We start from the raw sequence: 56,162 nt of genomic DNA, 5'->3' as shown, positions 1-56,162 counted from the left end.
AAGTAGCCCTCGAGATGTCGCCCGGCGTCCTTCATCGGGGTCAGGATCAGGATGGTCGGGTCCGTGCCCATCGTCTCGCCTCGCTGCATTGCCTTGCGAGTCCGCTCATGGCGCCGCGGGTCTGACGGTATCGGGCATTTCGTCGCCGTCGAGTCCTTGCCCTTGCGCCTTGCCGACATGACCGAGCCGGGCCAACACTGACATCTAGCGTTTGAATCGGACGATGTCGTTCACGTCGGTTGGTTCGGTGATCTGACGGTGGGGGGCGGCCGCAAATCATGCCGGGTGATCTTCTCTCGGAGATGAAGCGGCGATCGACCTGGGCTTTCCCCGAAGCAGGCATGTCGGGGCGGGGGATCGTTACCTGCGCCGGCGGCGCCCGGCTGTTCACCAGCGCCTATGTCCTGATCCGCATTCTGCGAGAGACTCTAGCCTGCGGGCTGCCCATTCAGCTCTGGCACTTCGGCGGCGAGGAGATCTCGCCCTTGATGCGTGCGCTCTTGCGGCGGCACGACGTCGAGCTTGTGGACGCCATCGCGGTGTTGGAAGTCTTCCCGGCGAACATTCGTGATGGATGGCAGTTGAAGGCCTACGCCGTCGCCAACAGCCGCTTTGCCGAGGTCTTGTTCCTGGACGCCGATCAGGTCCCCGTGCGGGACCCAGATTTCCTGTTCGCCGCGCCGCAATATCAATGCTCTGGCGCGGTGTTCTGGCCCGACGTCATCGACTTGCGCGCTGACAATCCCATCTGGGAGTGGGTCGGCCTCTCCGGCGAGGCTTGTCGATCCTGGGAGAGCGGGCAGCTGCTCATCGACAAACGCCGACACTGGGCCCCACTACAGATGGCCTTGCTGCTGAATGAGCGGGCCGAGGCGGTCTACGCTATGATCTATGGCGACAAGGACACGTTCCTCGTGGCTTGGCGCTTTGCCGGAGCTGCTTTTGAGGTCGTGCCCCACAGGCCGTTCGCAGACCACCGCGTCCTGATCCAACGCGACTTCGACGGCGCGCCGCTGTTCCAGCACCGCACAAACAGCAAGTGGAGCTACCACGCCACTCAGTATCAGCTGGACGGGTTTGTCCACATGGAGGCCTGCCTTGGCTTCCTGGGCGACCTTCGAGCCGCGTGGAACGGCAGGATGTTCTTCCCGCCTGATCGAAGCCTGGCGGCGCGGGCGGAGGAGGCCCGACTTGAGCGGACGGGGGGCCTGCGCCTGATCCTGCTCGCGGACCATGAAACCGACCTTGACCTCATGGAGGGTCATCAGATCGGGCACGGCCGGAGCGTGGATCGGCAGAACTGGTATGTCAGCGAGACTGGCGAGGGCCTCGACCTCATCCTTCATGACGGTGACCAGGTCACCTATCGCCTGTCTTCGAGCCAGCCTGGCGCCTGGCGAGGCGAGCGCCTCACGAGTCCCGCCAATGAGGCGCGCATGGATGAGGGGTTGGCGGGTCGCGAGCCGACCCATGCCGGTGATGGACTTGGCGGCCTGATTGCCGCCGTCGTGGACGCCAGTGGTTATCAGGCCCGGGCGACACCCCAGTCGCGCGACCAACTTGTCTCGACCCTCCGGCTCCTGCTGCGCGCCGAGCCCGGATTGCAGGTGGGACTGCAGGCCATGGGGGAGCAGTCGGCCGACCTGCAGGACGTGGTCGACGAGGTGCTGCTAGCGTCCGCCTCGCAACGCCTCCAGCCCGTCGACAAGTCCGTGGCTATCGGCGTGCTCGGCGCCGGATACAGCGTGCCCGGCCCCGACAAGTCATGAGGGGGGTGCGCCCCAGAGCCTTGATGCTGGCGCCGGCCATGCCCTCAAATTTCGGCAATGGCCTGGCCATGCGGCTGGGTCAATTCCTGGAAGCGCTCACGCGCGATTTCGACGTTGACCTGATTGTCGCCCCTGTCGCCGGGGCGGTCACGCCCGAGGCCCGGCGATGGGCGGAAAGCCTGGGGGCTCGGGTTGGCGTTCTGGCCATACAAGACACGCTCGATACGCAATTTGGCCTGCTCATGCGGCTCTCCAACGTCGAGGCCCGGGCCCTTGCGTTCGCCCGCTACGGCTTGCCAAGCCTGGCGGCGCGGCTTTCGATCACCGCTGCGTTGCGCTGCCGCGAGATGCTGGCGGGCAGGGACTATGATCTGATCCATGTGTCGCGGAGCTACTGCGCGCCACTGGCGATCGCCCTTGCCGGTCGACCCTCCGGCGATCGCCGACCGGTCCTGACCCTCGACCTGGACGAGGATGATGAGCGCGTCTTTCGTGGGTTGGCCGCTATCGCCGCCCGACAGGGGCGAACGGTCACGAGCCGGTGGCGCGGGCTCGAGGCCGAAGCCTTTCAGCGCCTGACCAGGAGCAGCATTCCGCGGTTCGATCGGGTCTGGGTGTCGTCGCCCGCGGACGCGGCCCGCCTGCAGGCTACTTCGCCGACGCACGACCTGAAGGTCATGCCCAATTCGATCGAGATGGGCGTGCGTTCGCGCCGGCGTGATAACGGCCGCACCCTGCTGTTCGTGGGATCCATGAGCTATGAACCGAATGAGGACGCCGTCGCCTGGTTCCTCAGCGCCATCTGGCCTCGGCTCCGCGGCGTCGCCGGAGTTCGCGTCCGGGTCGTGGGGTCGAGCCCGACGAACCGGTTTCAGCGGCTTGGCCGGCAAGCCGGTGTCGAGGTCCTCGGCTGGGCGCCGGATCTGGACCCCTTCTACGAGGAGGCTGCGCTCTGTCTCGCGCCCATCCGCGTGGGAGCCGGCACCCGCATCAAGCTTCTGGAAGCCGCTGTCCGTGGCGTTCCAATCGTTTCCACCCGCCTTGCAGCCGAAGGTCTGGGACTGCAGAACCGGCGGCATCTGTGGCTCGCCGACACGCCCGCTAGCTTCGCCGCGGCGATAGAGGACGCACTGTCCCGCCCCGTCGAGCGGGGCCGCCGTTCAAGGGCCGCTCAGGCCTGGGTCAGGAAGTATTTTGACAGGCCGAGCATCGTGGCCCGCCTGGCGACAGAGTTTCGCGCGCTCTTGTGAGGTCAAGTCCCTGCTGTATCGTACCTTAGACCCCCGAGCATTGGACCGCGATCATGACGTTTGAGCTGACGGCGACGTTCAGGCAGGCATCCGGGTGCGAGGTCAGCCAGATGTCAGACGGCGTTGTCGTCTACCAAGGCGAGAGGGAGCGGGTGCACTACCTCAATCCCACCGCCTCTCTGATCTTTGATCTCTGTGGTGAGGCGCAATCGCTCGAAGCGATCGCCGAATATCTGAAGGACGCGTTTTCGCTGCCCGAGCCACCGCGTGCAGAGGTGACCCAGTGCATCGCGCAGCTTTTGACCGAAGGTCTGATCAGCCCGTGCTGAGCGTCATGTTCCGCACCTTCGCGCGGGACGTTCATATTAGCTGTGCCGACCAGAGCGCGGCCGACCAGCTGGCGTTCATTGGATGCAGCCCGAAGATCGAAGGGGCTGCTCGCGAGCGATTGGACCTGGAGGTTGAGACCGTCCACGGATTTCTCAGGCTGGACGCGCCGGGCCGAGTCGCCGTCGAGGGCTCGGCGGCCGTCATCCTGGACGAACTCTACCGCCTGCGGTTCGAGATGGTGCGGGCTGAATGCCCGGGCGGCCTGTTTGTTCGTGGTGGGACTGTCACGACGGATGCTGGCCACATCCTCTTTGTCGGGGAGGCAGGCGCCGGCAAGTCAACACTGCTTGTCCACCTCGCCGACCTGGGCTGGTCAGTGACCGGCGATGATCAGCTGATCATTGAAAACAATCTGGCTCGCCCGTTCCCCAACAGTCTGCGTGTCCGGTCCGGGGCTTTGCCCTGCCTGTCGGCGCGTGCCGCCGACATCGTGCGTTCGTCGCCGCAGATACCGGGATGGTTCGGCCAGCCGACCTACGCAATCGAGCCGTCAGCCTTCGGACGCCCGTGGGAAATTTGGTCGAGGCCTCTTCGTCACGTGATCCTGGTGGAAGGCAACCACGGAGGAAGCTCCCGACTGCAACCGCTCGACCGAACTATTGCAATGGAAGAGATCTTCAAAGATCTACTTTTGCCGGCCCAATCGCGGGCCCGGTCTCTGGCCGCCTTCAATGCTGTGATGTCTTCAGCCGACTGTTGGCGATGGACACTCGGACGCCTTGACGATGCCGGGCGGTTACTCCAAGAATTAATAGATGTAGATGACTGCCTTGGGTCATTGGAGGTGCGACGTGCCAGCAGATCCTGAGAGCAAGGGCGTGGATCGACGCCTCTTGTTGCTGTCGGCCTGGACCATACCCGTGGTTGCGTCCTTCGCGCTTGGCGGCTTGGCGACGGCTAGTGAGACGATCTGGACCGGCGTCGGTAATGCTTCCCTTAGCGGCAGCGCCATGTCCAAGACATCGAACGCCACGAAAGGCGCCCCCGCCAAAACGGCTCTGCCCAAGCCCAAGTAGGCTTCGCGACCGTGATCGCTGGACGGAATGGCGGCCAATTCATGGATTCTCCCGGGAGTAGCCTTGTGCGCTCGCGCGTGAGCGCCGCGATGATCGTTCGAAACGAAGAGGCGTTCCTCGACGAGTGTCTCCGATCGATCGTCAATGAAGTTGATGAGATCGTCATCGTCGACACGGGGTCTGTCGATCGTACAAAAGTGATCGCGGCGCGATACGGGGCGCGGATCATTGAGCGGCCTTGGACCAACGACTTTAGCGAATCGCGCAACTGCGCAATCGACCACGCGACCGGCGACTGGATTTTGTACATTGACGCCGACGAGCGGCTCGCGGTTCCAACTCCCGGCGCGTTGCGAACGGCGATCAGTGATTCCGGCGTTGTTGCGTTGTGGGTGCGATTTCAGCCACGGATCAACTATACGCCCTACCGCGAGCTCCGGCTGTTCCGGCGAGACAACAGGATTCGGTTTCGCGGGGTGATCCACGAAACTGTGCATCCCGATCTGGAGAGTGTGGCCCGGTCAGATGGGCTGTCGATTGGCCGGACCGATATTCGCCTTGACCACGTGGGGTACGAGGGGGACCTGACCGCCAAGCATCATCGCAACCTGCCGCTGCTTGAAGCGGCGGTTAGAGTGACGCCGGAACGAGTCTTTCTTTGGGTCGATATGGCCCAGGCGCTGGTCGGACTGGGTCGGCCCGCAGAGGCCATCTGCGTCTGCTGGAAGGCCATTGAGGCCGCCGCCGACCTGCCGGATGACAAGCAGAACTGCGACGCGGCCCAAGCCTGGCAATGGCTTGTCACCATGCACCTGGACTCCGACCCGGCCCAGGCCATCGCCCTGGCCCGTCGTGGTGTCAACGCCCACCCCGAACACCATGCCCTGCGGCTGATGCTTGCCAACGCCTTGTTCGCCGCGGGCGAGGCGACGCTGGTTCTCGACCTTCTAGATCCCTTGATCGCCATCGACCCGGAGACCTTCGAGGATCCCTTGGTAGCCTATGACAAGCGCATCTTCGGCGAGTGGGCGCATGACCTCATGGGCGCGGCCTACGCCCGGATCGGCCGTCGCGACAACGCGGCCGAGGCCTTTGGCCGCGCAGCCCTGTTGGCGCCGGAGAACCTTGCCTACCGAACCAAGGCAGCCGCATTTTCCGGCGCGAGACAACCAACGCCGTCGAGGCCCTAGAGCCACGGGGCTTATTGGTCCAGCAGAGCGTCAAGGTGGTGACGTGACCCCCGTTTCTCATCCAGCCATAACGAGAGTCCAGGGTTGATCTGAGCCTTCGTTGAGGTGGGTTGCAAGAGGCCGGTGCGCGGAGCCATCAGGTCGCGCAGCGTGCCGGCCGGACTCTCCGGATAGAGCTCGGGCGTAGTCCCTATGCCTTCTCCCAGGTCGACGCGCAGGGCGATGGCGCAGAGCTCCAATGCTAACCCTCAGCCACGACTGTGACTTGGGCGAGCGAAAGTCGACGATAGAGTCGCCGTCGTCGAACGACTGGCCACCAGTCGTATAGGAAGATTTCCACCGGACGCCAGTTCGCCACCCATCCCAGGATGATCAGACCCTCATCAAAGAAACGCCCCAGGTAACCTGTCCCCAGCAAGCCGCTGGCGCCTTTTCCCAGGACGATGCAGGCCGCCAGGACGGCGAGGCCGATCATGAGTGAGGCCCGGCCGGTGCGGAAGAGATCGCGGAGGTCCCAACCCAGGACTTTCGACCGGTACGCGAAGTAGTTGCGCATCGCCTCTTCGATGTGCCGCGCCTCGCCCCGCTCCGCTTCGGCGGGCCGCAGGTGGACGACGATCGAGATCGTGTGCTCGCCGGCGATCTCCCCCCGCCCATCCGACGATGTATTCCTCGACCCCCGTATCGAGGTCACGCTCGCGAAACGGCAGCGGGTCGAGGGTGTGAAAGATCTGCCCGATGTCTTTGACACGCAGCTGAATGGGGCCATCCAGATGCGTGTTGTTTCGCGGTCGCGGTTGAGGGGCTGACGCAGGGCGCGGCGAGCGAGCCGCGTTGTCCATGGCGCTCGCCCCGGTGTCTGTCGTCGGCGGGCCAGATGGCTGGTCGCCGATCAAGACGGCCTCCCCATCGAGAGCCATCCGGCTTCGCCGGTCAGGACTTCTAGAACTCCACCGATCCACAGCCCCGCGATCAGCAGCAGGACGCCGATGGTCACCTGGCGCCCGTAGGCTCGGCCCCCCGTCATGAAGGCTGTCGGAACCTTGACCGCCATGTTGGTGGTCAAAGTCAGGACAACCCCGATCGCAGCGGCGGCCTCAGGCATCCGCCCGCCTGCCAGAAGGGTGGCCATGGATACCGAGGCCGCATGCGCATCGGCCAGACCCATGACCGCGGCGCCAATCAGGGCGCCCGGCGCGCCCAACCAGCGGATGAGCAGTTCGGCGACGAGGCTGAAGGCCCCCACAAGGGCCACGAACAGGAGAACCGCCCCGACGTTGAACGCCCGGCCGACGGTCTCATCGTTTGAGGACTTCGGCGTGCGGCGCACGAGCCAGACGGCGTAGGCGAGCATCAGGAGGGCCGCCAGGCCCAAGGGGATCGCCAGGGCGACGATGAGCGGCGGACTGACGGCTCCAATGATCGCCAGTAGATAGGCAAGACTGCCGATCATGGAGGCGATCGCGCCCGCGGCGCTGGCCGCGGCCAAGTCGGGCTGGGCCTTGGCGCGCGCGCCCATGGCGGCGACCGCGGCCGTGCTTGAGACAAGTCCGGCGGCGAGGCCCGCGACGAGCAACCCATACCGCCCGCCCAACAGGCGCTGTGCGACATAGCCCAGGAAGCTGAGCGCCATCGCCACGACGGCGAGTCGCCAAAGGGTGAAGGGATTGAGCAACCCGAAGGGATCGACCGGCCGATTGGGCAGGAGAGGGAGAATGACCACGGCGGCGATCGCGAAGGTCAGGGCGTCCAGGAGTTCCTGATCGGTGATCCGGTCCCGCACAAAACGGTGCAGCTGGACCCTGAAGGCCAACAGCGCCGCCACCACGACCCCGACTTCAAGCGCGACGGCGGGCCGGATCTGCGCCAAAACGCCAAGGGCGTAGGTCACGACAAGCGCCACCTCGCCGGTGAGTCCGGGGTCCTCGCGATCTCCGAGCACATAGGCCGCAAGGGCCCCGAGCGCGACAAAGCCCCCGGCCAACAGGACAAGGCCCGTATCGCCGACGAGGGCCGCAACACCCCCCAGCAGGCCCACCAGTCCAAAGGTGCGCAACCCAGCGGCCGAGCGGGTGATGCCCTCACCCTTCCGGCGTTCGCGCTCGAGCCCGATCAACAACCCGATCGCCAAGGCGACCAGCAGCGGCCATTCGGGTCGGTCTAGCCAGGGCGCGGGGTCACGGGAAGGCATGGGCATCGCACAGCGCCTGGAGGGTGTGCGGGATATCTTCCATGTCCTCGACAAAACCCTTCACAGCGGTTCTCCTCGTTTGATCCCTTGGGCGCCGCTGGGTCGGATCGCGTCAATCAAGGCGACGACTGCGTCATTAACCCGCAAACGCTCGGGCGTTCGAGCACCGCGTTCAAGGCAAGGTTCGCCGCCCCAGACCCTCTCTCTCTGGCAGACGTTGTCTTTGAGCGAGATCATTTCGGCGACAGGGCCCGCGCGCTGAGACGTCCGACCTGGACGATCCCTCAACGCTCGCCGATGGACTGCGCGCCTCGGCGGGCCGGGAACGTTCGACGGGCCTCGCTTACCGAACTGGTTCGGCTGGCGGTCGCCGTGAGCTAACACCCGCTGCGCATCAGCGGACGTTTGAACCCTTGGTTGAGATGGCCCAGGGGTTCCAGGCGCCAACCTGCGGGTCGCGCGCGGTCAGGATCGCGACCTCGGGGCCATCCAGCCGCACGGCGCTCAAGACTCCCGTCGCATAGGCGCTGGGCTAATGGCGCTATTGGCGCAAATGGCGCGCCCACCAGGGCGGCCACCAGCGGTCAGCCTCAGCGCGCCGCGTCACCCTTGGCGCTCTTGTCGCGGTCGGCCCGCTGCCACGGCCAACAGCCTTCAATTTCGGCTTCCAGGGAGAAGCTGAGGAACGTGCGGATCAGGACGATGATCGCCAGCAATCCCACGCTGGTGAAGGTCAGGGGCGCAGTGATGGTGCCGATGATGTCGGCGCCGACGAGCAGTTCGAGGCCAAGGAGAATTCCCCGGCCCAGGTTTGCCCGATAGCGATCGTAGCCGTCCCGCCAATCATGGCGTCGGACACCGTCTCTGAGGAAGATGCCGGTGGCTACCGCAACGCCGAGCAGGATGATGGCAACCCCCATCAACTCCAGCAGGTTGGCCAGTTGCTCGATGTAGCTGTGAAGCTGCGTCACCGGCGCCTCAGTGTTGAACGACGAGCCATGCGGCCCCGCAGACGAAGATCAGCCCCAGCAGGATGACGACGACGGGCCACTTAGCACGCGATTGCCGCGATCGGCTGGCCCGGGTGCGGGGCGAGAGTTCAACGATCATGGGATCATTTTGCACGGGCCAGCCGGAGATGGCGAGCGCGAGGCCGAAGGCTCAGCCCTCGGCCATCGCGATGGCGACATCCAGCAATGCACGGCGTTGAGGACCCTGCGGCAAGCGGGAAAAGGCTCGGATCAAATCCAGGGCGCCGGGTTGTCCCAAATACGCGGCCAAGTCTCCAAAGGAACGCGTCCCGTCATCTTGCTCGCCAATGAGGTCGGCGACCGTAGCGCCAAGTGAATCAGCTATGCGTATGAGGGTGGATACGGAAATTCTATTCGAAGCTTTTTCGTATTTCTGAAGCTGTTGGAAAGTGACCCCAATAGACTCGGCCAAGTCCTTTTGCGATATGCCCAGGTCTTTTCGTTTGAGCCGAACCCGCGCTCCCACGGCGACATCGACCGGGTCTGGACCGTCCCTGGGGTCTTTCATCGGTTCGTCTGCCTCCACGTAACGTCGTTAGCTTCTACGATTCTTCCGAGCCGCAGGGCCAGCTTTTGATCGCGCAGAGGAAATGCGTATCAGCGTGGAATTAGGGCCGCCTCAACCCTGCAACGCACCGGGAGTCGATCAACGCCACGGCGTCGAAGTGGTTCGATGACAACGATATGTCCGAAGCCGTGAAGATGTCGCCCGGATGGGTGTCAGTCCTCAGCCGCCAGTGCGACCACCAGATCGACCACGGCGCCGCGTTGCTCACCTTCGGACAGGCGGGAGAAAGCCCGAACGAGTTGGAGAACCTCGCTTTGGCTCATCACTTGGGCGAGGTCGCCTACGTCGTGTCCACCAGCATCGCGCTCGCCAATCAGGTCTCCGACCGTCGTGCCCAGGGCTTTGGCGACCCTGCTAGCCATTGAGAGGCTCGTGCGGACGGACGCCTGCTCCGCATTCTGAAGCTGTTGCGTGGTCACGTCGATCGCCTGGGCCAATTCGTCTTGAGAAAGGCCACGCTGTTTGCGCAACAAACGCACGCGCGTTCCGAATAATATATCGACTGGGTCTTTGTATTCATTCGTATTGTTCATGTGCGGACCGAGCCAGATCAAATGAAGCGGGGTGTAGCATAGCCCGCCGAGCCGCGCGCAATTACGAAGACGGTATGCAAGATTGCAAGCCGACCCAAGTGGAGCCAACGCTTCCGCCGGAATAGCCGCCTGTGTATTAATATGCACGAATTAGGATTCGCCAACCACAATTAATCGCATAGGGTGCATTCCGGGGGGCGACCAATGAGCATTTTCAATCCAGTAGACCTACTTGGCCTTATCAAGGGCGCGGACCTCGCAACGGCGGTTGTTTCAGGAGTCGTGGGGTTGCTGTCGGTGATCCTGGCCAACGCGATCGCCTATTTGGCCTACAGGCGCACTCACCGGTTTGAGGACAAGACTGACGCCGTCTTGAGGAAGCTCCTCAAGCTTAAGTGGGTGCAGCGGAAGTTCGGCACCATTCAGACATTCGTGCCCTTGGAAGACTCCAAGCTGCGGGAAGCCCTGCTGCGGGCCGGCGCGATCCGCCTTACGGGGCCTGAACATCGCAACGGCGAGCAGTGGGGATTCCTCAAGGATCACCGGAGCCGGGTGTTCAAGGATAAGCCTTCCGACGCCAGGGCGCGGTGAGTTCGTCGATTCCGATGCAGACGACGCCATGCCTAGTGCGGCCTGCCGGTTTCCAGGTCGCCACGTCCGACGGTGGCTTTGAACTCAATGACTCCGCGACTGACGGCCCCCCATAGGCGCCTCAGCGCATCCTTCCAACAGGCAGAATGGGAGCTTCTCCTGCATGACCAACCGTGATCCCCCAGAGGGGCCGGTGCGACCGATATCCTGCGGCATGGGGTCGCCGGCGGCAGATGCCGCTAGACCTAAGAAGCCCCGCTTGCGCCCGGTGTTGGACTTTGGACTAAGCGGCGAGGAGGTCGCCCTGCGCCGGGCGCGCAAACCGCTGACCGAGGCTGAGATCGGGGCCATGATCGTCGATGAAGCCGAGCTGAAGACACTGGGTCGCTGGGGCGGAGCCGCTGCGCCCCCGAGGCGGCAGCCAGGCCGCTAGGCATGCGGCGATCGCCGAGCGCAGGGCCTCATCAGGCCACCGATGTCCGATAACGCCTCAAGTGGCTGTGGACCGTGCCGTGGACGGCGTGCTCCTCAAGCCGGTGGCCATGGATCTGCTCTTCGACGCTCTCGGCCGCCTGATGGCTGGTGGCGGGGGACGCTCACCTCACTTGGCAAATCCGCCGCAGCCATTGAGCGCAAGACTTGCGCCAAGGCCAGGTCCGCCGGTGTCGTGACCGACGGGGTTGTGAGGACGCCGCGACCGATCGCCACACAATCCATGACTAGGTCGCCCGTTTGGCCAGGTTTTACCGTTTGGAAAGCTGCCCGGCGCCCTCTGGAAGAACGGCGGCGCGACCTCGGTTGTGCGCATGAGACTACAGTACAGGTTCAGATCAAATGAGTAACCTTCTCAAGCGGCAGCCGATGTTGTGGGCGGCGCTGGAGGCTAGCCAGGATTGCGTCAAGCTCATTGGGCTCGACGGCAGGATTAGCTACGTGAACGCCGGCGGGTGCCGGTTGCTGGGATTGGAGTCTCAAGAAGACGTTATCGGCGATGTGTGGGCCGAGATGTGGCCGGAGCCTTCTCGCGCGCAGGTCCGGGCGGCCGTCGCGAACGGCGCGGCCCAGCGCAGCGATCGCTTCTGTGCGCCATGCCCTACCGCCCGAGGCCACCTTCGGCATTGGGACGTGGTGGTCACCCCGCTGGTCGATGTGCGCGGCGAACTGGAGGCCATGCTCGTGACGTCGCGGGATGTCTCGGACCTGCAGAGCGCGCGAGCGGAAGCCGAGGAAAAGAGCGTCGTCCTGGCGAAGAACGCCGCGGCGCTACGGGCGGCAGGACGGGTCGCCAAGATCGGGGGTTGGGAAATCGCGGTCGACAGCCAGGCCGTCGACTGGTCGCAGGAGGTCTGGGACATCCTGGGTGGGACTCCGCGACCAATCCAGCTCGACGAGGCGATGGGCATCTATCCGGAAGCGGAACGGGGACGGATAGGAGATCTCTTCGCGCACGCCGCGGCCACCGGCGAGCGCATCACCTTCACAAGCGAAGTGACGCGGTTCGACGGCGGGAGAGCTCCGATCCGGGTGTTCGGCGAGCCGGTCTTCGAAAACGGCGTGTGCACTACCATCCGCGGCGCCGCTCAAGACATCACCGAGGCGCATGAGGCGCGGCGAGACTTGGCGCGCGCGGAGCGACGTCTGCGGATGGCCGTCGAGATGGCGGACATCTTGGTCTATGAGGTGGACTACCGGGAACACAGCGTGTTTTCGGATGGCTCGGAAGACACGTTCTTCGAGAGTGGACTCACCTACGATCAGATGTGGAGAGACCCTTTCAGCAGCGTCGATCCCCGCGACCGGGAGGTGGCCGCGAAGGCCTGGGCTGACGCCGAGCATATCGGCGCGCCCTACCGGGCCGAGTATCGCGTCGCTCGCGCGGACGGCAAGGAGGTTTGGGCTAGCTCCACCTGCCGCCTTGAGCGTGATGAGGCGGGGCGGCCGGTTCGACTGGTCGGCGCCCTGCAGAACATTACAGAGCGCAAGCTGGCCGAGCAGGAGATGCTCCGCGCCCGGACCCTGGCGGATGCCGCAAATACGGCCAAGAGCGCCTTCCTGGCCAATGTCAGCCACGAGATCCGCACGCCGCTGAACGGCATCCTGGGCATGGCCCAGGTGATGAGCCGGGGTGACTTATCCCCTGAGAGCCGCGCTCACCTGGAAATCATCCGCCGATCGGGCGAGACGCTCATGGCGACGCTCAACGACGTGCTGGACTTCTCGAAGATCGAGGCGGGGAAGCTGGTCGTCGAGGACGTCGAGTTCGAGCTTCGGGAAGCGGTGGAGGCGGCGTGCAAGCCGTTTGAGTTGCTCGCTGTGCAGAAGGACCTGGAGTTCAGGCTGTTCTTCGAGCCGGCCGCCGAGGGCGTGTGGAGGGGTGACGCGCTGCGGCTGCGGCAGATGATGGGCAACCTGGTGTCCAATGCGGTGAAATTCACTGAGCGCGGCGGCGTCGTCGTGCAGGTGGCCAGGGTCGCTGATGGCGTCGCCATCAGCGTGACGGACACCGGCATCGGGATCGCCGCGGAACGGCGGTCCGAGCTCTTCACTAAGTTCTCTCAGGCCGACGCTTCGGTGACGCGGCGGTTCGGAGGCACGGGCCTTGGCCTGGCGATCACCCGAGACCTTGTCGACCTCATGGGCGGCACACTGTCCCTGGAGAGCGAGCCGGGGCGGGGGACGAGTTTCTCGCTCTTTCTGCCGATCGCGTTCCTTGGGGCCGCCACCCAGGGCGTCAGTGTGTTGGCGGCCGAGCCGCAGGAACTGGAGTCGGCGGTGCGCATCCTCGCCGCAGAAGACAACCCGACGAACCAACTGGTGCTGCAGGCCCTGCTTGAGCCTTTGGGTGCGGAGCTGATTCAGGTCGCCAGCGGCGAAGAAGCCGTTGCAGCTTGGGAGCGCGAAAGCTTCGACCTCATCTTGATGGACATCCAGATGCCTGGCATCGGCGGGGTGGAGGCGACGCGCCAGCTCCGTCGTCGCGAACAGGAGACGGGCCGGCCGCGAATACCGATCCTGGCGCTGACCGCCAATGTCATGACCCATCAGGTCGCCGACTATCGCGCCGCGGGCATGGACGACTATGTCGCCAAGCCGATAGATTTCGAACGCCTCTATGAGGCGCTCATGCAAGCTCTATCCGAGGCGGGCGAACCCCGGACGACGCCGGATGGCGCGTGTGAGCTCGCGACGCCAGAGGCGGCGGCGTCCTAGCGCCAAGGTCTCAGGGTGGGGGCCCTGCGAATTTGCGCCATCAGGGGTTGGCGGAGCCTGCCGCGCCAAATGACAACGGAAAGCGTATGGTTACGCTCGTCCCGGCGCCTGGCGCGCCCGACCTCACCAGGGCGCCACCGAGTTGGCGCACGAAGATCGCCACATAGTCGGAGCCATGCTTGCCAGGCGTGCTCCCCTGACCCGGGGCGGGCATGCCGATCCCGTCGTCGGTCACGCTCAGCTCGATCTCGTTCCCAGTCCTGTGAGCGGCAAGCGTCACCAACCCGACGCCGGCCGGGAAGGCGTGCTTGATCGCGTTGGTCGCCAGCTCATTGACCAGCAGCCCAAAGGGCACGGCGCGCTCGGAATCGATCTCCAAGGCCTCTGCCTCGACGACGATTCGAATGCCGGAAGAATCTCCCAGCAGGCTCGTAGAGAGCGTCGCGGCGACTTCTTCGAGGTAGGCCCCGATGGGAACGGTCTGGCCAAGCGTGGATTGCGAAATCAGGTCGTAGAGGCGGGCGATGGCGCTAATCCGATCCTGCATTGCGAGATAGCCTTGCACCCAAGGCTCGGGCGTTCGTTTGATTTCGTTGGCGAGCAAGGCGACGACGATCTGCAGGTTGTTCTTGACCCGGTGCCACACTTCCTTCGTCAGCGCCTTGGCGTCCTCTTCACGTCGCTGGCGCTCTTGAACCTCGGCCTGTAGCTGGGCGTTGGCGGAGTTCGCGGCCTCGATGAGCTCATCCTGGCGCAGGGCTCCGAGCAGTAAGGCCTCGCTGATCGCTTTCCGGGTTTCGTGAAGCGGCCCGGTCTCGTTGACCTGGATCATGACGCCGGCGGTACGGCCGTCGGCCACGACCGGCCACAGGGTGTAGGAAAAGAACAGCGGCAAGGGAGCCGCCTTCTCTGCGGCTGTGTAGCTTTCGGCCGCGCCGGTGCGGTAGACGCGATCGAGCAGCGTCAGGCACTCGTCGGTTTTCGGCGCCAATCCGTCGAACGGTCTGCCGATCACTTCGTCGTGGGCCTTGCCGATCAGCCGGCAGAACGCGGGGTTGGCGTACCGGACGATATGGGTCTCACCGGACAGCTCGGTCACCGCCCAGGGCGCGATATCGAACGAGCCCGAGAGATCGGCGATCGAATGCCGGGTTGCGGGCATCGACGAGGTCATTAACCGCGAGCCTTTGGTTCCGGGGGCCTTTCGTCTGCTTGCGCCTTCCTTGGACCCGTCCGGTCGGGGATTCCGGTGATCAAATGGCTGTAGTCGGTGCTGCGCGGTTCGACACCCCGCCCTGAAATATGCATTTGACAACATATTCACTGTGCGCTATATATCGCCATGACTTGGAGAGTTCAGTTCCACGCCGACTTCGCGCGCGAGGCAGATGCTCTGTCGGAAGCCGTGCGTGTCGAGTTGATCGCTGGGATCAGGATGCTTGAGCATCTTGGGCCCAGTCTTGGTCGGCCCGCAGTCGATACCCTGAGCGGCTCCAAGCATGCGAACATGAAGGAACTGCGCTTTCGCGCCGATGGCGGTGTGTGGCGCATCGCCTTCGCGTTTGATCCCGAACGCGCCGCCATCCTGCTGGTTAGCGGCGACAAGTCAGGCGTCAGTTCGGGCCGGTTCTACAAGGGACTGATCAGGCGGGCCGACGCCCGATTCGATCAACATTTGGAGGCGCTGAAATGACCTATCGCACCATCGACTCCAACGATTGGATCGCGCGGCAACCCAAGACCGTCCAGGAGGCCGGCGAAGCTCGTGGCGAGGAGCTCATCCGCGAAGTCACCCTTCGGGAGGTCCGCGCGGCGGTAAAGCGCACGCAAGTGGAGGTCGCCGCCGCCATGGGGACGTCCCAGGATCGGGTGTCCAAGCTAGAACACGGCGACGACGCGCTGGTTTCGACGCTGCGCCGACACATCCGGGCACTCGGCGGCGAACTGCGATTGATGGTCGAATTTCCAGATCGGCCGTCCATGGCCATCGATCTGCACGGCGACAAGCCCGTTGCAAAGAGTGTCCGGACTATCGGATCGGTCTGAGTGTCAGACGGCGTCCCATCGAGGCTCTGACGCCATTTTGTTGGTGAACTGACCCGCCACGTCGCCCCCGTTGTCCGATAACGCCTGACCTCGCCTCTGGGGAAGGCTGGCCCGGAACCCCGCCGCGCCTTGAGGCCGCGGCGGCGCGCAGCCCAGGTTCCGGAAGGCGCAAATGCCGCCTGTTCGATGCATGAATTGTCGGATCCCACATCATCTGCGCCATGGCCATCTGCGCCATGGCCGAGCTGAGCCGCTTCCAGGCTGCGCGGAACTGAGACGCGCGCCTCGAGGTTGGAATTCGGTGGAGCGCTCTATGGCGTGAAGAATTTCTTCCGGCTTGTTCGCTTTGCTCCACTCGAACGACCAAGCGGAAAAGTCGATCTGCCTAACCTTGGAGCGAGTGCGGCCAAAAATACTCAAGCTTCACTGTAGAAGCGTCACAATGGATTTGCGAACTTCGTGACATTAATGCGACCTTAATTGGACGTTCGAGCCCTAAAAGCCCCCCAACTGTTCGACTCGTCCGAATGAACTTGGGGTTCTCTTAATGCGTTATCGCTCGCTTCTCTTCGCCGCCGCCTCCACCGCGACCCTTTGGGCCGGCGTCGCCGCCGCCCAGGCGCCCGCCGCCTCCAGCGAAGTCACCGCCGAGGAATTGGTGGTCACCGGCACCCGCGTCGTCGGCCGCTCGCGCCTCGACACCCTGGTTCCCGTCGACGTCATCGGCTCCGAGGCCATCGCCCGCCAGGGCGCGTCCACCGAGCTGGCCCAGGCGCTCGCCAACCTGACCCCGGCCCTGGACTTCCCGCGTCCCGCCATCACCGACGGCACCGACCACGTGCGCCCGGCCACCCTGCGCGGCCTGGCCCCTGACCAGACCCTGGTCCTGGTCAACGGCATGCGCGGCCACGTCTCGGCCCTGGTGGCCGTGAACGGCTCCATCGGCCGCGGCTCCACCGCCTTCGACCTCAACACGATCCCCACCGTCACCGTCGACCGCGTCGAGGTCCTGCGCGACGGCGCCTCGGCCCAGTACGGCGCCGACGCCATCGCGGGCGTGATGAACATCCGCCTGCGCGAAGCGGCCTCCGGCGGCGGCATGACCCTGAACTACGGCGTCTACGACACCACCGTGCGCACCGCGCGGGGCAAGCGCGACGCCCATGACGGCCTGACCGAGTCGGTCGCCGCCTGGCAGGGCTTCGGCCTGGGCGACGGCGGCTTCCTGACCGTGTCGGGCGAATACGTGAACCGCCACGCCACCAACCGCTCCGACTACGCCGACCGCACGGCCCTGCCGCTCTACAACCAGGGCCGCATCATCGGCCGCTACGGCGACCCGAAGGTGGAGAGCTATTCGGTGTTCGCGAACGCCGGCCTGCCGCTGAACGACACCTGGTCGGTCTATGGCTTCGCCGGCTACCAGCACCGCGACACCAACGCCGCGGCCACCGCGCGCGCCTACAACAACGCCAACAACGTCCCCTCGGTCTATCCGGGCGGCTTCCTTCCGCAGATCGAAACCGAGATCAAGGATCTGACGGTCCAGGGCGGGATCAAGGGCGAGGCGGCCGGCTGGAAGGTCGACCTGTCGGCCAACTACGGCAAGAACGAGCTGGACTACACGGTGGTCAACTCGATCAACGCCTCCTATGGCGCGGCCTCGCCGCGGACCTTCAAGGCCGGCTCGCTGGAATACGCCCAGTGGATCGTCGACCTGAACCTGTCGCGCACCTTCGACGTGGGCTTGGTGGAGCCGCTCAACGTGGCCGGCGGCCTGGAGTATCGTGACGAGTCCTTCGCCATCGGTGCGGGCGAGCCGGCCTCCTACACGGTCGGTCCCGACCCGACCAAGGCCGGTGTCTCCCAGGGCTTCCCGGGCTTCCGCCCCGCCAACGAGGTGGACGTCTCGCGTCACAACTACGCCGTCTATGCCGACGTGGAAGGCAAGCTGACCGACAAGTTCGGCTTCGACATCGCCGCCCGCTACGAGGACTATTCGGACTTCGGCGGCAAGGGCACCGGCAAGATCGCCCTGCGCTATGACTTTAATGACGCCTTCGCCCTGCGCGGCGCCGTCTCCACCGGCTTCAAGGCCCCGGCCCTGCAGCAGCAGTACTTCACCTATACCTCCACCAACAATGTGCTGGTGGGCTCGACCTTCCAACTCATCGAGGTCGGCACCTTCCCGGTGTCCAGCCCCGTGGCCCGCGCGCTGGGCGCCAAGCCCCTGGAGCCGGAGACCTCGGTCAACTACTCCCTGGGCCTGGTCTACCGCGCCGGCGCCTTCGAACTGACGGTCGACGCCTACCAGATCGAGCTCGAGAACCGCATCGTGCTCTCGGAGAACCTGCCCAACACTAACACCCCGGCGGCGACCTCGGCGGCGATCTCGGCCCTGCTGGCGCCCTTCGGCGTCAGCGCCGCGCGCTTCTTCATCAATGGCGTGGACACCACCACCAAGGGCCTCGACGTCGTCGCCCGCTATCACTTCGACCTGGGCGACAGCCGCCTGGACCTGACCGCGGCGGCGAACTTCAACTCCACCGAGGTCACCAAGACCCCGGCCCTGCCGACCCTTTCGGCCCTGCCGCAGCCGGCCTTCCTGTTCGACCGGGCCAATCGCCTGACCTACGAAGAGGGCACGCCGGAACGCAAGCTGGTGTTCGGGGCCGACTGGACCCGCAACAATGTCGCCATCAGCACCAAGGTCACCGACTATGACGGCGTGCTGTCGCCGAGCAACAACCCGGCCTTCGACAACGGCACGGGCCGCGCGACCCTGGTGGACCTGGAAGGCCGGTACACCTTCCCCATGGGCGTGACGGTGGCCCTGGGCGCCAACAACATCCTCGATGAGTATCCCCGCACGACGCCCACCAGCGTCAACGGCGCGACGGGCTCCATCGGCTTCCCGGGCTTCTCGCCCTTCGGGTTCAACGGCCGCTTCGTCTATGGCCGCCTGAGCTACAAGTGGTAGCCGACCGCCACGGCTGAGCGAACAGGAGGACGCGGCGTCTTGCGCCGCGTCCTCTTTCGTTTTGGGCGATACCCTGCGGCCTGGCCATCGGCCAAGTTTACCGCAGGGCCGTGAAGCGCCTCGATGGACATATGGTCGTCGCTATTGAGTGAGATAGCACTTAGTGCTACATATGCGCCATGGTCCAGTCGGAGACAGTCGCGCGAGTCTTGAAGACGGCATGGTTTGCGAAGGCGGCCAGAAAGGCCCTGATCAAGGACGACGAGCTTTGCGCAGCGGTGCGGGCGGCGATGGCGGGCCAGGCCGATGATCTGGGCGGCGGGGTGTTCAAGAAGCGCCTCGACAAGAACCGAAGCCGTAGCATCATCCTGACCAAAGGCCGAAGGTACTGGGTCTATGCCTATCTGTTCGCGAAGAAGGATCGGGCCAACATAGACGATGACGAATTGAAGGCCTTCCGCAAGCTAGCCGACCTCTACGCCGAAAAGACCGACGCTGAGATCGACAAGGAGCTTCAGGCCAAGGTGATTGTGGAGATCTGTCATGACGACCAAGCCCAAATATAAGAGCGATGCCTTTGAGGCGATCCACAGCAGCGTTGCCGGGATGTTTCGAGCCGGCACGATCGACAAGGCTACGATGCGCGACTTCGACGCCACGTGCCTCACCGTGCCGCCGATGATCGAGCCCGCCCAGATCAAGCTGCTGCGCGAAAGCAACCACGTCAGCCAGCCCGTCTTCGCCCGCTATCTCAATACCAGCGAGAGCACTGTGGAGAAGTGGGAGGCCGGTTCTAAGAAGCCGAGCGGCGCGGCGCTCAAGCTGCTGGCGATCGTCCAGAAGCATGGCCTGCAGATCCTCGCCTAGGGGAGGCCGAACCGCAGCAAACTAGGCGGGGGTTCACGCGTCACCCCCAAAGCCTTCCTAGCCGCTGGCGGGGAGAGAAGTGCTTGGATTGGCTCACCACGGGATGCTTCGTTCGGACGCCAGCCTGCGCTGGCGAGAAACGTCGTCGTCTGCAATGGCTGGCAAATTCCCGTCCACAAAGGGCGGAAGGAGGCTCGTGATGGCCATTGCCTCAAGCAATCGGACCTCTCGCATCGGGGTGAGAATTGCGTCCGAGGTGCTGGCCGCGGTCAAACGCGCCGCTGAGATTCAGGGGCGGAGCATAAGTGACTTCGTGGCCGCCGCCGCTCAGGACGCGGCCGAGCGCACAATCACCGAAACCCAGATCATTCGGCTCTCCCTGGAAGATCAGCAGCGAGTCGCAGACCTGCTGCTCAATCGGCCCGCGCCATCGCCGGCGCTCACCCGGGCCTTCGAAGCCCATCGCCAGCTGATCAGCGAAGAAAAATGAGCCGGTGGGTTGTCGAGCTCATGGCCGGGCATGAACCCACGACGCGCCGCGTCCCATCCGCAGTGCGGAGGCCCCTATAGACACCGGTGTCACTTCGCGGCGGGCTCTTAGAGTGCAGCGGAGATTTGAAGGTCCACGCTGTCTTTGAATGTCTATTTTATCATATTATATAGGACGTTTTGCGCCGCCTATTGCGGCTGACCCTGCGTAACATACGGCTTAACAACAGATTTCGGCGCCGGGTTTGCTTTGCAGGCCTCGCCATTTAGGATTTGGTTCATTAGGGATCGGCCCCACATTGGGGCGCGTCAGCGCCTGGGGCCGGCTGGGGAGTTTCTGCTTTGACCGCCACCACGACTATTCCGGGGCTTTTCCCCGCACCGACCAAACACGCCAAGCTCATCGAATGGGTCGCCCAGACCGCGGCCCTGACCCAGCCTGACCGGGTTCACTGGTGCGACGGCTCCGACGCCGAGTGGGACGCGCTCACCGCCGAGCTGGTGGCCGGCGGCACCCTGAAGCCCCTCAATCCCGCCATCCGGCCCAACTCCTTTTTCGCCGCGTCGGACCCCCGTGACGTCGCCCGGGTCGAGAGCCGCACCTTCATCTGCTCTGAGCTGGAAATCGACGCCGGCCCCACCAACAACTGGCTCGACCCCACCGAGATGCGGGCCGACCTGCAGGACCTGTTCAAGGGCTGCATGAAGGGCCGCACCATGTATGTGGTGCCCTTCAGCATGGGCCCGCTGGGCTCGAAGATCAGCCAGCTGGGGGTGGAGATCACCGACAGCGCCTATGTGGCCATCTCCATGCGCGTCATGACCCGCATGGGCGCCGGCGCTCTGAAGGAGATCGGCGACGACGGCTTCTTCGTGCCGGCCCTGCATTCGGTCGGCATGCCGCTGGCCGAGGGCCAGGCCGACGTGCCGTGGCCCTGCAACGAGATCAAGTACATCGTCCACTTCCCCGAGAGCCGGGAGATCTGGTCCTACGGCTCTGGCTATGGCGGCAACGCCTTGCTGGGCAAGAAATGCTTCGCCCTGCGCATCGCTTCGGTCATGGCCCGCGACGAGGGCTGGTTCGCCGAGCACATGCTGATCCTCAAGCTGACCTCGCCGCAAGGGCAGGTCCGCTACGTGGCCGCCGCCTTCCCCAGCGCCTGCGGCAAGACCAACATGGCCATGCTGCAGCCCACCCTGCCGGGCTGGAAGGCCGAGACCATCGGCGACGACATCTGCTGGATGCGCTTCGGCGACGACGGCCAGCTCTACGCCATCAATCCGGAGGCGGGCTTCTTCGGCGTGGCGCCGGGCACCGGCATGGTGACCAACAAGAACGCCATCGACTCCCTGCACTCCAACAGCGTCTTCACCAATGTGGCGCTCACCGCCGACGGCGACGTCTGGTGGGAAGGCCTCACCGAGACCCCGCCCGAGGGGCTCACCGACTGGAAGGGCCAGCCCTGGTCCCCCGACAGCGGCCAACCCGCCGCCCACCCCAACGCCCGCTTCACCGTGCCCGCCTCGCAGTGCCCGGTGATCGCCCCGGAATGGGAAGACCCCAAGGGCGTGCCGATCTCGGCCATCCTGTTCGGCGGCCGCCGCGCCAGCGCCGTGCCCCTGGTGACCGAGGCCTTCGACTGGGCCCACGGCGTCTTCATGGCCTCCAATGTCGCCTCGGAAGGCACCGCGGCGGCGGAGAACAAGATCGGCGAGCTGCGCCGCGACCCCTTCGCCATGCTGCCGTTCTGCGGCTACAACATGGGCGACTATTTCAGTCACTGGCTGAAGATGGGCGAGCAGGCCGACGCCTCGAAGCTGCCGCGCATCTATTTCGTCAACTGGTTCCGCAAGGACGAGAACGGCAAGTTCGTCTGGCCGGGCTATGGCGAGAACAGCCGTGTCCTGAAATGGATCGTCGAGCGCCTGGAGGGTGAGGCCGACGCCGCCGACACCGCCATCGGCCGCGTTCCCACCGTGGACAGCCTGGACCTCGGCGGGCTCACCCTCACCGACGCCCAGCTCGAGCTGCTGCTCACCGTCGATCCGGCGGTCTGGCAGGAGGAGGCCGCCCTGATCCCGGCGGCCTATGAGAAGTTCGGCGACCGCATGCCCAAGGAGCTGTGGGCCCAGTACGAGGCCCTGGTCAGCCGCCTGGCCCAGGCCGCCCGGCCGGCCATGATGGTGGCCGAGTAGGAGCTATGGCCGAAGTCCTGGCGCCCCGACGCCCGCGCCTGGCGATCTTCGGCGCGGGCCCGGCGGGCCAGGCCTTCGCCCGCCAGTTCGCCCTGCTGCCCTTCGAGGTGGAGGCCTACGACACCCGGCCCGACAAGCCCGCCGTCATCCTCAGCGAGGACGAGATGGTGGAGCTGGCCGGTTGCCTGGAGGAGGGCGACTACGCCCTGATCGCCAGCGCCAGCCACGGGCTGGACGGCCGGATCGCCCAGGCCATCCTCACCGCCGGCCGCTTCCGCTACTGCGGTATGATCGGCTCGCGCAAGAAGCGCGACGAGATCCTGGCGAGCCTCGCCGAGGCCGGCCTGCCCGCCGACCAGATCGCCCGCCTGCAATGCCCCATCGGCATTCCCGAACTGCACGGCCGCGCCCCGGAGGTGATCGCCGTCTCCGTGGCGGCCCAGGTGCTGCAGGTGCTGCAGGACGACGAAGACTAAACCCCGCCGTCCCGCCGCGAGCCGGCCTCAGAGCCCCGCCAGGGCCTGGTCCAGGTCGGCGATGATGTCGTCGATGTGCTCGAGGCCCACCGACAGCCGCACCACGTCGGGGCCGGCGCCCGCGACGATCTGGTCGGCCTCCTCCAGTTGCCGGTGCGTGGTGGAGGAGGGGTGGATGATCAGGCTGCGGGTGTCGCCGATATTGGCCAGGTGGGAGAACAGCTTCACCGAACTCACCAGCTTCACGCCGGCGGCGTAGCCGTCCTTCAGGCCGAAGGTGAACACCGCCCCGGCGCCCTTGGGCGCATAGCGCTGGGCCAGGGCATGGTAGCGGTCGCCCGGCAGGCCGGCATAGGAGACCCAGGCCACCTTCGGGTGGGCCTGCAGCCATTGCGCCACGGCCAGGGCGTTCTGGCAGTGCCGCTCCATCCGCAGCGGCAAGGTCTCGATCCCGGTCAGGATCATGAAGGCGTTGAAGGGGGAGATCGCCGGGCCCAGGTCGCGCAGGCCGAGCGCGCGGCAGGCGACGATGAAGGCGGCGGGGCCGAAGGCCTCGGTGAAGATCTTGCCGTGATAGCTGGGGTTGGGGGTCGAGAGGTAGGGGTACTTGCCGCCAGCCGTCCAGTCGAAGCGGCCGCTGTCGACGATCATGCCGCCGATCGAATTGCCGTGCCCGCCCAGGAACTTGGTCAAGGAATGGACGACGATGTCGGCGCCGTGGGCGAAGGGCTGGCACAGGTAGGGAGAGGCCAGGGTGTTGTCCACCACCAGGGGCACGCCCGCGGCATGGGCGGCCTCGGCGATGGACGCGATGTCGGAGACCACGCCGCCGGGGTTGGCGATGGACTCGATGAAGACCGCGCGGGTCTTGTCGTTGATGGCCTTGGCGTAGTCGGCGGCGTCGTCGGTATCGATGAAGGTGACGCCCCAGCCCATCTTCTTGAAGCTCTGGGAGAGCTGGTTGATGGATCCGCCATAGAGCTTGCGGGAGGCCACGATGTTGCAGCCGGGCTCCATCAGCGTGTGGAACACCAGGAACTGGGCGGCGTGGCCGCTGGCGACCGCCAGACCGGCGATCCCGCCCTCCAGCGCGCTGACGCGGGCCTCCAGCACGCTTTGGGTGGGGTTGCCGAGCCGGGTGTAGATATTGCCGCCGGCCTCCAGGTTGAACAGGGCCGCGGCGTGGTCGCTGTCGTCGAAGACGTAGGAGGCGGTCTGATAGATGGGCGTGATGCGGGCCTTGGTGGTGGGATCGGGCGTGGCCCCAGCGTGGATGGCAAGCGTCTCGGGGCGCTGGGCGGCGGGTTCACTCATCGGGGTCTCGATTCCTGGGCAAGCAACGAAGCCACTTCCTTAGAGCGGCCCGGGGCGGCGGTCACCCAATCCGGTGGCGGCGCCCGTTCCCAGGGCCGCGATCACCCGATTGGTCTGGGCTTCGGTGGACAGGCCGATCTCGACCGGAATGACGCCCTCGTCGGGGCCCGGCGGCTCGAGGGTCGCCAACTGGCTCGTCAGCAGGTCCGGGCCCGCGAAGTGCCCGGTGCGGTCGGCCAGACGCTGAGCCAGGACCTGCGGATCGCCGGTCAGCCAGACGAACCGCAGTCCTGGCCGGCCGGCCCGCAAGCCCTCCCGGTAGGCGCGCTTCAGGGCTGAGCAGGCGATAATCGCAGGCTCTCCCTCGGCCCGCCGCGCATCGAGCCAGGCGTCGACGGCCGCTAGCCAGGGCGCCCGGTCGGCGTCGGTAAGCGGCTCGCCCCGGGCCATGCGGGCGACGTTGACGGCCGGGTGCAGGTCGTCTCCGTCCTGACAGGCCCAGCCCAGGCGCGCGGCCAGGGCCCGCATCAGGGTCGACTTGCCGGCGCCAGCCACGCCCATGATGACCAGCTGCGGGATCTCGGCGGCGGGGCGGGGCGTCGGCATCGCAATCAGCATGCCGTTTCGCTCTGCTCCACGCAAAGGCGGCCGACGATTTGGTTGCGCGCCTGGGCGGCGAGGTGCTGAGCCTAAACAGGGCGAGAGGGTGACGCGCATAGGTCCGACAAGGCGGGAGTCGGTGGCAAAGCCCAGCATTTGTCTTTGCGCCTTTGGCCCTATGCCGCGGCGCGCCGCGCGGCAGCCCGCTCTCGATGCTCGAAGGCCTCAGCGAAACTCTCCAGGTCGTGCGCCGTCATGCCCAGCGCCTTCCCCTCCTCGCGCCATGCCGCCACGCCGCGCTCGACGTCCGCCAAGATCGTCTTCGCCTGCGCGATAGATAGGCGGAAGTAGGGGACAACGGACATGAGCGCCTCAATCGTCGCCTCCGGCCCGGTCTCCTCAGAGACCCAGGTCTTCAGCTCCCGCACTCGCTCGGGAAATGGGTTGAGGTCGAAGGCCGGCGCCAGGCGCCACAGGCCCCGCTGCACGTGCAGAAAGCCGTGGTTCATCAGGTGATCATCGACATTGGTGATTAGGATCGAAAAGGCGATCCGCCGCCACAGTTCCTCAATGTCGGCAGGGGGGGCCGAACCGTGCTGGCGAAGCGTATCGGCCAATTCGGTGTAGGCGTGCTCGCCTGGATCTCCAGGTTCGACGCCAAGCATCGTGGCGGCCGACACGTACATCAAGCGGCCGCCGCCGGGCGGACGGTCGAAGCGCCGGATCAGGGCGATCGGCGTGCCGTCGCTCTCAATCAGCCGGGCGTCAGCCACGTCGATCCCGCAGCGACGGGCCAGGCGCATCGCTAGGACCTCGCCTCGGGTCACCGGTCGATCGTCTGTGACGCTGGGGAACTTGCCGATGGCCAGCTGGCCGTCGTCGTCGATGACGGTGCACTTGGGGCGTAGGCCACCAAGCGAGGTGCCTCGCCCGCGGAGATAGGCTAGGTCAGCGACCGTTTCGGTATTGGTCTCGAACGCCCTTGTCGCCGCGAGAAGGTGGCCAAGTTCGATCAGCGGTGGGGTGGTGCGGTGGCCATCCTCGGATGCGCGCTGGAAGCGCCCTGCCTCGTCCCGAAATCGCAGTGCGCCGACGCGGCTGATGTCATCGACGGCGAGCAGATAGTCGAGCGCGTTGAGGGGGTGCTGCGCCATCGCCTCGCCGGTGCGCTTGGCTTCCTGGCGTCGCTTGGCATGATCGCGCTGGATGACGCGTCGACCCCAGCCATCTGGTTCTGTGTCGGCGATTGCGGCATGAAAGATCGACCCGTCCCGGGTCTGGCGGTGAAACTGCGGTCCGCTGACGAGGGCCAACGTGGGCTCGATTGCAAACCGGTCGGGCGCGGCGAGCCAGGACGCATGGTATTCGAAGGCGGCGCTCTCGCGCGCGCCCTGCTGATCGTAGTGCAAGGTCGCGAGCGGTCGCGCTTCGTCGCCGAGGTGGACTGCGATCGTCCGCTTCACAGTGGCCTCGGCGACTTCGGTGTCCGCACCCGCTGTGGCATACGTTCAACGTCGAGGAGGAGCCCTTGGTCGTCGCGACGGGCGTCGAGGATTTCACCAAGGAGATCAGGAAAGCCCAGGACGAAAAAGGCCATGGCGTATGTCCCCATCGCCACAGTCGGGTCGCCTTTCTCAAGCTTGAGATAGGTGCTTTTTGCGACGCCCAGTCGCTCGGCCATCATCATGGTCGTCAGGCTGCGCTTTTTGCGGGCCAGCGCGATGTCATCGCCTAGCTTGGCAAGCCCGCGCTTGACGCGCGGGGGCAGTATGTCAGTGATCGTCGATCTCATATTGAAGTCTCATATAAACGTTCATAAGCCGCTTATGGGCAATTATATAAGACCTTAACTCCGATCGAGTCGAGTCACGAGCCGCTCGACTCCTCATCGCGCATTCCCTGATCGCACGGCCAGAACCGGGATCTCGGGGGGCGTTGGCATTGCGGCCAGGCGGCGTTCCTGAAGCCCTTCTTCTCGAGGAATAATTGGGGTCCGCCCCAGGAGAGCGACGGACGGAAGAAGCGAGCAAGCTTCAAGGAAGGGCAGATCATCAGCGCTCTTCCGTCCGATGGGGAGTTGGAGGCCATCCTGGCAGGTCGAGCTCAGGCGCGCGGCCAGCGCCTCCATGAAGATGATTTGCCGGCGCCGGCCACCCGCATGATGCGCGGGATCTGGCGAGGGCGCCGATAGCGATATGGGGTCAGGCGCCGTCTCCGGTCCCGCGCGCCTAGGCAGACTTTGGAGGGGCCGCTCGCCCTGGTCTGAAGCGCCCGCGGCCCCTGCATCAGAATGGCGCTCGGTGCGTTTGGGACCACGAAAGTGCCAACTGTCCAATCGGAGGGCGCCATGAGCTATGGCCGGTTCGCCGCGATGATCGCCACGTCCACCGTCGTGATGTTCGGACTCATGTATCTGAACACCTACGCACTCTCGCATGTGCGGTTCAGCGAGACGCGGCTCTACATGGCCCTGCTCATGGGGGCGGCCATGGCCATCGTCATGCTGCTGTTCATGCAGGCGATGTACGACAATAGACGCGCCAACCTCGCCATCCTGGCTGCGAGCCTGGCCGTGTTCGCGGGCTCGCTTTGGCTGGTCAGGAGCCAGGAGACCGTCGGCGATGTCGCCTATATGAAGGCCATGATCCCCCATCACTCGATCGCGATCATGACCAGCGAACGGGCGCATATCAAAGATCCCGAGGTGCGCAGGTTGGCTGACGGGATCATCGACGCCCAGGTTCGGGAGATCGTGCAAATGGAGCGGCTAATCGCCCGCCTTGAGGCCCGGCCCACGCCTCCCGACGCGCCGGACCTGCCATCCTACCTGGACCGGCGCGCGCCGCCGCCGCCGCCGCCGCAGACTGACCAGAGCCCCGGTATCAATACGCTCAAGTCGATCCGCTGATCCGGTCGGTCGGGAACTCGGCTCCTGACCCGCAAAGCGGCCCCTCACTTGATCCCGGTCAAGGTGCCCGCCCCCCAGGAGACCAAGCTCAGCCATCGCCGCACGGGTGATGGAGATTCAAGATGCGAAAGCTGTCCGCCCTCACCGCCGGGTGCCTCGCCGCCCTGATGCTGGCCCAGACAGCGGTCGCCCAGCCGAGGCCCTATGGCGACGCCTGGCGGGCGCCGCCCCGTGACGCCGGCCATCGCCGCGATGGCTATCAAGGAGACCGCTACTATTACAACGGCCGTTGGGTCGACGAGCAGGAGTGGCGCCGCCATGACCGTGAGCGCGACCGCTGGGCCCAGGACTATCAGCGCCGCCGCGGTCATCGCGACGACGACGAAAGCGCCGCCCTCATCGCCGGCATCCTGGGGTTCGCACTCGGGGCCGCCATCGTCGGATCCGCCGACCAGGCCAATCACGCCCAGACCGCCGACCGCAGCTGGGATTCCTACTGCGCCCGCAGGTACCGCAGCTACGACCCCCGCAGCCGCACCTACCTGGGCTATGACGGCCTGCGGCACTACTGCCAGTAGCTGGCCTCGGCCTGACGAGGAAGACCGCCGATGGACATGCTTGAGGGAATCCGCGGTCGTCGGGCCGTGCGCGACTACCGCGATGAGCCCGTGTCCCGCGACCTGATCGGCGCCCTGGTCGACAGCGCCATCTGGGCGCCGAGCGGCATGAACCGCCAGCCGTGGCGCTTCCTGGTCATCGAGGGCCGTGAGGCCCTGGCGCGCTGCTCATCGGCGGCCAAGCGCCTGATGCTTGAGGAGGCGACACGCCGACCGGAGCTGGCCGCGGTGCGCGGCATGCTCGAACAGCCCGACTTCAACATCTTCTACAACGCCCCGGCCCTGGTGGTGATCTGCGCCACCGAGCCGGACGAGATGGCGGTCAAGGACTGCTGCCTCGCGGCCCAGACCCTGATGCTGGCGGCCCACGCACAGGGGCTGGGCTCCTGCTGGATCGGCTTTGCGGAGATCTGGCTCAACAGCCCCGAGGCCAAGGCCTGGCTGGGCATGGCCGACGGCCTGAGGCCGGTGGCGCCGATCATTCTCGGTCGACCCGCCGCGGCCGTCGCGGCGCCGGACCGGCGCCCCGCGGACATCGAGTTCGTCACCCTCTAGGGCAGGTCGGGCGAAAGCGGTTCCGCCGCCCGACCTGCGCCTTGAATCCAGTCCCGGTGTCTAGGGGGCCGCCGCCGCGCCGCGGGTGGCTCCGGTGAGGGTGTTGACGATCTTGGCGGCGCCCGGGGCGGCGGAGTCGCCGATCACCCACCCCGTCGGGCAGGCGCCCAGGCGCTGGTAGTGTCGGACCTGCTCGAAGTTCGGTCCCTTCTTGTCCTGGCGGGTGACGGCCATGTCGACCTTGAAGTCCTTCTCGCGGTCGCCCTCGACTGAGGACCCGACGCGGTAGAGCTGGTCGTCGATGCGGCAGCGGACCGAATAGGTGTCGCCCGTCTCGACCGCTTCGCCCACCCGGACGCAGGGCTGGCCGTTCACTTCCGGGGCGGGACGCGCGAAGGCGGCCTGGACGCTCTGGTCCGCGCAGATCCGCAACGAACTCACGGCCTTGCCGCCGTCCACCACCTCGATGAGCCACAGGCTGGTCGGATCGACAGGCGCCGCGGCAGGAATCGCGGGCTTGGCGGTCGCGGCGGGCTCGGTCTTGCGCTCGCAGGCCGCTGTGGTCGCGGCCAGGCCGCAGATGGCCAAGAACGAGATGATGGGGGCTTTTTGCATGGGAGATCTCCTGCGTCTGGCCAGACTGTGCGCCTCGCGCGGACGCCGACATTGAGCGCGATCAACTCGCCACGACCGCGCCGGGAACGAAGGGTGGCGACCGCCCGAAACCTGGACGGGTCAGGCCGCGCGCGCCGACCCTGGAGCCTTGGCTGCGGGCGGCGGGTCGAGGGCGGCGGCCACGGCGTCGCCGACCTTCTCCAGCCAGACAAATTCCAGCTGCTCGCGGGCTTCCTGCGGGATCTCCTCGTAGTCCCCTCGGTTGCGGGCCGGCAGCATCACGCGCTTGACCCCGGCCGCGGCGGCGGCGACCACCTTCTCCTTGATGCCCCCGACCGGCAGGACCAGACCGCGCAGGCTGATCTCCCCGGTCATGGCGGTGTCGCTGCGCACGGTGCGGCCGGTGAGCAGGGAGGTCAGGGCGATGAACATCGCGACGCCGGCGCTGGGCCCGTCCTTCGGCGTCGCGCCGGCCGGGACGTGGACGTGGATGTCGTTCTTCTTGAACAGGCCTGCGTCCACGCCCAGGGCGGCGGCCTCGGTCTTCACCAGGCTCAGCGCGGCTTGAGCGCTCTCCTTCATCACTTCCCCCAGTTGGCCGGTGAGGATCAGCCGCCCGGCGCCCGGCATCAGGGCCGCCTCGATGAACAGGATCTCGCCCCCCACCGCCGTCCAGGCCAGGCCGGTGGCGACGCCCGGGACGCTGGTGCGCATCGCCACCTCGTTCTCGAACCTTGGCTGACCCAGGATGTCAGTGAGATCGGCCGGCGTGATGCGGACGTGCTCGGCCGAGCCTTCGGCGATCCGGACGGCGACATGGCGCAGGGCGCGGCCGATCTCGCGCTCCAGGCTGCGGACCCCGGCTTCGCGGGTGTAGTCGACGATGATCCGCGCCAGGGCCGCCTCGTCGAACTCCGCCTGGTCGGGCTTCAGGCCGTTGGCCTCCAGTTGCCGGCGCACCAGGTAGCGGGTGGCGATCTGCAGCTTCTCGCCGGCCGTGTAGCCGGGCAGGGAGATGATCTCCATCCGGTCGCGCAGAGGGCCGGGAATGGTGTCGAGCATGTTGGCGGTGGCGATGAACACCACCCGGCTCAGGTCGAAGGGCACGCCGAGATAGTTGTCGCGGAAGCTGCCGTTCTGTTCGGGGTCCAGCACCTCGAGCATGGCGGCGGACGGATCGCCATGGACGCCGGCGCCCATCTTGTCGATCTCGTCCAGCATCATCACCGCGTCACGGGCGCCGGTCTTGCGGATGGCCTGGATGATGTTGCCGGGCAGGGCGCCGACATAGGTGCGGCGGTGACCGCGGATTTCCGCCTCGTCGTGCAGGCCGCCCAGGCTGATGCGGGCGAACTTGCGGCCCATGGCGCGCGCGATCGATTGGCCCAGGGAGGTCTTGCCGACCCCTGGCGGGCCCACGAAGCACAGGATCGGCGCCTTGCCCTCGGGCGCCAGTTTGCGCACGGCCAGGAATTCGAGAATGCGGGTCTTGATCTTCTCCAGACCGAAGTGATCCTCGTCCAGGACGCGACGGGCCTCGGCGATGTCGATCGGCATGGGGGACGGCGGGGCCCAGGGCAGCTCCAGCAGCCAGTCCAGATAGCTGCGGATCATGCCGTACTCCGACGACGCCTCGGGCGTTCGTTGCAGGCGGCGCAGCTCCTTGCGGGCCTGGGCGGCCACCTCCTCGGGCATCTCGGCCTTGTCTATGGCCGCCTCAAGCTCGGCGATCTCCTGGCCGCCACCCTCACCCTCGCCCAGCTCGCGCTGAATGGCCGCCATCTGCTCGCGCAGCACCGCCTCGCGCTGGCGCTGGCCGAAGGCGGCCTGGGTCTGGCGGCCGATCTCCGCCGAGAGTCGCAGCACCTGGAGCCGTTGAGCCAGCAGGGCAGAGGCCTTGTCGAGCCGCGCCACCAGGTCGGTGGTCTCCAGGAGCGTCTGCTTCTCCTCCGGCTTGGCGTCCAGATAGGCGCCGACCATATCGGCCAGGGCGCCGGGCGCGGAAATGGCCTGGATCGTCTGGCGCAACTCCTCCGGGATGTGAGGCAACAGCTCCAGGGCCTCCAGGGCCTGTTGCTTGACGTTCAGGAAGCGGGCCTCCACCTCGGGGCCGCTGTCGGCGGGCTCCGCCAGATGCAGGCCTCGGGCCACCAGATAGGGCCAGCCGTCGAGGATTTCGGTGATCCGGAACCGCTGGACGCCTTGGCAGATCAGATGGTGCTCGCCCTCGGCGCCGGTCACGTAGCGCAGGATATTGGCCACCACCCCGACGTCGTGCAGTTCGGCGCGCCCCGGCTCGAGGTTCTCTGGATCGCGTTGCAGGACGATCACCACCTGGCGCTGCTCGCGCACCGCCTGCTGGGCGGCCGCGACCGAGCGGGGCCGGCCGATGGTGATGGGGGTCACGACCTCCGGGAACAGCACCATGTTGCGGACCGGAATGACCGCGAAGCTGTCGGCGGGCGGGGCGCCGGGGCCAGCGGAGGCGGGCGCGGGGGCGGGGGTGGCGTCGTCGGTCATGACCTCACAGGGCCTTTCGCAGATTGACGATGAGGCAGCCGTTCCACATCTGGCGCGTCACCGCGCCATAGCGCCCGGCGGGCAGGGGCACGCGCCGTTCAAACCGGCCCTGCGGAAGCTCCATGCGATGGATGACGGCGTTGTGCAGGGCGGCCGGGACCGCCCGTTCGCCGGAGAGCAGAAGGCAGGCCCCGTCGATGGCGGCCTCGATCTGGTCCATGGCGACCCCGGGCAGGGCGGCGATCACGAAGACCTCTGTCTCCGTCTCCAGGACATCGACGGGGGGCTCCCAACTGGCCTTTCGGGGCTGGGGGATGGCGGGCTGGAAGAAATGCCGATGCGCCCGCTCGGCGCGGGCCAGCATGCCGAGGGCGTCGGCCCACATCCAGTCGGAGGGATTTCTGCTCATCGCCGATCAACCTCATCCAAGGCCGCAGGGACCGATCCCGCGCCCAATCATCCATGAACGCCCGATGCGGGGAGAAGGGCATGATCCTGATCAAGGGCTGAACGTGTCGTCGCGCCGCCGAGCCGGGGGCTGTCCCGATTCCCGAGGCTGTCCTGGCGACCGCCACCCCGGCCTTCGCATAAAGTCGACATTCCAAGGCTATGCACCGGGCGGCGCTGCTCAACCGGTCGGCGGCAATCTCAGAGGAAATCGCATGCTCAGGTTCGGCCTCGCCCTGGCCCTTGGCCTCTTCGCCACCGTCGCCGTCGCCGAAGTCCCTCCGAGCCGTCCGGGGATCGACGCGCCGGAACTGGCCCGGCTGGGCCCCCATGGCGTGGGCGTGCGATCCCTCGTCCTCGTCCAGCCCGGCCAGGCCGATGTCCTGGCCTATGACGCCGCTAAGGGCGCCGCGCCTCTCAAGGACCGGAGCCTGCCGGTGGACATCTGGTATCCCGCCACGGTCGCGGCGGGCGCCAAGCCCGTCACCTATGCCGACACCCTGCCGGCCGAGCCGCCGAAGCCCCCCGCGGCCTTCACCGTGGCGGGGATAGCGGTGCGCGACGCGCCGCCGCTCAAGGGGGCCTTCCCCCTGGTGATCCTCTCCCACGGCTATAGCGGCACGCCGGCCGCCATGACCTGGCTGGCGGAGAACCTGGCCTCCAAGGGCTATGTGGTGGCCGGCATCCACCACCGCGATCCCGACATCAGCGACGGCAAGGGCTTCCCCGAGCCCTTCCTGCGCCGGCCGCTGGACATCGCCTTCGTGGCCCATGAGCTGCAGGCCCAGGCCGGCAAGGGCGCCCTGCTGGGGGCCGACGTCAGCCGCGTCGCGCTGATGGGCTATTCCATGGGCGGCTACGGGGTCCTCACGGTGGCCGGCGCGAGCCTGGACCCGGCCGGCGGGGCGGCGGCGGTTCCGGGGGGCTTGATGAAGCCCTATGCCCGCGGCGGCGCCCGCGCGGGCGAGCTGGCGATTCCCGGCCTCAAGGCGGTGGTGGCCATCGCCCCGGCGGGCGTACGGTTCAAGACCTGGGGGCCCGAAGGCCTGGCCGGCGTCACCGCGCCCCTGCTGATCATCGCCGGCGACCAGGACCGCACGGTGGGCTTCCCCGACGGGATCAAGCCGGTCTTCGACCAGGCGGTCCATGCCGACCGCTACATGCTGGTGTTCGAGAACGCCGGCCATGGCATTGGAATGAGCAGCGCCCCGGCCGAGATGCGCGACACCCTGTGGGACTTCCACTGGTTCGAGGACCCGGCCTGGCGCAAGGACAAGATCATGGCCGTCAGCCAGCACATGATCACCGCCTTCCTCGACCTCCAGGTGAAGGGCGAGGCCAGCCGCGCCGCCTACCTCACGACGGACGTGGTGGTCGGCAACGACTCCAGGTGGCCGTCCCCGCCGCCGGCGAGCTACGGCGCCTTCAGTCCGGGCGGCGCCGGCCTCACCTGGAAGGGCTTTCCCCGCAACGGCGCCCAGGGCCTGGAGCTGCACCACCGGCCGCCGGCGCCCTGAAGGCTTGGCCCCGGCGCCGCCGCGCCCCTACTGTGGGCCATGCGAGTCATCGGTCAGGACGAGGTGCGGGAACGGCTGACCTATGAGGTGGCCATTCCCATCGTGCGGGCGGCGATGATCGCGCTGTCGGCCGGGGAGACCCGCCAGCACCTGCGCTCCATCATCCCCCTGGCCGAGGGCCGGCTGTTCGGCATCATGCCCGGCGCCCTGGGGGAGCGGGGGGCCTTCGGCGCCAAGCTGATCAGCATCTTCCCGGAGAACTTCGCCAAGGGCGCCCCGTCCCACCAGGGGGTGGTGGTGCTGTTCGATCCCGACAGCGGCGCGCCGATCTGCATCGCCCATGCCGGCGAGATCACCGCCATCCGCACCGCCGCGGCCAGCGCCGTGGCCACCGACGCCCTGGCCCGACCCGAGGCTGCCCGCCTGGCGATCCTCGGCTATGGGGAGCAGGCCGAGACCCACCTGCGCGCCCTGCGGCATGTGCGCCCCATCGATCAGGTGACCGTCTGGGGGCGGTCGCCCGAGCGGGCGGCGGCCTTCGCCGCGCGCATGGCCGCCGAGACCGGTCTGCCGGTCGTGGCCTGCGCCGATGTCGAGAGCGCGGTGGCGGAGGCCGACGTCATCTGCACGGTCAGCGGATCGGAGGAGCCGATCCTGAAGGGCGCCTGGGTGCGGCCCGGCGCCCACCTGAACCTCGTCGGCTCCAGCCGCCCCGGCCCCGTGGAGGTGGACGAGGACCTGGTGGCCGCCTGCCGCTTCATCGCCGACAGCCGCGAGGGGGTGCTGGCCCAGGGGGCGGAGTTCCTCAGGGCCAAGGCCTCGGGCCGGATCGGCGACGACCATGTGGTGGGCGAGATCGGGCAGGTGCTGTCGGGAGCCCTTCCCGGCCGCCAGTTCCCCGAGCAGGTCACCGCCTACAAGTCGCTCGGCCACATCGTCCAGGACCTGGCCAGCGTCCAGGCGCTGTACAAAATCACCTGAAAGGCCGTGCGAGTTTAACGCTTTAGTGTCTGCAGCAAGGCCGCCGCCTCGTCGACCCAGTGGTCAGTAGTCGTAACCACACCCCGGGCTGACTCGACATAGGCGTTTGCGGAACTCAGGCGATCGAGCGGCTTTCCTCTACGCCTTGCCTGCGCTGACAGTTGGAGATCGGCCATCGCGACGGCTTTGCGCACCTCGATGGACCCTGGATACTCGTTGAGCGCAGCAGCCGCGTCTTTCGTGACATCTGCGCCCGATCTAGCGAGCGACATGAGCCTTAGCACCGTGGCGTCCAGGCGAATCTGTGAAGGCGAACTCGGAGCAGATTGAACGGTCTTGAAGCGCTCAGCAGCCCTGCCGTAATCGGCCCGATAATAGTAGATTAGCCCTTCCGTGAAGTCCGTCACGTCGATCTGGTCAGCTGTGAGTTCCGGTAGGAATACATATCCGCTACGCTCGTCGGCGGTTCGCACGTGCGACCACTTTGAATTCGGGTGATCGATGGCGTGATAGTTTGGACCAAGAGGTGTCGCGCCTGGGCAGACTTCGGACATCGTGGGGCACAGCGGCAAGTCCCCCGCATGTCCGTAGCGGTCGACAATCTCCTGTCTAAGGACGAAGGGCGCAAAGGCGAAGACTTGTTCCGGTAGGCCTAGAGTAACGACCCGCTTTCCGTATCCAATGCTCCAGATTTCTGGGCGTTTGGCGCGGGCGCCGGCATAGTCTGGGGCCAATAGCTTGGACCGGACGACGACGCCGCCGTCATAGGTGCTTGCGCGGCCCCACAGGATCATCTGACCATCCATTTGCCGGACCGCCGCGTCCGCTGTCTCGACTTGAAGGTCGCTCAGTTGCGGTCCGCCAAATATGGAACCTTGGCCGAAATTCAGCTTCCTTGGATTTGGCGTGGGCGCCGTGCGGAGTGAGCGCCACAGCTTAAGGTGAAGAACGCCCGCGACGCTGCTGCCCAGCCTATCCTCCCCTTCGAAGTCAGGGGTCAGGACCCTCACCTCATTAGGCTTGGCGGGCGACACCGGGACTGCCGCAGTCTGGGCTGGGCTGGTTGGCGCCGGCATGTCCTGGGCCTGAGAGCGTGCCCAGGCTGGCGGAGCCGCCAGCATCAGCGTCAACAATAGGCCGCCTATTTTGGGCATTTCGACAACATTCCTGCAATCGCATCCCGCACCGGACTTAGGCCTGAGGTCGCCACATCAAGACGGCGTCCGATGACCTCCGCCTTCTTCAAGATCAGGCACTTTCCGCGCTCATCTCCGAACCGCGCGGCGTCCATGGCGATAGCGTAGTAGGTGACGTAACGAAGAGACTCGTCGCCATCGAGAGGGCTATTTGCGCCCACCTTCTGTCTTAGCAGGACGTAGTCCAGGGAGAGAGGACCGCGGAGATCACCAAGATAGATTTGGCTTGTTATGGTCGGGGAGGCGCTCGATGCTGGCAACTTGGGCGCGATGACCTGGAAGGCGTTGGTGGAGATCTGGGTCGACCGAAGCTTGGCCGCCGTCGGGAGCTCGGAGTCGTACTTGACGCTCCTCGGCAAGATGAAAACGCCAGCCGGCTGCTGTCTCAGACCGTCGATCTTGTCCAGATCGTTGAGCGTGAAAGCCACATCATTGAACCATGCCGAGATGATTTCCGTCTGGGCCGCGTTCGACGGCGTTGGAATCAGGAAGACGACCGTTGAGCGATGAACAGGCTGGGACATAGCCGCAAAGGGCGTCCCAATCCCGACCAGCGCCGCAAGGAGAAGGGCTGACACCAGCCAAGTTAGGCGGCGGGGATGCATGGACATTCCCCCTCAAAGTGACTGCTCTTTTCGCGATACCCGATGAGTTCGATGCGAACCTTGTAAGCGCACTGAACATCCTTGTGCATCGGCGGGATTCCGGAAGGAACGTTGTCTAGAGTCGCTGTTAGATGGACCCGCGTTGTCTTTCCGCCCGTCAGAATTGCATCGGTTTCGAGGGGCGTCAGAGCCCGCTCCTGGGGAGGACCTGTGCCTGTCCAGGTCTGCGTGATCTTTCCACCCGTGACGATCGCTTCCTTGTTCCCCAGGTTCGTGAGCGCCGCCGTCACATTCTCGGCGGAGCAGGCGAGGAGGTGTCCCTTCACGTCCGAATACGGGAGCACAAGGGTGTCGTTTACAGCGGTCCACGCCAGGGCGAGTACGGAGATCACCGACACCAAGCCTCCGATGGTCACGCCGGAAATCATTTGGTCACGAGCGCTCTGAAAATGTCCGCATTCGACGCAGTACACGGCCTCGGCCGGCATGACCTTGGCGCAGTATCGGCACTTCTTGGTCGACGGCGGTTTCACCACGCGGGCCCCACATTAGTCGTCGCGCTAATGAATGTGCGCTTGGGTGTGGAGCTCTCTCCATTGTTGTGTGAACGCTCAACTCCCCGGAAGGTAGCGTAAACTGGGCGACGGCGTCGTCAATATCAAATCCACGCGCAGGTGGATTGGCAGCGGATATTCGCCCGAGAGGGCACCTCGGTGCAGTTGGCTCTGATTGGTGGCAGGCCCCGCCGATCTTGCTGAGCACCTCGGTCGTGCGGTGTCAGGAAGAGGCGCTCGGCGCTACCTCCTATGCGGCTGACACCGGCGGCCGCGCCGGCAGGAAGCCCGGCGCCCGCAGCAGGGCGGCGCTGACCAGAGCCACCAGCAGGCCCACGGGGAAGATCTCCACGAAGGTCATGGGCAGGCGGAACAGGGGGTTGGCGTACTGCGCCCGCAGGGTCTCCATCTCGGCGACCGCCTTGGCGTAGGCCGGGCCGGTGACGCCGGCGGCGCGCTTGGCCGCCAGGACCTGGGCGGCATAGGCGTCCATGAACTGGTAGTGGGTCGCCGCCAGATAGACCTCCCACACCGCCACATAGGCCAGGGAGGCCACGAGCGCGATGGCCAGACCCATCAGGAAGGCGGGCCCGAACCGGATCACCCCGCCCAGGGCCTGGTCGCGATGCTGCTTCACCCCCACCAGGATCGAGGACAGGGCCACCAGCATGATCAGGTAGCCCAGCCAGACATTGTCGTGGGGCGCGCCGCCGTTCAGCGCGATCGTGCCGATGATGCCGAAGATGATGATCAGGCCCGAGATCAGGCCATAGGTCAGGATGGTGCGGGTCATGCCGGGAACTCCTCTGCTGCGCGGCTTGGCCATGAGGATGCGGGCGGGGCGGGCGCCGGGCTATCGCCCAAAAGGGTGAGAACGACGAGGTCGGCCGTTCGGAGGACGGGTTTCATGGCAGCAGGCGCAGGTCGCGGGCCTTGCGCACCGCCTGGGTGCGGCGGCTGACTTCCAGCTTGGCGAACAGCCGCGCGGCGTGGGTCTTCACGGTGTTGGGGGAGACCCCCAGCGTGCGGGCGATCTCCTTGTTGGACTGCCCGGCGGCCAGCCGCTCCAGCACCCGAACTTCCTGGCGGGTGAGGCCGAGGGCCGCGATGGCGGCGGTGTTGGGTTCAAAGGCGCCGGTGGTCTGGCGCGCGTTGAGCCTCCATCCCACCCAGACCCCGCCGGCGGCGAAGGCCAGGCCGATCATCGCGATGTAGATCTTCAGCGGGAAGACCCGGGCGAGGAACTGGTATTCCATCCACTGCAGGGCGAAGGCGCCGGCGGCGAGAACCAGGGCCCAGAGCAGGATGGCGCGGGTCATGGCGACTCTAGGCGTTGGGCCGGGCCGGGTTGTGGCCGCCGCCCACATAGCCGAGCGCTGCGGCCTCCCGCACCGCCTGGGAGCGACCCACCACCCGCAGTTTCTGGGCGGCGTTCTTCAGGTGGAAGCGCACCGTAGGGGCGGAGATGCGCACCAGCTCGCCGATGTCGGCGTCGGTCTTCCCGGCCGCGGCCCACTTCAGGCACTGGATCTCGCGCCGGGTGAGGCGAGGGGCCCCGGCCTGGGGCGTGGCGCCGTGGGCGTCGTTATAGGCGGCGATGAACTTCAGCGCCGCGACGTGCAGGCGCGGGGCGTGGGCCTCGAACAGGGCTTTCACCGGAACCTCCGGGTCGGGGGTGGCCCAGACCACCGCCCCGATCAGGCCGCCGGGCAGGTAGGTCGGAGCGATGATGGCGCCGGCCACCCCGTGGTCGCGGGCCGAGCGGTCCACGGTGATGGCGTCGAGCTGGGGCACGGGCCGCCAGGTCGCGAACCGACCGTCGGTGAAATAGAAGGGCTCGGCCACGTAGCGGGCGGCCAGGACGAAGGGGGTGCGCAGGGCGAAGCCGCGGTCCTTCCAGTATTCCAGCTTGGGGTCGACCCAGCGGAACAGGGTCTCGGCATAGGGTTTGCCGTCGGAGCCCATCACCGGCTCGGGGCTGGAGAAGTCGGCGCTGACGGCGATGAAGGGCAGGCCAAGCTCGGCGCCCAGCCGGGCGACCTCGTGGGCGTAGCCGTCGATCTCGTTCATGTCGGCGCTCCCTCCCGGCCCCAGGCTATCACCGACGATAGCTTGTGCGCGTCCCCGGATTTCGCAAGCCTTGGGATGCGCCAAGGGGCGCCGGAGACCCGCGCCCATGAATCTCGACCTCAGCGCCGACGAACTCGCCTTCCAGGGCGAGGTTCGCGCCTTCCTGGCCGACTCCCTGACCCCGGAGCTGCGCCGGGCCGGCCGCCGGGCCACCAGCGTCTTCATGGACAAGACCTACAGCCTGGCCTGGCAGAGGGTTCTCCACGCCCGCGGCTGGGCCGCGCCGTCGTGGCCGGTGGCGTATGGCGGCCCCGGCTGGGGGGTGATGCAGAGGGCGATCTTCGCCGCCGAGTGCGCCCGGGCGGGCGCGCCGAGCCTGGCGCCCATGGGGCTGAAGATGGTGGGGCCGGTGATCATGGGTCACGGGACGCCCGAGCAGAAGGCCCACTACCTGCCGCGAATCCTTTCGGGCGAGGACTACTGGTGCCAGGGCTATTCCGAGCCCCAGGCGGGCTCCGACCTCGCGGCCCTGGCGCTGAGCGCCGTTCCCGACGGCGACGACTATCTGCTCAGCGGGACCAAGCTGTGGACCACCCACGCCCACTGGGCCAACCGCATGTTCTGCCTGGTCCGCACCAGGACCGACGGCAAGGCCCAGGCCGGCATCACCTTCCTGCTGCTGGACATGCAGAGCCCCGGGATCACGGTGCAGCCCATTGTCACCCTGGCCGGGGAGCACGAGGTCAACCAGGTCTTCTTCGATCAGGTCCGCGTCCCCCAGGCCAACCGCATCGGGGCCGAGAACGCCGGTTGGACGGTGGCCAAGTACCTGTTGGAGTTCGAGCGCGGCGGCGGTTCCGGGCCGGGGCTGAAGGTGGCCCTGGAGGCGGTGACCGCGCTGGCCCGGGCCGAGGCGGGCGATGGCGGCGGCGCGCTGATCGACGATCCGGCCTTCCGGTCCCGGCTGGCGCGGGCCGCCTGCGCCGTGGAGGCGGTGGAGATGACCGAGCACAGGGTGCTGGCCGCCCTGGCGGCGGGAAACAATCCGGGGCCGGCCTCGTCCATGCTGAAGACCCAGGGGACCGAGACCCTGCAGATGATCGACGAACTGGCGCTGGAGGGCGCCGGCGCCTACGCCGCCGTCGACCAGATCGAGGCCCGCGCCCCGGGCGCCAACCTTGGCTGGGTGGGGCCTGAGCATTCCCTGACCGTCACCGCCCGCTACCTCAACGACCGCGCCGCCTCGATCTATGGCGGCTCCAACGAGATCCAGCGCGACATCATGGCCCGGCTGGTCCTGGGGCTCTGAGCGCCCGACCCTAGGTGACCCTATCAGCTTCGATAGCTTGTGCGCCGTCCCGGTCCTCGCGACCCTGATCCGCATGATGGACCGCCCGACAGAAGGCGTCCGCGACCTCGGGAGGGACAAGGCGATGACCAAGATCCACACGCTGCGCGCCATGCTGGCCATGAGCGTTTCCACCGCCGCTCTGGCGGCCTACGCCCCGGCCATGGCCCAGACGGCGGCGCCGGCCGACGACAACACGGTGGAGACCCTGGTGGTCACCGCCCAGCGCCGGGAAGAGACCGCCAACACCATCGGCATGGCCATCCAGGCCTTCCGCGGCGAACAGATGCGCGAACTGCACGTCACCACGGTCAAGGACCTGGCGACAGTGGTCCCGAGCTTCAGCGTCTCGCAGAGCTACCAGGGGGTGCCGACCTATACCCTGCGCGGGATCGGCTTCAACACCATCAACCTCTCGGCCACCTCCACCGTCGGCACCTATGTCGACGAGGTGGCCTACGCCTATCCGATGATGAACACCGGGCCGATCATGGACCTGGAGCGGGTCGAGGTCCTCAAGGGGCCGCAGGGCACCCTCTATGGCCGCAACACCACCGCGGGCCTGATCGACTTCGTCACCAACAAGCCCACCGACAGCTTCGAGGCCGGCGTCACCGCCGAGGTGGGCAACTACAAGACCCATAACTTCGAGGGCTTCATCAGCGGGCCGCTGACCGAGGGCGTCCAGGCGCGCCTGGCCTTCCGCACCGACGACAGCGACGAGGGCTGGCAGCGCAGCAACACCCGCGGCGAGAAGTTGGGGGAGGTCCACCGCTACGGGATCCGCGCCTCGCTCGCCCTGCAGCCCACCGAGGCGCTGAGCATCGACGCCTCGCTCACGGCCTGGCGCAACAAGTCCGACACCGTGGCCGCGCAAGGCATTGGCTTCACCCCGGCGACGGCGGCCAGCCCCTTCAACGCCCCGGGCCTGACCAGCTACATCGCCACCCACATGCCCACGGACGCGACCCAGGCCGACTGGGCGCCCTACGCCCGGCGCGCCACCGACATCGGCACGGGCCTGGGGATCGGCGGGCCGCTGCGGGAGGACAACGAGTTCACCGGCGTGAAGCTGCGGGTCGGCTACGACATCGGCGAGCACATGCGCCTGGTGTCGCTGACCAACCACAACGAGCTGACCCGCGACGCCACCTTCGACTGGAGCGGCGCCCCCTATGAGATCCTGGTCCAGAAGGCCGCGGGCAAGATCCGCTCGATCGGCGAGGAGCTGCACCTGGAGGGCGAGACCGACCGGGTGAACTGGCTGGTGGGGGTCTATTACGGCAAGGACAAGATCCTCGACTCCAACCGCACCCTGCTGGGCGACAACGCCAATGTCGGGACGATCCGGTTCTATACCAACAGCCTGCTGCTGACCCCCTTCAACTCCGGCGGCTACACGGCGCTGCAGGCCAGCCAGGCCTTCCGCACCTATCGCGACCAGGGGGACATCCAGGCCACCACCGAGAGCGTGTTCGCCAACGCCGACTGGCGCCTGAACGACCAGTTCAAGCTGACCACCGGCCTGCGCTACACCCGCGACAAGCAGGACTTCGCCGGCTGCTCGCGCGACTTCAACGGCAACATGTTGCCCAACGTCAACATCACCAACCGCTTCCTGTTCTTCGCGGCCCACGGCCTGGTGGCGCCCATCAGCCAGGGGCAGTGCAACACCTTCAACCCCACCACCCACAGCTTCGGCCTGGTGACCTCCAAGCTGGACGAGGACAATGTCGCCTGGCGGGTGGCGCTGAACTGGACGCCCGATCCCAACCTGCTGGTCTATGGCTCGGTGTCCCAGGGCGCCAAGTCCGGGGCCACCCCGGTCAACGCCGCCAACATCTCCACCCAGGACGCCCCGGCGACCCAGGAGCTGCTGCTGGCCTATGAGGTGGGTCTGAAGGCCGCCCTGTTCGAGCACCGGGTCCAGGCCAACGCCTCGATCTTCTACTACGACTACGAGGACAAGCAGCTCAGCGTCTACTTCGCCGACCCGATCTATACGGCCCTGGCCCGCCTGGCCAACGTGCCCAAGTCCATGGCCTACGGCCTGGACGGCGACGTCACCTGGCGGATCAATTCCGACTTCACCGCCATCGCCTCGGGCACCTGGCTGCACACCGAGGTGCAGGACTATATCGGCATCAACTCCGCGGGCCAGACGGCGAGCTTCGACGGCAAGCCCTTCCTCTACAGCCCGAAGTTCCAGGGGAGCCTGACCCTGCTCTACAAGCACGACCTGAACGACAAGCTGGGGATCCAGGCGGCGGTCAACGGCCGCTACCAGTCCTCGTCCCACGCCGACCTGGAGGGCAACCCGCTGTTCGCCATCCCGAAATACGGCCTGCTGAACGCCAGCCTGGGGATCCATTCCAGCGACGACCGTTGGGAAGCCTCCATCTGGGGCCGCAACCTGACCGACGAATATTACTGGTCGGCGGTCAGCAGCAACGCCAACGTGGTGGTGCGCTTCCCCGGTCAGACCCGGACCTTCGGCGCCTCCTTCACCGTCAAGTACTAGGGACCGGCGTATGAGTGTCGCGGAGCCGGTCGCCGCCGTCGATTTCAACCAGATGCCCACCCTGGGGGACATCCCGCGCTACCACGCGCGGGAACGTCCCTCGGCGACGGCTCTGGTGTTCGAGGGGCGGGAGACCGACTTTGCGACCTTCGAGCGCCGCACCAACCGGGTGGCCAACGCCCTGATCGCCCAGGGCGTCCACAAGGGTCAGCGGATCGCCTATATCGGCAAGAACAGCGACCACTATTTCGAGCTGCTGTTCGGGGCGGCCAAGATGGGGGCGGTGATGACCCCCATCGGCTGGCGGCTGGCCCCGCCGGAGATGGCCTATATCCTCGGGGACTCCGCGGCCCCGGTGGTCTTCATCGGCCCCGAGGTTATGGACCTGGCGCCGGCCATCCTCGAGAGTCTGGATCCCGCCCCGGCGGTCATCGCCATGGAGGCCGCCAGGGCCGGCGGCGCTCCGCTCTATGAGACCTGGCGCGACGCCGCGCCCGACACCGATCCCGGCGTCGCCATCACGCCCTCCGAAGTGGCGGTCCAGCTCTACACCTCCGGCACCACCGGCCGGCCCAAGGGGGCCATGCTGTCCCACGACAACATCCTGTCGGGCCGCCGCCGCTCGGCCGAGGCCAACATGCCGTGGAACAGCTGGGGGCCCGACGACGTCAGCCTGGTGGCCATGCCGGTGGGCCATATCGGCGGCACCGGCTGGGGGATCGTCGGTCTCTACAACGGCGCCAAGGGGATCGTGGCCCGGGAGTTCGACCCCTTCAAGGTGCTGGACTTCATCGAGGGCGACCGCATCTCCAAGATGTTCATGGTGCCCGCCGCCCTGCAGATCGTGGTGCGCCAGCCCCGGGCCCGCGAGGTCGACTACAGCCGGCTGAAGTACATCCTCTACGGCGCCTCGCCGATCCCGCTGGATCTGCTGCGGGAGTGCATGGAGGTGTTCGGCTGCGGCTTCTGCCAGCAGTACGGCATGACCGAGACCTGCGGCACCATCGTCTACCTGCCGCCGGAGGATCACGACCCGGCCGGCAACCCCCGCATGCGGGCCGCCGGCCTGCCCATGCCCGGCGTCGAGCTGAAGATCATCGACGAGGCCGGGGCGAGCCTGCCGGCCAATACGGTGGGGGAGGTGGCCATCCGCTCAAGCTCCAACATGGCCGGCTATTGGCGCCTGCCCGAGGCCACCGCCGCCACGGTGGGCGCCGACGGCTGGCTGCGCACCGGGGACGCCGGCTATCTGGACGAGGCGGGCTACCTCTTCATCCACGACCGGGTGAAGGACATGATTATCTCCGGCGCGGAGAACATCTATCCCGCCGAGGTGGAGAGCGCCGTCTACGGCCATCCGGACGTGGCCGAGGTGGCGGTGATCGGGGTGCCCGACGACACCTGGGGCGAGGCGGTCAAGGCGGTGGTGGCGCTGAAACCCGGCGCGACTCCCGATCCGGCCGGCATCATCGCCTTCGCGCGCACCCGCATCGCGGCCTTCAAGGCGCCCAAGACCGTCGATTTCATCGAAGCCTTGCCCCGCAACGCCTCGGGTAAGATCCTGCGTCGCGAACTACGCGAGCCATATTGGGCTGGCCGCGCCCGGCGCGTGAACTAGAATAGGCTCAAGAGATGAGAGAGGCCCCAGCCATGACCGTCAGCCTTCGCCGCCCGCCCACCACCCTGACCATCGGCCAGTTGTGCCGCGAGTTCGAGGTGACGCCCCGCACCCTTCGCTACTACGAGGAGCAGGGCCTGCTGGAGCCGGCGCGCCGCGACCAGCAGCGGATCTATTCCCGCCGCGACCGGGCCCGGCTGCAGCTGATCCTGCGCGGCCGCCGGGTGGGCCTGTCCCTGGCCCAGATCCGCCAGGTCCTGGACCTGCACAATCCCGAGGATGGCGACGCGGTGCAGAACGCCGTCGCCCTGCGCGCCTTCCAGCAGCGGATCGCGGCCCTGGAGCAGCAGCGCGCCGAGGTGATCGGGGCGATCGAGAGCCTGCAGGCCGCCTGCGAACGCCTGGAGGCCAGGCTCTAGAACTCCTCCCAGGCGTCCTGGGCCGCGCCGCCGTAGCTGACGGCGAGCCTTTGGGTCAGGGCTCGAGCCGGGGAGGCGGGCGGTTTCGCCGGCGTGGGGATTCGGACCGCCACCGGACCGCTCTGCGCGGCCATGCCCACCTGGAACCGGGTCATCAGTTGGGTCAGGGCCGAGGTCTCCGCCTTCAGGGCGTGGGTCGCGGCGGTGGACTGCTCCACCATGGCCGCATTCTGTTGAACCACCTGGTCCATCTGGTTGACCGCGGCGTTCACCTCCGAGAGGCCGGTGGCCTGTTCCTGGGCCGAGGCCGAGATCCCCGAGATGACGGAGTCGATCTCCGCCACCTTGTTGGCGATCGCCTGCAGGGCCTCGCCGGTCTCGCCCACCAGGGACACCCCCTGGTCGACCTGCTGACCCGAGGCCGAGATAAGGGTCTTGATCTCCTTGGCCGCTTCCGCCGAGCGCTGGGCCAGCGCCCGGACCTCGGAGGCCACCACGGCGAAGCCCCGGCCGGCGTCCCCGGCGCGGGCGGCTTCCACCCCGGCGTTGAGCGCCAGCAGGTTGGTCTGGAAGGCGATCTCGTCGATCACCCCGATGATCTGGCTGATCTGGCGCGAGGAGTCCTCGATCTGCCCCATCGCGCTGACCGCCAGGGCCACCACCTCGCCGGAGCGCTCGGCCTGGCCCTTGGCCTCGGCGACGGCGCTGCTGGCCTGACGGGCGCCGTCGGCGGTGTTGGACACCGTGGCGGTGATCTCGTCGAGGGCCGCGGCGGTCTGCTCCAGGCCCGCGGCCTGCTGTTCGGTTCGCCGCGACAGGTCGTCCGACGCGTGCGCCAGCTCGTCGGAACTGGCGCCGATGGCCGAGGTGGTGCGGGCCACCGCGGCCATGGTGTCCTCCATCTGGGCGACGGCGGCGTTGAAGTCGCGGCAGAGCTGCAGGTATTCCTCCGGCAGGTCCTCGGGCATTCGGTAGGTGAGGTCGCCGGCGGCCAGGGCGGCCATCCCCGCCCCGACCGAACCCACCACCACGGCGCGCTCCTGGGCCAGGGTCTCGGCCTGGGCGGATTTGCGCGCGGCTTCGGCGGCCTCCAGATAGACCGAGATCGCATAGTCCATGTCCAGCAGGGTGGCCTTGGCCAGGGCCCCCAGCTCGCCGGCGACCTCCGAGACCTTGGGGCCCTTGGCGCCGAAGCCGCCCTTCGGCCAGCGGGCCTTGAGAACCGCGCCGATGAGCGAACTCAGCACCAGGGCGTAGCCGCCGATGTACCAGCGGGGCTCCAGGCCGATGCGGGCGTGGGTCTCCCCCACAGTGGTGACGGCGCGCACATAGGCCGGGTCGAACTGGCCGCTGGAGATCGTCTCCCAGTGACCGACCTGTCGGCTCTTGGCGCTGGCGACGTGACCCTGGCTGGCGAAGAACCTGCGGGTCTCGGGGTAGGACTGGATCTGCGCGTAGAAGGCGTCGAGAGCCCCTGGCAGCTCCCCCATGATCACCGCCTTGGTCCGGCGCAGGTCCGCCTGGGCGCCGGCGTCCAGCTGCATGAAGTTCAGACGGTCGGCCAGGGAGTCATTTTGAGACATGACGGCTTCCTCGAGTTGATCCTCCCATGCCGCGGGATTAATATTAACAGAAGAAAAACGCAGAGCTGCCACTCAACCTATTGTTTAGAATCGATATATACAAACATAGATACATATATCGATAGATATAACCTCGGTATCAATTTCGGTTGAGTTTGATCCGCTCGCGAACTTGCGAGGTATGACGGCCGGCTGGATGCGAATCATCTTGTCTATATCTGAGGATATAGAGACGTAATGATCTTCCCGTGCGACGAATCGACCATTATCCATCCCGATCGCATGGTCTTTGTGGCTTCGAGTCCCCAATGTCGGCTACCCCACTTTGATGGATAGATTTCCCGGGGCCCTGCGCCCACCGCCGGACCCGACCGCGCGGAACCCCGACAAGACGCTCCTGCTGATCGAGGAGAAGCCCATCTGTCGGATGGCGATCGTCCAACTCGTGGCGGAGGTCGGAGGCGTCGGATCGATTCGCTACGCCACCTCAATCGAGGCGGCGCTGGACCAGGTCGAAACCCTCAAGCCGGAACTGCTGCTCGTCGATCTGTTCAGCGTCAACTATGAGTTCGGCGCCCTGCGGCGTCTCCTGTCGATCGCCGCGCCCGCCGCCGCGATCGTGGTGGACGACCGGGTCAATCCGACCTTCGCTCGGCTGGCCAAAGACGCCGGGGCCAGCGGCTACGCCTCCAAGGACTTCGAGCTGCCGCAGTTCAAGTCGGCCCTCCAGGCCGTCATCGTCGGCGGCGCCTATTTCCCGCGCGATATCCTGCCCGACCAGGTCGGCCTGCGGGTTCCCCGCTCGGCGGCCGGCCTCTCGGCGCGCCAGCTGGAGGTCCTAAAGCAGATGGCGGTAGGCAAGACCAACCGCGAGATCGCTGAGGCCCTGGGCATCACACCAGGAACGGTCAAGCTGCACATCCACTCGATCCTGCAGCTCACCGGCGCCCGCAACCGGACCGAAGCCGCCCTCATCGCGGGCCGCTTCCTGGCGCCTGCCATCGGTTGAGCCACCGGCCCTTGACGCGCCCAAGGCCAAGCCTGCTAAGGCGGATAGGCATCAGCGTGCGGGACCACCATGACCGACTTCCCCCAGGACATTTTCTCCGAGCAGGAGGGCATCGATGTCGACACCCTGGCCAATCTCGGCCCGCTGCGCCCCCTGGCCGGGGTCTGGGTGGGGGTGAAGGGGTTCGACATCAATCCCGACGCCGAGGCGCCGCGCCGCCAAGACTATGTCGAGCACATCGAGCTGCAGCCCATCGATCCGCAGTCCAACGGGCCTCAGCTGCTCTACGGCCTGCGCTATCACGCCCACATGGTGAAGCCAGGCGAGGTGGAGACCTATCACGACCAGGTGGGCTACTGGCTCTGGGAGCCGGCCACCGGAATGATCATCCACTCCCTGACCATTCCCCGCGGCCAGATCGTGCTGGCCGGCGGCAAGGCCCAGGCCGAGGCCACGCAATTTGAAGTCAGCGCGACGCGTGGCTCCACCGAATACGGCATCTGCTCCCAGGGTTTCCTGGAGCATGCCTTCCGCACCGACGCCTTCCGGATGGTGGTGACGGTCAACCCCGATGGAACCTGGTCCTATTTCGAGGACACCATCCTGCAGGTCCGTGGCCGGCCCGACCCCTTCCACCACACCGACCGCAACACGCTCACCCGGGTGGCCCCGCCGACTCCCAACCCGTTGGCCGCCGCCAGCTGACGGCCAGGCGCCCGGCGCGGCTTGCCGAGACGGTCTTCAGATTTGATTCACCTTCGTCCCGGATGATTTTGGGAGCTCACCCACAAGTCACGCCGCCTCGCGGCCGGGCCGCCGATCAGGGCGGAATTACAGATGCCATATCGTCTCCCCCACGTCCTCGCAGGCGTCACGACCTTATTCCTGGCGGTTCTACTGTTCCTCCTGGGCGGTCTCAGTCGAGCTGAGGCCAGCGCTCCGGGGGTTGATCCGGGCAAGTTCGCCGCGATCGTGATCGACGCCGCGACGGGCGAGGTCCTCTACGAATACCAGCCCGACGCGCGACGCTTTCCCGCCTCCCTGACCAAGGTCATGACCCTCTACATGGCGCTCGACGCCCTGGAGCATGGCGATCTGAAGCGGGACTCGGCCGTGGTGATCTCGCGGCACGCCGCCGCCCAGCCGCCCTCGAAGCTCGGTCTGCCCGTCGGCGCCCGGCTGACCGTGGCCGAGGCGATGGATGTCATGGTGGTCAAGTCGGCCAATGACGTCGCCACCGCCCTGGGCGAGACGATCGCCGGCTCGGAACGGGAGTTCGGTCGCCGGATGACCGAGCGCGCGGAGGCGCTCGGTATGACGCACACCCACTTCGTGAACGCCTCGGGCCTGCCCGACGCCCGTCACGTCAGCAGCGCCCGCGACCTGGCGATCCTGGCGCGGGCCTTCCTGCGCGATCATCCGCAAGACTACCGACTGTTCGACCAGGAACAGACCGTGTTCCAGGGGCGGACCATCCAGGGCCACAACGCCCTCTTGCGTCGGCCCGGCATCGACGGCTTCAAGACCGGCTACACCAACGCGGCCGGCTACAACCTGCTCACCTCGGGTGTGCGCAACGGTCGGCGGGTCATCGCCGTCGTCCTGGGCGGGCGGACGGCTCTGGGACGCGACCAGCTGATGCGCACGCTGCTGAGCGCGGGCTTCGCCACGCTCGCCGTGCGCTACGCCGGGCTCGACATCACCATGCGCGAACTCCTGGGGCGGAACGATCCGGCGGGGCCCACCCCCTCTCAGCCCGCTGAACTTGCGACCGCCAGCCTGTCTCGCGCGATGCCCCGGGCCCAAGGCGATCCGGCGGCCGGGCCCCTGTCGGCCAAGGACCGCTGGTGGGTGCAGGTGGGCGCCTTCAGCTCCCGCAAGCTCGGACATGCCCAGCTGGCCAAGGTCAGCCAGCGCCATCCACGCCGGCTCGGCTCCGCGGCCCAGAGGTTGGAGCCGGCCGGCCGCCTCTTCCTGGCGCGGTTCGGGGGGCTGTCTGAGGACCGGGCGAAGGACACGTGCCAGCTCCTGCGGCGGGAGGGGGCTGACTGCCTCGCCGGCCAGTCCCTCGGCGACTGACAGGCCGCGCCAGCCAGGACGCTGGCGGGGTCATGTCAGACCAGCCGCGGCCGAGCGTCCCCGCAAGAGAGGGGCTGTGCGGCGGCCTATCCATGTTAGTCAGGGCGCGCGGCGGACGATGCGCCGATGGCGTCGAGACAAGAATGCTTGAGAGTCCCTTCACCCGGTCCCCGGTGAACATCGCCGTCATCGGACTGGGCTATGTCGGCCTGCCCCTCGCGGTCGCCCTGGCCGAGCACTATCCCGTCGTCGGCTTCGACATCGGGGTCGAGCGGATCGCCGAGCTGAAGGCCGGCCATGATCGCACCCTGGAGGTGGACGCCGCCGAGCTGGAGGCCGCCGCCAACCTGTCCTTCGCCCTCGACGAGGCGGACTTGAAGGCCTGCAACGTCTTCATCGTCACCGTGCCCACCCCCATCGACCGCCACAAGCGGCCGGACCTTTCGGCCCTGCTGGCCGCCAGCCGCACCGTCGGCCGGGCGATCTCCAAGGGCGGGGTGGTGATCTACGAATCCACCGTCTATCCGGGCGCCACCGAGGAGGACTGCGTGCCGGTGGTGGAGCAGGTCTCGGGCCTGACCTTCAACACCGACTTCTTCGCCGGCTACAGCCCCGAGCGCGCCAATCCCGGCGACCGGGCGCACCGCCTGTCCTCGATCATCAAGGTGACCTCGGGCTCGACGCCGGAGGCCGCGGCCTTCGTCGACGCCCTCTACGGCGCGGTGGTGACGGCGGGCACCCATCTGGCCAGTTCCATCCGCGTGGCCGAGGCCGCCAAGGTGATCGAGAACACCCAGCGCGACCTGAACATCGCGCTGATCAACGAGTTCGCCCTGATCTTCAACCGCCTGGGCGTGGACACTCAGGAGGTGCTGGCGGCCGCCGGGACCAAGTGGAACTTCCTGAAGTTCCAGCCGGGCCTGGTGGGCGGCCACTGCATCGGGGTCGACCCCTACTATCTGACCCACAAGGCCCAGGACGCCGGCTACGATCCGCAGGTGATCCTGGCCGGCCGCCGGATCAATGACGGCATGGGCGCCTATATCGCCCAGAGCCTGATCAAGACCCTGATCCATCGCGACGCCAAGGTGCGCGGCGCCCGGGTGCTGGTGATGGGGCTGACCTTCAAGGAAAACTGCCCCGACCTGCGCAACACCCGCGTCATCGACATCGTCCGCGAGCTCGCCGACTACGGGATCGCCGTCGATGTGCACGATCCCTGGGTGAACCCCGACGAGGCCCTGCACGAATACGGGGTCCGCCCGATCGCCGACCTGGCGCCGGGCGCCTATGACGCCGTCGTCGTGGCCGTGGCCCATTCGGCGTTCCTGGAGATGGGCCTGCCGGCCATCCGCGCCCTCGGAAAGCCCGGCGCGGTGCTCTACGACGTCAAGTCGGTGTTCCCCAAGGGCGAGGCCGACCTGCGGCTCTAGCCCGGAAACCTTTCGGCTCCCCGATTGTTAACGAGCGCCACTGTGCGGCGTTACGGGGTGATCCTGATGTTGCATGACTTCCTGAATCGGCGGCTTTCGACCGGTCGGCTGCAGGTGACCTATGGCGATGGCCGGGTCGAGACCTACGGCGACGGAACCGGTCCCGAGATCGCCGTAAGGCTGACCCGCCGCGGCGAGAGGCGCCTGCTGGTCAACCCGGGGCGGGGCCTAGGGGAAGCCTATATGGATGGGGACCTGGTGGTCACGCGGGGAAGCTTCTGGGACCTGCTGGACACCGTTGGACGCAACCGCGGCGAAACCCCGCCCTCCGCCAGCCTCCTGGCCCGCATCCTCCGTTCGGTGCGCCTACGCCTGGACCAGCACAATGATCGGGCCGCGGCGCGCCGTCATGTCCACCATCACTACGACCTATCGTTGGAGCTCTATCAGCGCTTCCTGGACGCGGACCTGCAGTACTCCTGCGCCTATTTCGCCCGTCCGGACATGACCCTGGAGGAGGCGCAGGCCGCCAAGAAGGCGCACCTCGCCGCCAAGCTCGATCTCCGCGCGGGACACAAGGTGCTCGACATCGGCTGCGGTTGGGGCGGGTTGGCCCTCGAATTGGCCGCCCGTCATCCCGTGGAGGTCACCGGGGTGACGCTGTCGCAGGAGCAGCTCGCCACGGCCCACGCCCGGGCGCGGGCGGCGGGTCTGGAGCGGGTGGCGCGGTTCGATCTGCGCGATTACCGGGACGTGTCGGGCCCGTTCGACCGGATCGTCTCGGTGGGCATGCTCGAGCATGTGGGCGCGCCGCACCTGGGCGACTACTTCGCCCAGGTCGCCCGCCTGCTCAGCGATGATGGCGTGGCGGTGATCCATGCGATCGGCAGTCACAATTCCCCCGGCCTGACCCAGCCCTTCATCCGCAAGTACATCTTCCCCGGCGGTCATATCCCCTCCCTTTCGGAGGTCACCGCGGCGGTGGAGCGGACGGGCCTCTGGATCGCCGACGTGGAGATCTGGCGCCTGCACTATGCCGAGACCCTGCGCCATTGGCGGCTGCGCTTCGAAGCCCAGCGACAGGCCATCGCCGCCCTCTATGACGAGCGCTTCTGCCGCATGTGGGAGGTCTATCTCGGCTACAGCGAACTGGCCTTCCGCCACCTCAACTGCATGGTCTTCCAACTCCAGCTCATCAAGCGGGTGGACGCCCTGCCGATCACCCGCGACTACATCCACGAGGCCGAGAAGATGCAGCCGCCGGCGCGTCTGCGCGCCTGACAGCTAGCCCAGCGCCCGCGCGACCACCGGGGCCAATCGCTGGGCGATCAGGGCCGCGCCCTGGGCGTTGGGGTGGATGCCGTCGCGCTGGTTGAGCCGGGTGAGGCCCGCCACCCCGGCCAGCAGGTTGGGGTAGAAGGCCACGCCCTGGGCCTTGGCCACCGCCGGGAAGACCGCGTTGAACTCCCGCGCATAGCCCCCGCCGATGGCCGGCGGCGCGGCCAGGCCCGCCAGCAGCACCTTGATCTTCCGCGCCTTGAGCCGCCGCACGATGGCCTCGAGATTGGCCCGGGTCGCCGAGGGCTTCAGCCCCTGCAGCAGGTCGTTGCCGCCCAGCGCCACGATGCACAGGCGGGTGTCGCGCTGGACGCTGAAGTCCACCCTGGCCAGGCCGCCGGCCGTGGTGTCCCCTGAGACCCCGGCCGCCCGGATCGTGGCGGTCTTGCCCAGCCTGGCCAGCTCCGCCTGCAGCCGGGCGGGGAAGGCCGCCGAGGCCGGCAGGCCGAAGCCTGCGGTGATCGAATCTCCCAGGATGGTCACCACGGGCCGGGCCGCCGCCAGGACCGGCAGCGGGGCGGCGAGGGCGGCGGCGGCGATCAGGTCTCGGCGGGTCAGCATGGGATGGGTGTGTCGGTCATGACTCTGTCCTATTTAAGGGCTCAAGACGGCGGCTCAATGGACTTGGAGGGCGCTTGGCCCAGACGACGGACGACGCTTCGCCTGTGGCCCTCGACGGGGTCTGCCTCAGCCTGCCCTCGGCGGCGGGGACCGTCGACATCCTGCGCGACCTGGACTTCCGCGTGGCGCCCGGCGAGCGGGTGGCGGTGACCGGGCCCTCGGGGTCGGGCAAGTCCTCCCTGATCTCGGTGGCCGCGGGATTGGAGCTGCCCACCGCCGGGACGGTGCGCCTGTTCGGACAGGACCTCGCCCGGCTCGACGAGGACGGCCGCGCCCGGCTGCGGCGGGGCCGCGTCTCCCTGGTCTTCCAGTCCTTCCATCTGCTGCCCAACATGACGGCGGCGGAGAACATCGCCGCGCCCCTGGAGATCGCCGGCCGCCGCGACGCCGCCGACCTGGCCCGCGCCTGGCTCGACCGGGTGGGGCTGTCGGCCCGGGGACGGCACTATCCGCATCAGCTTTCCGGCGGGGAGCAGCAGCGGATCGCCCTGGCCCGGGCGCTGGCGCCGCGGCCCGCCCTGCTGTTCGCCGACGAGCCCACCGGCAATCTCGACGCCGCCAACGCCGCCCTGGTGGCGGGCCTGATGTTCGACCTGGTGGCCGAGAGCGGCGCCGCGCTCGTCCTCGTCACCCATGACGAGGCCTTGGCGCGGCGGGCCGACCGGCAGGTTCGGCTGAGCGACGGACGCACGGTCCTCGCCGCATGACGCCGCTGTCCTGGCGCTTCGCGCTGCGCGAGCTGCGCGGCGGGGTGAGGGGCTTCCGCATCTTCCTGGCCTGCCTGGCGCTGGGGGTGGCCGCCATCGCCGCCGCCGGCTCGACCGCCGAAGCCTTCCGCCAGGGCCTGGCGAGCGAGGCGCGCGAGATCCTCGGCGGCGACCTGGCCGCGACCCTGGAGCAGCGCCGCTTCACCCCGGCCGAACGGGCGGCGATCGCCAAGATGGGCCGGGTCTCCTGGGCGGTGAGCGCCCGGGCCATGGCCGAGACGCCCTCCGGCGAGCGGCGCCTGGTGGAGTTGCGGGGGGTGGGCGGCGCCTATCCCTTGGCGGGCAAGGTCGAGCTTCAGGGCGCGACCTCCCTGGACCAGGCCCTGGCGCCGTTGAACGGTGTGCCCGGCGCGGCGGTGGAGCAGACCCTGCTGGACCGCCTGGGCTTGAAGCTGGGGGACCGGCTGCTGGTGGGGAACACCCCCATGGTGGCCCGCGCCGTCCTGCTGCAGGAACCCGACCGCCTCTCGCGGGGCTTCGCCCTGGGGCCGCGGGTCCTGACCCGGGTGGAGGTGGTGGAGCAGGGGGGCTTCCTGGCGCCCGGCCTGCCCTTCGGCGAGACCGCGCGGATCGCCCTGCCGCCCGGCGAGGCCACCGCGCCCGCCGCGAAGGCCCTGGGCAAGGCCTTGAAGGGCGCCGAAGCCCGGATCCGGGAGCGCGACGAGGCCGCGCCGGGCATCCGCAGACTGATCGAGCAACTGGAATACTTCCTGGGGTTCATCGGCCTGGCCTCCCTGGTGGCGGGCGGACTTGGGGTGCACGGGGCGGTCTCGGCCTTCCTCGAGCAGCGCAAGCCGGTGATCGCGGTGCTGAAGGCGCTGGGCGCCGAGGGGCCCTTGGTGCGCAATCTCTATCTGATCCAGATCGGCGCCCTGGCCCTGCTGGGGGTGGCGATCGGCCTGGTGGTCGGAGCGGCCGCGCCGCTCGTCCTGGGCGCGCTGATCGCCGATGACCTGCCCGTGCCCGCCCTGTTCGGCGTCTATCCGATCCCCTTGCTCAAGGCCGCGGCCTTCGGCCTGCTCTCGGCGGCGGCCTTCGCCCTGGCGCCCCTGGCGCGCGCCCGGCTGACCTCGCCGGCGAACCTGTTCCGCCACGACCTGCCCACGCGGTTCGCCTGGGGGGTGGAGATCGTCGGCGCCCTGCTGGCGGCCGCGGCCTTGGCCGGCCTGGCGGTGGCCACGGCGCCGACGCCCTTGGCGGCCGGGGTGATGATCGCCGGCGTGGCGGCGGCCTTCATCGTGCTCTGGGCCCTGGGCCTTGGCGGCGCCTGGTTGGCGGGCCGGGCGCGGATAGGTGCGCGGGGCCCCCTGCGCATCGCGCTCGCCAGTCTCGCCGGTCCCCGCTCGGCGGCGCGGACCGCCGCCCCGGCCATCGGCCTGGGTGTGGCCCTGCTGGCCGCCGTGGTCCTTATCCAGTCGAGCCTGCTGCGGCAAGTGGCCGAGGTGGCGCCCCGCACGGCCCCGGCCCTGGTGTTCACCGAGATTCCCGGGGACCGTGTCGCCGCCTTCGACGCGGCCCTCGCCAAGGCCTTCGGCCGCGCCCTGACCCCCGACATGTATCTCCGCGCCCCCTTCGCCACCGGACGCATCAGCCAGATCAAGGGCAGGCCGGTGGTGGCCGGCCAGATCGCCGCCTCCGAGCGCTGGGCCTATGACAACGACATCTCGCTCTCGGCCATCGGGGCCGAGCCGCCCAACGCTGGAATCGTCGCGGGGCGGTGGTGGCCGGCGGGCTATTCGGGGCCGCCGCTGCTGGCGATGGAGGCCGACGTGGCCAAGGCCGGAAACCTGAAGCTGGGGGATCGGGTGACCCTCTCGGTCCTGGGCCGCGACATCGAGGCGACGGTGGCGGTGCTGCGCAAGGTGGACTTCGGCGGCTTCGGCGCCAGCTTCCCCCTGGTGCTGGACCCGGCGGCCCTGGAGGGCGCCAACCTGCGCCATGTGGCCATAGCCAAGGCCAGCAAGGCGCAGGAGGCCGCGGCCACCCGCGCCCTGGGCGCCGACTTCGCCGAGGTCAACGTCATCTCCGTGCGTGAGCAGTTGGAAGCGGCCACCGAGCTGTTCGGCCGCCTGGCGCTCGCGATCCGCGGCGCCGCGGCGGTGGCGGCCCTGGCGGGCCTGTTGGTCCTGGCCGG

53 protein-coding genes (2 of these 53 running past the window's edge) are annotated in these 56,162 nt (G+C 67.3%); 31 read left to right on the top strand and 22 right to left on the bottom strand.

From position 1 onward, the window contains the following. Positions 1-89, bottom strand: partial view of a hypothetical protein gene (locus ACO06I_RS09500; protein ID WP_421932333.1) — the 5' portion only. The gene continues 700 nt to the left of window position 1, outside the view; only the first 89 of its 789 coding nucleotides appear in the window; its start codon is at positions 87-89; its stop codon lies off the left edge, out of view. Positions 90-278: 189 nt separating this feature from the next. Here ACO06I_RS09500 and ACO06I_RS09495 point away from each other — a divergent pair, with 189 nt between their 5' ends. The 5 genes from ACO06I_RS09495 to ACO06I_RS09475 all read left to right on the top strand — a co-directional run bounded on the left by ACO06I_RS09495 (position 279) and on the right by ACO06I_RS09475 (position 5,615). Next, positions 279-1,769, top strand: a complete 1,491-nt coding sequence (locus ACO06I_RS09495; RefSeq protein WP_421932332.1) for a hypothetical protein — start codon at positions 279-281, stop codon at positions 1,767-1,769. A gap of 23 nt (positions 1,770-1,792) precedes the next feature. Further along, complete coding sequence (locus tag ACO06I_RS09490) at positions 1,793-3,019, top strand: glycosyltransferase (RefSeq protein WP_421932331.1); 1,227 nt, start codon at positions 1,793-1,795, stop codon at positions 3,017-3,019. Positions 3,020-3,072: 53 nt separating this feature from the next. Next, positions 3,073-3,348: a PqqD family protein gene (locus tag ACO06I_RS09485; protein WP_421932330.1), complete on the top strand. Its 276-nt coding sequence runs from the start codon at positions 3,073-3,075 to the stop codon at positions 3,346-3,348. Positions 3,349-3,353: 5 nt separating this feature from the next. Further along, positions 3,354-4,217: a hypothetical protein gene (locus ACO06I_RS09480; RefSeq protein WP_421932329.1), complete on the top strand. Its 864-nt coding sequence runs from the start codon at positions 3,354-3,356 to the stop codon at positions 4,215-4,217. Between the two features lie 297 nt (positions 4,218-4,514). Next, a complete protein-coding gene (locus ACO06I_RS09475) occupies positions 4,515-5,615 on the top strand; it encodes a glycosyltransferase (protein WP_421932328.1) in 1,101 nt (366 codons plus the stop codon). 241 nt (positions 5,616-5,856) lie between these two features. Here ACO06I_RS09475 and ACO06I_RS09470 read toward each other — a convergent pair whose 3' ends face one another. The 5 genes from ACO06I_RS09470 to ACO06I_RS09450 all read right to left on the bottom strand — a co-directional run bounded on the left by ACO06I_RS09470 (position 5,857) and on the right by ACO06I_RS09450 (position 9,938). Then, the gene (locus ACO06I_RS09470; RefSeq protein ID WP_421932327.1) at positions 5,857-6,309 is read right to left on the bottom strand and encodes a hypothetical protein; all 453 of its coding nucleotides are present in this window, start codon (positions 6,307-6,309) and stop codon (positions 5,857-5,859) included. A gap of 198 nt (positions 6,310-6,507) precedes the next feature. Further along, positions 6,508-7,812 (bottom strand): MgtC/SapB family protein, encoded by a 1,305-nt coding sequence (locus ACO06I_RS09465; RefSeq protein ID WP_421932326.1) that lies wholly within the window; start codon positions 7,810-7,812, stop codon positions 6,508-6,510. Between the two features lie 584 nt (positions 7,813-8,396). After that, a complete protein-coding gene (locus ACO06I_RS09460) occupies positions 8,397-8,777 on the bottom strand; it encodes a DUF1622 domain-containing protein (RefSeq protein ID WP_421932325.1) in 381 nt (126 codons plus the stop codon). A gap of 190 nt (positions 8,778-8,967) precedes the next feature. After that, on the bottom strand, positions 8,968-9,345 hold the full coding sequence (locus ACO06I_RS09455) for a helix-turn-helix domain-containing protein (RefSeq protein WP_421932324.1): 378 nt from the start codon (positions 9,343-9,345) through the stop codon (positions 8,968-8,970). Between the two features lie 212 nt (positions 9,346-9,557). Continuing rightward, positions 9,558-9,938 carry a helix-turn-helix transcriptional regulator gene (locus ACO06I_RS09450; protein ID WP_421932323.1) on the bottom strand — a complete coding sequence of 127 codons (381 nt, stop codon included), beginning with the start codon at positions 9,936-9,938 and terminating at the stop codon, positions 9,558-9,560. Positions 9,939-10,142: 204 nt separating this feature from the next. Between ACO06I_RS09450 and ACO06I_RS09445 the strand changes: the two genes are divergently transcribed. Together ACO06I_RS09445 and ACO06I_RS09440 are read left to right on the top strand one after the other, a co-directional pair. Then, complete coding sequence (locus ACO06I_RS09445) at positions 10,143-10,529, top strand: hypothetical protein (RefSeq protein ID WP_421932322.1); 387 nt, start codon at positions 10,143-10,145, stop codon at positions 10,527-10,529. 834 nt (positions 10,530-11,363) lie between these two features. Continuing rightward, entirely contained in the window at positions 11,364-13,739 is a 2,376-nt protein-coding gene (locus ACO06I_RS09440; RefSeq protein ID WP_421932321.1) for an ATP-binding protein, read from the top strand. A 40-nt stretch (positions 13,740-13,779) separates the two neighbouring features. On the opposite strand, the gene ACO06I_RS09435 is transcribed toward ACO06I_RS09440, so the two are convergent. Next, entirely contained in the window at positions 13,780-14,913 is a 1,134-nt protein-coding gene (locus tag ACO06I_RS09435; protein ID WP_421932320.1) for a histidine kinase dimerization/phosphoacceptor domain -containing protein, read from the bottom strand. Positions 14,914-15,081: 168 nt separating this feature from the next. On the opposite strand from ACO06I_RS09435, the gene ACO06I_RS09430 reads away from it, so the two are divergent. From ACO06I_RS09430 to ACO06I_RS09395, 8 genes are all read left to right on the top strand, one after another. Beyond that, positions 15,082-15,432, top strand: a complete 351-nt coding sequence (locus tag ACO06I_RS09430; RefSeq protein WP_421932319.1) for a type II toxin-antitoxin system RelE/ParE family toxin — start codon at positions 15,082-15,084, stop codon at positions 15,430-15,432. After that, entirely contained in the window at positions 15,429-15,785 is a 357-nt protein-coding gene (locus tag ACO06I_RS09425) for a helix-turn-helix domain-containing protein (protein WP_421932318.1), read from the top strand. Before ACO06I_RS09430 ends, ACO06I_RS09425 begins: the two co-directional genes overlap by 4 nt. 547 nt (positions 15,786-16,332) lie before the next feature. Beyond that, entirely contained in the window at positions 16,333-18,765 is a 2,433-nt protein-coding gene (locus ACO06I_RS09420) for a TonB-dependent receptor plug domain-containing protein (protein WP_421932317.1), read from the top strand. A 209-nt stretch (positions 18,766-18,974) separates the two neighbouring features. Next, a complete protein-coding gene (locus tag ACO06I_RS09415; RefSeq protein ID WP_421932316.1) occupies positions 18,975-19,331 on the top strand; it encodes a type II toxin-antitoxin system RelE/ParE family toxin in 357 nt (118 codons plus the stop codon). Next, positions 19,309-19,632: a helix-turn-helix domain-containing protein gene (locus ACO06I_RS09410; protein ID WP_421932315.1), complete on the top strand. Its 324-nt coding sequence runs from the start codon at positions 19,309-19,311 to the stop codon at positions 19,630-19,632. Before ACO06I_RS09415 ends, ACO06I_RS09410 begins: the two co-directional genes overlap by 23 nt. 199 nt (positions 19,633-19,831) lie before the next feature. Then, positions 19,832-20,122: a DUF1778 domain-containing protein gene (locus ACO06I_RS09405; protein WP_421932314.1), complete on the top strand. Its 291-nt coding sequence runs from the start codon at positions 19,832-19,834 to the stop codon at positions 20,120-20,122. A gap of 341 nt (positions 20,123-20,463) precedes the next feature. Beyond that, the gene (locus ACO06I_RS09400; RefSeq protein ID WP_421932313.1) at positions 20,464-22,317 is read left to right on the top strand and encodes a phosphoenolpyruvate carboxykinase (GTP); all 1,854 of its coding nucleotides are present in this window, start codon (positions 20,464-20,466) and stop codon (positions 22,315-22,317) included. 5 nt (positions 22,318-22,322) lie between these two features. Beyond that, positions 22,323-22,793, top strand: a complete 471-nt coding sequence (locus ACO06I_RS09395; protein WP_421932312.1) for an XdhC family protein — start codon at positions 22,323-22,325, stop codon at positions 22,791-22,793. Between the two features lie 27 nt (positions 22,794-22,820). Here the strand turns inward: ACO06I_RS09395 and ACO06I_RS09390 are convergent, their stop codons facing one another. The 4 genes from ACO06I_RS09390 to ACO06I_RS09375 form a co-directional block, all read right to left on the bottom strand. After that, positions 22,821-24,107 (bottom strand): O-acetylhomoserine aminocarboxypropyltransferase, encoded by a 1,287-nt coding sequence (locus tag ACO06I_RS09390; protein ID WP_421932311.1) that lies wholly within the window; start codon positions 24,105-24,107, stop codon positions 22,821-22,823. 39 nt (positions 24,108-24,146) lie between these two features. Then, positions 24,147-24,725 (bottom strand): gluconokinase, encoded by a 579-nt coding sequence (locus ACO06I_RS09385; RefSeq protein ID WP_421932310.1) that lies wholly within the window; start codon positions 24,723-24,725, stop codon positions 24,147-24,149. A 158-nt stretch (positions 24,726-24,883) separates the two neighbouring features. Then, on the bottom strand, positions 24,884-26,170 hold the full coding sequence (locus ACO06I_RS09380; protein ID WP_421932309.1) for a type II toxin-antitoxin system HipA family toxin: 1,287 nt from the start codon (positions 26,168-26,170) through the stop codon (positions 24,884-24,886). Beyond that, complete coding sequence (locus tag ACO06I_RS09375; protein WP_421932308.1) at positions 26,167-26,499, bottom strand: hypothetical protein; 333 nt, start codon at positions 26,497-26,499, stop codon at positions 26,167-26,169. Before ACO06I_RS09375 ends, ACO06I_RS09380 begins: the two co-directional genes overlap by 4 nt. 555 nt (positions 26,500-27,054) lie before the next feature. On the opposite strand from ACO06I_RS09375, the gene ACO06I_RS09370 reads away from it, so the two are divergent. The 3 genes from ACO06I_RS09370 to ACO06I_RS09360 all read left to right on the top strand — a co-directional run bounded on the left by ACO06I_RS09370 (position 27,055) and on the right by ACO06I_RS09360 (position 28,787). Then, on the top strand, positions 27,055-27,615 hold the full coding sequence (locus ACO06I_RS09370) for a DUF305 domain-containing protein (RefSeq protein ID WP_421932307.1): 561 nt from the start codon (positions 27,055-27,057) through the stop codon (positions 27,613-27,615). A 122-nt stretch (positions 27,616-27,737) separates the two neighbouring features. Continuing rightward, entirely contained in the window at positions 27,738-28,193 is a 456-nt protein-coding gene (locus ACO06I_RS09365; RefSeq protein ID WP_421932306.1) for a BA14K family protein, read from the top strand. Between the two features lie 30 nt (positions 28,194-28,223). Further along, positions 28,224-28,787 (top strand): nitroreductase family protein, encoded by a 564-nt coding sequence (locus ACO06I_RS09360; protein ID WP_421932305.1) that lies wholly within the window; start codon positions 28,224-28,226, stop codon positions 28,785-28,787. 60 nt (positions 28,788-28,847) lie between these two features. On the opposite strand, the gene ACO06I_RS09355 is transcribed toward ACO06I_RS09360, so the two are convergent. The 3 genes from ACO06I_RS09355 to ACO06I_RS09345 form a co-directional block, all read right to left on the bottom strand. Further along, positions 28,848-29,402: a hypothetical protein gene (locus tag ACO06I_RS09355; protein WP_421932304.1), complete on the bottom strand. Its 555-nt coding sequence runs from the start codon at positions 29,400-29,402 to the stop codon at positions 28,848-28,850. A 120-nt stretch (positions 29,403-29,522) separates the two neighbouring features. Next, a complete protein-coding gene (lon, locus tag ACO06I_RS09350) occupies positions 29,523-31,922 on the bottom strand; it encodes an endopeptidase La (RefSeq protein WP_421932303.1) in 2,400 nt (799 codons plus the stop codon). 4 nt (positions 31,923-31,926) lie between these two features. Beyond that, the gene (locus ACO06I_RS09345; protein WP_421932302.1) at positions 31,927-32,331 is read right to left on the bottom strand and encodes an Hsp20/alpha crystallin family protein; all 405 of its coding nucleotides are present in this window, start codon (positions 32,329-32,331) and stop codon (positions 31,927-31,929) included. 253 nt (positions 32,332-32,584) lie between these two features. On the opposite strand from ACO06I_RS09345, the gene ACO06I_RS09340 reads away from it, so the two are divergent. Beyond that, complete coding sequence (locus tag ACO06I_RS09340) at positions 32,585-33,886, top strand: alpha/beta hydrolase family protein (RefSeq protein WP_421932301.1); 1,302 nt, start codon at positions 32,585-32,587, stop codon at positions 33,884-33,886. Between the two features lie 39 nt (positions 33,887-33,925). After that, positions 33,926-34,867, top strand: a complete 942-nt coding sequence (locus ACO06I_RS09335; RefSeq protein WP_421932300.1) for an ornithine cyclodeaminase family protein — start codon at positions 33,926-33,928, stop codon at positions 34,865-34,867. Positions 34,868-34,881: 14 nt separating this feature from the next. Here ACO06I_RS09335 and ACO06I_RS09330 read toward each other — a convergent pair whose 3' ends face one another. From ACO06I_RS09330 to ACO06I_RS09305, 6 genes are all read right to left on the bottom strand, one after another. After that, entirely contained in the window at positions 34,882-35,997 is a 1,116-nt protein-coding gene (locus ACO06I_RS09330; protein WP_421932299.1) for a hypothetical protein, read from the bottom strand. Positions 35,998-36,008: 11 nt separating this feature from the next. Then, entirely contained in the window at positions 36,009-36,674 is a 666-nt protein-coding gene (locus ACO06I_RS09325) for a hypothetical protein (RefSeq protein ID WP_421932298.1), read from the bottom strand. After that, on the bottom strand, positions 36,650-37,201 hold the full coding sequence (locus ACO06I_RS09320) for a hypothetical protein (protein WP_421932297.1): 552 nt from the start codon (positions 37,199-37,201) through the stop codon (positions 36,650-36,652). The genes ACO06I_RS09325 and ACO06I_RS09320 overlap by 25 nt, the downstream gene beginning before the upstream one ends. Positions 37,202-37,472: 271 nt before the next feature. Next, positions 37,473-38,015: a DUF4199 domain-containing protein gene (locus ACO06I_RS09315; protein WP_421932296.1), complete on the bottom strand. Its 543-nt coding sequence runs from the start codon at positions 38,013-38,015 to the stop codon at positions 37,473-37,475. Between the two features lie 112 nt (positions 38,016-38,127). After that, the gene (locus tag ACO06I_RS09310; protein WP_421932295.1) at positions 38,128-38,541 is read right to left on the bottom strand and encodes a response regulator transcription factor; all 414 of its coding nucleotides are present in this window, start codon (positions 38,539-38,541) and stop codon (positions 38,128-38,130) included. A 7-nt stretch (positions 38,542-38,548) separates the two neighbouring features. Further along, on the bottom strand, positions 38,549-39,292 hold the full coding sequence (locus ACO06I_RS09305; protein ID WP_421932294.1) for a LuxR C-terminal-related transcriptional regulator: 744 nt from the start codon (positions 39,290-39,292) through the stop codon (positions 38,549-38,551). Between the two features lie 106 nt (positions 39,293-39,398). Between ACO06I_RS09305 and ACO06I_RS09300 the strand changes: the two genes are divergently transcribed. The 4 genes from ACO06I_RS09300 to ACO06I_RS09285 all read left to right on the top strand — a co-directional run bounded on the left by ACO06I_RS09300 (position 39,399) and on the right by ACO06I_RS09285 (position 45,198). After that, positions 39,399-40,601 (top strand): acyl-CoA dehydrogenase family protein, encoded by a 1,203-nt coding sequence (locus tag ACO06I_RS09300; RefSeq protein WP_421932293.1) that lies wholly within the window; start codon positions 39,399-39,401, stop codon positions 40,599-40,601. 124 nt (positions 40,602-40,725) lie between these two features. After that, complete coding sequence (locus tag ACO06I_RS09295) at positions 40,726-43,161, top strand: TonB-dependent receptor (RefSeq protein ID WP_421932292.1); 2,436 nt, start codon at positions 40,726-40,728, stop codon at positions 43,159-43,161. Between the two features lie 10 nt (positions 43,162-43,171). After that, positions 43,172-44,779 carry a fatty acid--CoA ligase gene (locus tag ACO06I_RS09290; RefSeq protein ID WP_421932291.1) on the top strand — a complete coding sequence of 536 codons (1,608 nt, stop codon included), beginning with the start codon at positions 43,172-43,174 and terminating at the stop codon, positions 44,777-44,779. A 32-nt stretch (positions 44,780-44,811) separates the two neighbouring features. Further along, positions 44,812-45,198: a MerR family transcriptional regulator gene (locus tag ACO06I_RS09285; RefSeq protein ID WP_304699459.1), complete on the top strand. Its 387-nt coding sequence runs from the start codon at positions 44,812-44,814 to the stop codon at positions 45,196-45,198. Here the strand turns inward: ACO06I_RS09285 and ACO06I_RS09280 are convergent. Continuing rightward, positions 45,195-46,781: a globin-coupled sensor protein gene (locus ACO06I_RS09280; RefSeq protein WP_421932290.1), complete on the bottom strand. Its 1,587-nt coding sequence runs from the start codon at positions 46,779-46,781 to the stop codon at positions 45,195-45,197. The two genes, ACO06I_RS09285 and ACO06I_RS09280, sit on opposite strands and share 4 nt — an antisense overlap. Before the next feature lie 328 nt (positions 46,782-47,109). On the opposite strand from ACO06I_RS09280, the gene ACO06I_RS09275 reads away from it, so the two are divergent. The 5 genes from ACO06I_RS09275 (at position 47,110) to ACO06I_RS09255 (ending at position 52,583) form a co-directional block, all read left to right on the top strand. Beyond that, a complete protein-coding gene (locus tag ACO06I_RS09275; protein ID WP_421932289.1) occupies positions 47,110-47,790 on the top strand; it encodes a LuxR C-terminal-related transcriptional regulator in 681 nt (226 codons plus the stop codon). A gap of 69 nt (positions 47,791-47,859) precedes the next feature. Further along, positions 47,860-48,495: an FABP family protein gene (locus ACO06I_RS09270; protein ID WP_421932288.1), complete on the top strand. Its 636-nt coding sequence runs from the start codon at positions 47,860-47,862 to the stop codon at positions 48,493-48,495. A gap of 132 nt (positions 48,496-48,627) precedes the next feature. Further along, positions 48,628-49,869, top strand: coding sequence for a D-alanyl-D-alanine carboxypeptidase (locus tag ACO06I_RS09265; RefSeq protein ID WP_421932287.1), 1,242 nt, complete (start codon positions 48,628-48,630; stop codon positions 49,867-49,869). A 143-nt stretch (positions 49,870-50,012) separates the two neighbouring features. Continuing rightward, the gene (locus ACO06I_RS09260) at positions 50,013-51,302 is read left to right on the top strand and encodes a nucleotide sugar dehydrogenase (RefSeq protein WP_421932286.1); all 1,290 of its coding nucleotides are present in this window, start codon (positions 50,013-50,015) and stop codon (positions 51,300-51,302) included. 66 nt (positions 51,303-51,368) lie between these two features. Beyond that, positions 51,369-52,583, top strand: coding sequence for a class I SAM-dependent methyltransferase (locus tag ACO06I_RS09255; RefSeq protein ID WP_421932285.1), 1,215 nt, complete (start codon positions 51,369-51,371; stop codon positions 52,581-52,583). 3 nt (positions 52,584-52,586) lie between these two features. Here ACO06I_RS09255 and ACO06I_RS09250 read toward each other — a convergent pair whose 3' ends face one another. After that, positions 52,587-53,201: an arylesterase gene (locus ACO06I_RS09250; RefSeq protein WP_421932284.1), complete on the bottom strand. Its 615-nt coding sequence runs from the start codon at positions 53,199-53,201 to the stop codon at positions 52,587-52,589. 74 nt (positions 53,202-53,275) lie between these two features. Here ACO06I_RS09250 and ACO06I_RS09245 point away from each other — a divergent pair, with 74 nt between their 5' ends. Next, positions 53,276-53,968, top strand: a complete 693-nt coding sequence (locus ACO06I_RS09245) for an ABC transporter ATP-binding protein (RefSeq protein ID WP_421932283.1) — start codon at positions 53,276-53,278, stop codon at positions 53,966-53,968. Continuing rightward, a protein-coding gene (locus ACO06I_RS09240; RefSeq protein WP_421932282.1) for an ABC transporter permease crosses the window boundary here: on the top strand, positions 53,965-56,162 show its 5' portion. It continues 322 nt past the right edge of the window; the window shows 2,198 of its 2,520 coding nt (coding positions 1-2,198); the start codon lies at positions 53,965-53,967; its stop codon lies off the right edge, out of view. The genes ACO06I_RS09245 and ACO06I_RS09240 overlap by 4 nt, the downstream gene beginning before the upstream one ends.

Source organism: Phenylobacterium sp. (assembly GCF_965229015.1).
In the GTDB taxonomy this organism is placed as follows: Bacteria; Pseudomonadota; Alphaproteobacteria; order Caulobacterales; family Caulobacteraceae; genus Phenylobacterium.
The sequence above is the reverse complement of the archived record's forward strand: the minus strand, read 5'-3'. Positions and strand labels throughout refer to the sequence as shown.

Excerpts from the sequence above, each read along its gene's own strand:
- ACO06I_RS09495 (WP_421932332.1), top strand. The coding sequence starts at position 279 with ATGCCGGGTGATCTTCTCTCGGAGATGAAGCGGCGATCGACCTGGGCT.
- ACO06I_RS09490 (WP_421932331.1), top strand. The coding sequence starts at position 1,793 with ATGCTGGCGCCGGCCATGCCCTCAAATTTCGGCAATGGCCTGGCCATG.
- ACO06I_RS09485 (WP_421932330.1), top strand. The coding sequence starts at position 3,073 with ATGACGTTTGAGCTGACGGCGACGTTCAGGCAGGCATCCGGGTGCGAG.
- ACO06I_RS09480 (WP_421932329.1), top strand. The coding sequence starts at position 3,354 with ATGTTCCGCACCTTCGCGCGGGACGTTCATATTAGCTGTGCCGACCAG.
- ACO06I_RS09475 (WP_421932328.1), top strand. The coding sequence starts at position 4,515 with ATGATCGTTCGAAACGAAGAGGCGTTCCTCGACGAGTGTCTCCGATCG.
- ACO06I_RS09465 (WP_421932326.1), bottom strand. The coding sequence starts at position 7,812 with ATGCCCATGCCTTCCCGTGACCCCGCGCCCTGGCTAGACCGACCCGAA.
- ACO06I_RS09455 (WP_421932324.1), bottom strand. The coding sequence starts at position 9,345 with ATGAAAGACCCCAGGGACGGTCCAGACCCGGTCGATGTCGCCGTGGGA.
- ACO06I_RS09450 (WP_421932323.1), bottom strand. The coding sequence starts at position 9,938 with ATGAACAATACGAATGAATACAAAGACCCAGTCGATATATTATTCGGA.
- ACO06I_RS09445 (WP_421932322.1), top strand. The coding sequence starts at position 10,143 with ATGAGCATTTTCAATCCAGTAGACCTACTTGGCCTTATCAAGGGCGCG.
- ACO06I_RS09440 (WP_421932321.1), top strand. The coding sequence starts at position 11,364 with ATGAGTAACCTTCTCAAGCGGCAGCCGATGTTGTGGGCGGCGCTGGAG.
- ACO06I_RS09435 (WP_421932320.1), bottom strand. The coding sequence starts at position 14,913 with ATGACCTCGTCGATGCCCGCAACCCGGCATTCGATCGCCGATCTCTCG.
- ACO06I_RS09430 (WP_421932319.1), top strand. The coding sequence starts at position 15,082 with ATGACTTGGAGAGTTCAGTTCCACGCCGACTTCGCGCGCGAGGCAGAT.
- ACO06I_RS09425 (WP_421932318.1), top strand. The coding sequence starts at position 15,429 with ATGACCTATCGCACCATCGACTCCAACGATTGGATCGCGCGGCAACCC.
- ACO06I_RS09420 (WP_421932317.1), top strand. The coding sequence starts at position 16,333 with ATGCGTTATCGCTCGCTTCTCTTCGCCGCCGCCTCCACCGCGACCCTT.
- ACO06I_RS09410 (WP_421932315.1), top strand. The coding sequence starts at position 19,309 with ATGACGACCAAGCCCAAATATAAGAGCGATGCCTTTGAGGCGATCCAC.
- ACO06I_RS09405 (WP_421932314.1), top strand. The coding sequence starts at position 19,832 with ATGGCCATTGCCTCAAGCAATCGGACCTCTCGCATCGGGGTGAGAATT.
- ACO06I_RS09395 (WP_421932312.1), top strand. The coding sequence starts at position 22,323 with ATGGCCGAAGTCCTGGCGCCCCGACGCCCGCGCCTGGCGATCTTCGGC.
- ACO06I_RS09390 (WP_421932311.1), bottom strand. The coding sequence starts at position 24,107 with ATGAGTGAACCCGCCGCCCAGCGCCCCGAGACGCTTGCCATCCACGCT.
- ACO06I_RS09385 (WP_421932310.1), bottom strand. The coding sequence starts at position 24,725 with ATGCTGATTGCGATGCCGACGCCCCGCCCCGCCGCCGAGATCCCGCAG.
- ACO06I_RS09375 (WP_421932308.1), bottom strand. The coding sequence starts at position 26,499 with ATGAGATCGACGATCACTGACATACTGCCCCCGCGCGTCAAGCGCGGG.
- ACO06I_RS09370 (WP_421932307.1), top strand. The coding sequence starts at position 27,055 with ATGAGCTATGGCCGGTTCGCCGCGATGATCGCCACGTCCACCGTCGTG.
- ACO06I_RS09365 (WP_421932306.1), top strand. The coding sequence starts at position 27,738 with ATGCGAAAGCTGTCCGCCCTCACCGCCGGGTGCCTCGCCGCCCTGATG.
- ACO06I_RS09360 (WP_421932305.1), top strand. The coding sequence starts at position 28,224 with ATGGACATGCTTGAGGGAATCCGCGGTCGTCGGGCCGTGCGCGACTAC.
- ACO06I_RS09355 (WP_421932304.1), bottom strand. The coding sequence starts at position 29,402 with ATGCAAAAAGCCCCCATCATCTCGTTCTTGGCCATCTGCGGCCTGGCC.
- lon (WP_421932303.1), bottom strand. The coding sequence starts at position 31,922 with ATGACCGACGACGCCACCCCCGCCCCCGCGCCCGCCTCCGCTGGCCCC.
- ACO06I_RS09345 (WP_421932302.1), bottom strand. The coding sequence starts at position 32,331 with ATGAGCAGAAATCCCTCCGACTGGATGTGGGCCGACGCCCTCGGCATG.
- ACO06I_RS09340 (WP_421932301.1), top strand. The coding sequence starts at position 32,585 with ATGCTCAGGTTCGGCCTCGCCCTGGCCCTTGGCCTCTTCGCCACCGTC.
- ACO06I_RS09335 (WP_421932300.1), top strand. The coding sequence starts at position 33,926 with ATGCGAGTCATCGGTCAGGACGAGGTGCGGGAACGGCTGACCTATGAG.
- ACO06I_RS09325 (WP_421932298.1), bottom strand. The coding sequence starts at position 36,674 with ATGTCCATGCATCCCCGCCGCCTAACTTGGCTGGTGTCAGCCCTTCTC.
- ACO06I_RS09315 (WP_421932296.1), bottom strand. The coding sequence starts at position 38,015 with ATGACCCGCACCATCCTGACCTATGGCCTGATCTCGGGCCTGATCATC.
- ACO06I_RS09310 (WP_421932295.1), bottom strand. The coding sequence starts at position 38,541 with ATGACCCGCGCCATCCTGCTCTGGGCCCTGGTTCTCGCCGCCGGCGCC.
- ACO06I_RS09305 (WP_421932294.1), bottom strand. The coding sequence starts at position 39,292 with ATGAACGAGATCGACGGCTACGCCCACGAGGTCGCCCGGCTGGGCGCC.
- ACO06I_RS09300 (WP_421932293.1), top strand. The coding sequence starts at position 39,399 with ATGAATCTCGACCTCAGCGCCGACGAACTCGCCTTCCAGGGCGAGGTT.
- ACO06I_RS09295 (WP_421932292.1), top strand. The coding sequence starts at position 40,726 with ATGACCAAGATCCACACGCTGCGCGCCATGCTGGCCATGAGCGTTTCC.
- ACO06I_RS09290 (WP_421932291.1), top strand. The coding sequence starts at position 43,172 with ATGAGTGTCGCGGAGCCGGTCGCCGCCGTCGATTTCAACCAGATGCCC.
- ACO06I_RS09285 (WP_304699459.1), top strand. The coding sequence starts at position 44,812 with ATGACCGTCAGCCTTCGCCGCCCGCCCACCACCCTGACCATCGGCCAG.
- ACO06I_RS09280 (WP_421932290.1), bottom strand. The coding sequence starts at position 46,781 with ATGTCTCAAAATGACTCCCTGGCCGACCGTCTGAACTTCATGCAGCTG.
- ACO06I_RS09275 (WP_421932289.1), top strand. The coding sequence starts at position 47,110 with ATGGATAGATTTCCCGGGGCCCTGCGCCCACCGCCGGACCCGACCGCG.
- ACO06I_RS09270 (WP_421932288.1), top strand. The coding sequence starts at position 47,860 with ATGACCGACTTCCCCCAGGACATTTTCTCCGAGCAGGAGGGCATCGAT.
- ACO06I_RS09265 (WP_421932287.1), top strand. The coding sequence starts at position 48,628 with ATGCCATATCGTCTCCCCCACGTCCTCGCAGGCGTCACGACCTTATTC.
- ACO06I_RS09260 (WP_421932286.1), top strand. The coding sequence starts at position 50,013 with ATGCTTGAGAGTCCCTTCACCCGGTCCCCGGTGAACATCGCCGTCATC.
- ACO06I_RS09255 (WP_421932285.1), top strand. The coding sequence starts at position 51,369 with ATGTTGCATGACTTCCTGAATCGGCGGCTTTCGACCGGTCGGCTGCAG.
- ACO06I_RS09250 (WP_421932284.1), bottom strand. The coding sequence starts at position 53,201 with ATGCTGACCCGCCGAGACCTGATCGCCGCCGCCGCCCTCGCCGCCCCG.